Genomic DNA, 57,671 nt, shown 5'->3' on the forward strand with positions numbered 1-57,671 from the left:
TTCGCGTTAGTAGTGTCCTGTAGCGTGACCGGCTCACACTATGAGATAACGTGTACTCTCGATATGGGTCGTATTGGCCCCGGAGATCATAATAAAGTTGCTCGGAGACCTGATCCGCTTGTTCCGAGCGAAACCGGAGCTCGGTGTTTCTCATCGTATCCTACAATATGCGTTGGATAAACAGATAGCTATCGGTCATGCTATCAGTTGTTGGTAATACGATTTCGTTATTCAGCCGCACCGCTGTATTTTTCTCGCCCGATTCATCCTGATTCTAGTGTTCTATTGGTGGCCAGTTAATCGTTACGTCTATGATTCCTGATACTGTTCGCCGAGGAGCTTCAGCCGCAGTTTTCCGAAGCCGTATCCGGAGTGGGACCCGATTCGTTGGAGGCCGTTCTTCGCGGTCTCGACCGGACGGTCGTCGAGGTACTTCACAACCTGCAAAGACGGCGGGTATGCGACGGCGAGCGAGTTGATCTGAAGGCCAACTTTACTGTCTTCTTATGTGTGTACGGACGGCGGTATTCCTCTTGCTTTGAGTCTTTCTGATACCGACCAGAGCTTGGAAACACTACTGAATAGAATAAGCGTGCTTTCAACGACTGTTATGACATTTGATCGAGATAGGATATTTTGGGTCATATTCAAAAGTCTCTCTTTGCCTTCTGTAGTATGAACCGCTTCCTTTTTTTATCAACAAGGCTCATTTGTGGATATGAGCTTCGAAGAAGGCGATCGTGTCATTCTCCACGATGAACACAGCGAGTACGATGGTCAAGAAGGTAAAATCACACAGGTAATGGAGACAATGTTTGGCGATGCAAACTATACAGTTAGCTTTGACGAAGGCCAAGAAGCAGGTATTTCGGCTGATCAGATAGAAGCTGTTGAAGAATAACACATACATGGGTAGTGTTCCGCTCCATTATGTTGACTTGCGAGCATTCTGTTATGCAACAGAAGACGACAAGGGGGTTGAGCGGGCACTTCGACGTTTCTTACCCGAAGATACCCACATAGAACAACACGAGAGTGAAGGTCACTACGGTGACCGAATATTAGTTTTCTCTGCTCGTGTTGAAAATGCAGATGAAATTCGACATGTTCTATCACAACTTGCTGAGGGAGATGTGCTTGATACGATCTCCACAGAGATTGACGACCGTGTAACGGACAACACGGAACTGTTTATTCGTCTGGATAAACAGAAGGCATTCAACGGGGAAGTCGCTGTTGGCGAAGGAATCACATTTCGAGCAAAAGTTGAGGCTTATCCCGCCAAACGCGAGTACGCGCTTGAAAATGTGCGTGAATTAATCGACCAATACACTGATTGACTTCCCACTGAGACATGCAGCGTTACGAAACGATCCGGGCAGAAGACCCACAAACGATTCAGCAAGGGATAGAATTTGCTTCAAAAATTGGCTATCAGGGATTAATCATACGGACCCCGCCAGGAACAGATATTCACCGAGAAGACTTTGCTGAAATCTCCGAGGATTTTAACCTAGTTCATGCCATTGAACTTCGTCCGGAAAGCAAAGAGCAGGCAAGTGGGTTAATAGGTCAATACCGATCAGAGTGCGACCTGTTGGTTCTTCGGGGTGCCTCAAGTCCACTCAATCGCTTTGCTGTTGAGCATGAATTGATTGATGTTCTATCTGAACCGATGATACACGGTGGTGATTTCAATCACGTATATGCTCATGCTGCTAATGAAAACAATGTCTGTATTGAGTTTGGATTACGGCCAGTTTTACAAACTGCTGGAGGATCTCGTGTTCGGCATATCCAAAACCTACAAAAATTATACGAATTGGTGCAAGATGCTGATGCTCCATATGTTGTCAGTGGGCGCGCTTCTTCCCCATTTGAATTACGTGGGTGGCGCGAACTGAATGCGCTATGTGAACACCTGTTTGAGGACTCAGGGTTCTTTGAGACCGGAATCAAGCAATGGAAGAAACGGGCTGATCGCAACTCTGTACGACACGATGATGACTTCATCGAACCCGGCGTTCGGAAAGAGTATCGATCTGACGAGTGATTGATTCTGGTACCAACGTCAATCTGACAGAATATACAGCAGTAGCGAAGCGAACCCCAACTGGCTTCAGCTGTGAGAGGAAGTCAGCAAGGTTCAGAGTGATAGACTTAGCTAAACTTTTGTTCCCAATCTTGAGCTGGCATTGATTCCCCGGTAATGCCGTCTGGACCCTGTGCAAGAAGTTGTACAGCAGCATCATTCATGACATCAATATCAAGAATATTATCTCGCTCCGTCTCCGGCAGATGATCCCAAAACCCGGTATCTACGCGTCCACCGGGATCGAGTCCGTTTACATTCACTCCTGTTGACTCAAGTTCCAATGCTTGCGTTTGTGTCATTCCTTCCAGTGCCCACTTTGATGTCACGTATGGGCCCCAGTTAGTCGAGGCTCGACGTCCCAGCCCAGATGAGATGTTTATTACATTCCCTCGTCCTTGGGATAGCATTTCAGGTACGACATGTTTTGAATAGAGGAATGCCCCTGTGACGTTTACCTCAAGAATACGGCGAAAATCTTCAACATTGACTTCATACAGTGGGTGCTGCTCATCATATAAGCTCAACAAGCCAATTGCTGCATTGTTGACTAATCCTGTTATTGTTCCGTATTGCTCTTGTGTCTCTGATACGACACGCTGAACTGCTTTTTCGTCGGTAACATCTGATCTAATTACAAGTGTTTCTCCGTCCGCTGTAGATGCGACGTCTTGTAGCTTTTCCTCGTTTCTTGCGGTTAATACCACATTTGCGCCTTCTGTTGCGAACCGTTTTGCCATTGACGCGCCAAGTCCCTGACTTGCCCCAGTAACGATTATCGTTTCGTCTGATAGCATTATCTATGAGTGGTATTGCAACTGGTATAGATTTCTTGCTTTGTGATGACTGGGCTTACAGAAGAGCCAGGCTGAGTGTCTTGGGCTTCGACTTTGAGGTATTTCATCTAATCGCCTGTTTCCATTCTCGCAGCCCGACAATTGATCCATCGAGAGTTTCAGTTTCACACTCGAATGCTGCCCACTCAAACATTGCAGCGACATCCTCTGGGTCGCGGCCCTTTCCTCCCGTAATCTCGGTTGCGACTAGTCCTGGATCAACGATTCCGACAGTTGCCGAGATATCAGCAGAAAAATTACGAGCAAGTCCTTCGGCTGCCGCTTTTGAGACGCCGTATGCACCGACGCCTTCGGTTGGTTTACGGGCAACTGTTCCAGATGGAACTAACACACGAGAAGACTCTGATAGATACGGAAGTGATTCCTTAACTGTTGCAAATACCCCGTAGACATTGGTCCTCCATACTGTCTGAAAGTCGTTGTATGATTCATCTGGAAGGGGAACATTTCCACTTGTCGGCGAGGTAATCGCTGCAGCCGGTATCACAAGATCAAGTGTGTCGACAGATGCCTCTTCAAGCATTGCTGTAATTTCGTCTTCGTTCTGAACATCAATCGAGTGAATCGTTGCTTTCGCTCCATTTTCTTCTACAATTGATTTTGTTTCCTCAAGTGCCCCTGTCGAACGCGCGGCCAACACAAATTCTCGAGAGCTTGTCGCAAGTTCTGCTGCAATTGCTGTTCCTAATCCACCACTAGCTCCGGTTATAAGAATTGCACTTTCTGACATACACTATCTATCTATGAAAGAAAGCTATATTTTCGCATCCCGGCGGATACCGCCGTTTTTATAACTTGAATAATGATTCAGGTATTGTCCTATCTGCCTGTAGGGGCCAACTCCTGTCATCGAGATGCTGTCGGAGAGAGCAGAATGGAGGTGATTCACCGAAGTATTCGGACGGCAATTGTGCTTATTGCGGCTGTGGCAGTCGCGACAATCCCCACAAGCAATGAATGCAATATTAGACCAGTTAATGAAGGGGATACTGGACCAGCAGTGATTCCAACAGCATATCCCACAATAAGTACGTATATTATAGTACCGATTCCTACGCTAGTTCCAGCTATAGCAACTACAATCTCTTCTTTTGCTCCTGACCACGCTTGTGTTATCGCCCCGAAGAAAGCAGCAATGACCAGTGGAAAAAAGAACGCTGTTTGCAATGCAACTTCGGCAACAGAACGTATCTTTCCTTCTGTAATCCCATCTACTGTCCTCAAAATCCGCACTCCAAGTAAGTCCCCGATGAATAGATAGCTAACAACCGCCATCCCAGCCAATATAAAAAGAGCTGTCAAAAACTGTATGTCTGTAATAATATCGTCTATTTCCTGCTGATCTTTGGAGTCATCATCTTTTCCATGGGACTTATCTCGTTTGGACATGTGTCACCTAAGGGAATTTCTTGTTCTTACTCTGTCTTGTATATAATCAGTGTCTTTTTTCTTGATGAGTTATTACTTGACATAGATACCGGAAACTGATATGTTATCGTTACTTAGCATAGCTATTGAGGGCACTTCCCGTTTGATATTCCATGTCTGATGACATTGATGTCCCAACATATGACGATCTTAAGCAGCGACTAGCGTCCCAAGAACGGAGTTTGCCGTTCCGCGTTCTTCCGGATAACATTGCAATGTCGATTACTCGGGGTAGTCTAAATGCCAGCGAAATTAAATCTAACCGGTCCACAGCTGCCTCAGAGTATGAGAAACAACTGGAAACCGCAGCCGAGAAAAGAGATCAACTTCAGAATTTAGCACGCACCTATCAACAAGATAGCGACTCGATTGATGCCGATGAGTTTGAACAGGCAATATCAGGGGCAAGACAGGCAAAACAATCCATAATAGATCTCCGAGAGCGCCAAAGCGAGTTCTTACTTACAACAGAACACAAGCGACTAATCGAACTTCGAGACGAACTTACTGAGCTGATACAACAAGGTAATAATATTATAGAAGCTTCCTCTGCTGTCAATAAGACAAATACAGTCACCCTTCCAGAAGAATTGGATCAGTGGGTGACTGAAAAAGCAAGTCAACAGGAAATGGATTCTGACGCATATCTTCAACTTCTGTTGCAGACACACAAGCAACTACTCGAAGAGGGCAATTCACCCACAGCGGTGTCTGACCAGCAGTTTCAGCAGACAATCCAAGACCTTCGATCATCCCAGCAGGAATTGATCAATGATCTCCGTGACCGAATAACCGAGGTAAAGTTGGAATCCGAGCAAAAAGCACCAAACCATCACGAGCACTCTCACCATCAGCACGAGCTCAAGGATATCACATCAGACATAGAGGACGGCGAAGAACGTGTCGATGGGCATGCTACTGATATGACACAAGTCCGCTCAAATTTGGATGATGGGTTCAATAAATATGAAAAAACGCTGATAACACTCTTGGAACAAACAGATAATTCCATTGAGAAGTCGAAGGTTCTTGGCGAATCATTACTCGAATTACGAGAACTTCTGGATCCGGCTGTTAAGAAATATGCTCAGCAAGACTTACTGTCAGATATAATGAAAACTGCTAACCGCCAGAATATCACTAAAGCTCGATGCGCTGAATGTGGGTCAAAAGTTCAACTTTCACAACTCACGACTCCTCAATGCCCCTATTGTTCAAGCCGATTTGTCGATGTCGAGTCAAAACAACATGTAACAGGGCTGATTCGGCGACCAACGTTAGTAACAAGTGGACGTCCGGCATTAGTGAGTGCTGAAACAGCTGAAATCACTGAACGCGTTGAGGAAACACTTGAAGAAACGCAATTAACAAAACACAGCGAGATAGATAGTGAGCTAATAGATTCCGACGGTGAATAATCAAGATTACTCGACTCACATAATACAATATTTTCATGTATAACTTCTTACCATATATCTTTGTGTCTCCTCCAAATAGTGTGCTTAACTTTGAGTATTTAGCATAGTGTCTGACAAAGCTAAAATTGATATTTAATATACAGCCAGCATTATTATTGAACCAGACATAGCAGAAAATGGAGCGTCGATGGAAGATTACGCTCCGACAGAATGCCCCGGCCCAAGCCCCCTGTCATCGTTGCCGTGCCTCTAATTGACAGACTCTCTAACTGCCGTATCTTTCAGCCCCTATCTTTTTGAGTCTCTCTATCTTGCTTGTAAGCGTGCGAGGCGTCGTATAATCTCCTTGTGGAAGGGGAGATCAACGGGTCTTGATATCGTCTTCGTCTCGAATGATTTGTGTTTCTGCGTTTCCACTCGTCTCCTCATTGACCAGATTGTAAAACTCGTCCTGCAGACCTGCCGGAAACGTGAGTACTCCGATCCATCCTCCATCTGGTTGCCACTCTTCACGGTCTAGTTCACCAAACTCACGAATTTTTGCTTGAGCACTTCCGGCGTAATCGGCCGAAACCTGAACAGCTACTGTCACCTCATCAAAACGAATCGGAATCACTGGCCGTAATGCATCAAGTGCATCGTCAATCTGTGACTCGACCGTTTCCATTGGGTCAACTCGAAAATCGGTTTCTTCAAGAGCGCTTTCAATACGTTCTGGCGGGTGGGGGGCGTTGTCCATCTGTGGGTTAACCGCATTACGAGCAATCTTATTTATCAACGATCTCCGTTTCTGCTCCTGCATTTCTCGCCGCTGTTCGGCCGTAATTTGAATCTCTCCTTGTCTAATTACTTCCGGGATAATCTCAAGTGGCTCTGTAGTACCGAATACTTCCTCTAGATCTGATTCTGCTGGCCGGTCACCTCGAGAAGCGTTCTCGAATACATCCTCTGCAGCAATCACATCCTCAAGCTCTCCTTCAAATTCCCCTCGTTTGATTGCTAAGGCAGCATCTGGATCAACGAGCACTTCAAATCGCGTTCCATGTGATTCAAGCTTTGCTGTGACAGCCTCGTCAAGAGATATCATATCAGCGGATAGGAGTGCCCGAATAAAAGAACTTATCCAACGAAACTGTGAGATTGGTTAGTGTTGCCTGTTGGTTCTGGATCTCATTGTCTGCTTAAAAAAGCAAACAAAGATTATTCTTCGTCTTCCTCAGGCTCTTCAAGGATCTCTTCTGTCGCAAGATACTCTTCGACTTCTTCGTCTGTTAGCGTGATGAACTGCTCTGACTCAACATCGATTGTTGCCATGCCGACTCCCTCTGGCCGAAGTTCTTCTTCATTTACCGACGCAAGCGCGTTCAGTGCAAGCTTGATACCTCCTTCAAGATCCATCCCTTCCTCATAATTTTCTTCAAGATAGTCCTGAAGTTCACCTCGATCAGCCCCGACAGCGAGTGCTTGCCATTCATACGGCGTTCCAGACGGATCCGTCTCGTATAACCGAGGTGTACCGTCTTCGATACCGCCGATAATAAGTGCGACACCAAACGGACGTGCCCCACCAACCTGCGTATATTGCTGAATATGATCAGTAACCTCTTTTGTAAGCGTTTCAACACCAATTGGCTCGCCATATCGGAGTTGGTTAACCTGCGTTTGTCGGCGTGCGAAGTCTATCAATTGTCGCGCATCCGCAACATGACCAGCCGAAGCGATCCCAATATGATCATCTGCCTTGTGAATCTTTTCGACACTTGTTCTCTCCATCAATGGCGATCGAATCCGCTTGTCAGCGGCGAACACAACGCCGTCTTCTGTCCGAATACCGATGCTTGCTGTTCCACGCTTTACTGCCTCGCGAGCATACTCGACCTGATAAAGTCGACCATCTGGTGAAAAGATCGTTATTCCGCGATCATAGGCCTGCTGTTGAGCTTGTCCCTGCATAGTAGTATCACTTAAGATTAATTTGGAATTGGGTCGTGTTATAATCGGACAGAAGTTGGATATCAATTATAGATATCATATTGATCCTCCGGTCCGATTTTGAACACGACAATTCTCTGTTTGTTTATAAACTCGGGCCGTGTAAATACTTTTCTTCACAGGAACGTACCGTCCCGCTCGTTCCTCTGATAAATATAAATGCTGGGGTGTCAGAAATCTTAGCAATGCATGCTATTGCAGCTCGAGCCTTTGACTCAGTGTTCCTCCGAACCCGCACAATTGCCTTTCCGTGCTCGTTGTTGAACGTGAATTTAACAACCTGGAGTCCACAGTTGGCACTTCCTGTATCTCCTAACAACTGTCTGGCAGAGACCCAACAAGCTTTCTGAAATTCTTCACGCGTCACTGACCGTTCATGCGCGAGCGTAAACTCCACTGCAAGATATCGATAGCGCGGTTGTAAATGCTTAGGGAGGTGTTTCATAGGAAGATGCTCTACAATCGGTATAACTACTGGTAGTATAATATCCTTCAAACCAGTTACGCTATCTTCCCAATGACGCATTAGTTGTCATTGTCGTCTTGGAGCTATCACTAGTTATTTTCTCGCAGCTTTGTTCGTTGTATTTTACCACTACTTGTCATTGGCAGTGAGTCAGCAAATTCAATTTCTCGAGGATACTCATGAGTTGCTAAACGATCCTTTGCCAATTCTTGTAGTTCTTCTCGAAGCTGACTGCTCGGCTCCGCCTCTGCTGTTAACTCAACGTATGCTTTGATGATTTCCCCTCTAGTCTGATCTGGGATACCAATAACACCTGCCTGTTCTACTGCTGGATGCTTCAATAGGACCTGCTCGACCTCTAACGGTCCAACCCTATATCCTGATGTAATAATAACATCATCAGCACGTGATTTGAACCAAATGTATCCGTTTTCGTCCATTGATGCATGATCGCCGGTTAAATACCACCTATCATGCTGTTTTTCTTTTGTTGCTTGTGATCTGTTGATATACCGATCAAAGAAAACTTCATCGTTCTCTGGTTTAACTGCAATCTCACCTACTTCGCCGGGTGGTAACTCATCATATGTCTCTGGATCAAGAATCTTTACGTCATACCCAGGGAGCGGTTTGCCCATACTTCCCGGCTGCACCTCAAACCAACGAGATGCATTTGATACAACTAAATTTAGCTCTGTTTGTCCATAATATTCATTAACTGTCAATGACTCAAACGTTTCATCTGCCCATGTGAGTATCTCAGGGGTTAAGGGTTCCCCAGCCGAGGCAATCGTCTTTAGCGACAAGTCATACGACTCTGGCGATTCTTCCATGAGCATGCGCAGTGCTGTCGGTGGGATCAGAGCATTCGTGATAGTTTGCTCTTCTAAAAGCGTATACACTGATTCCGGATCGAACCCCTGCATTGGTGCTGCGACGACAGTAACGCCGTAGTGCCACGATCCCATTAATAACCCTCCAAGTGCGGATCCCCATGCCCAATCAGCTGGCGTCCAATTAATTGCAGCCGAGTCCATGTTCCCATCAAAGAAATTGAACGCAGCAGCGGCTCGGCCGAGCCAGAGAGCGTGTGAGTGTAACGCACCTTTTGGCTTACCAGTTGATCCTGACGTGTACATAACTGCACTTCCATCTGTGACTGATCCAGATGGAGGAGTAAACTCAGTTGATTGGTTCTCAATTTTGTTTTCGTAATAACTGGTTTTAACAGGATATGTCAGGTCTGATGATTTCTGTGACTTGGATCCGTCATACCACTGGTGTTCATCAAGTATTATCGCGTGCTCCAAAGAATCACACTCTGCTGCAGCATTGGCAACTGCTTGATCAACAGATGGATCAAAAATAACGGCTTTTGCATCTGAATCGGAGAGTCGATATGCGATAGCGTCGGTACCGTACATCGTTGTCATCGGGACTGTAATGGCTCCGAGCTTCCAGATTGCAAGATGTGATACCGGTGTTTCTACTCGCTGCGGACTAACAACACCAACGCGGTCATCGGCCGTTATTCCAATCTCAGAAAGTGCATTCGCGAGCCTATTTGACATTTGGTTAATCTCGGTAAATGTGTATTCTTGACCGGCAGCTGCATCAATCAATGCTGTTTGTTTTTCCACATTCGGATGTTTTGTGATTAGGTCTCGTGCTGGATGGTATTCCGACGGAAAGTCCCAAGTGAACTCCTGTCTGGCCTTTTCATATGTCTCAAAATCAGATGTGATGTGCCATGGCATCGTTTACTTGCGACATCACAGATATCCGGAAATGATTGTTTCGATAATGAAGGATATCCATTGAGTCCACACATTCAAATCACAACCCGAAGGCAGTGCAGCCTGTCATGAATGTAGTACGAGAAATACTACGCGCAATGAACATCGAGTCAATTGATGAACTAGATATTAATGATCCAGTCACAATTACTGTACAGGGATATGATGATCTCACAATCGAGCGAATCGCAGATTGTCAAGTAAGTGTTGCCCACCACTACGTACAACGTGGTGATCTGATGTGTGACCCTGAAGTTGTCTTTGCTATTGATGATGACCAGTGGATACCCATTGAGTACACACAGCATCCCTTAGTCCACAAATATGATAAAACTGGACTCGACATTGATGCATTTTTGAAACGCTGGAATACGAATCTCAGAAACCAAGGATTTCTCCGTGCTGCACGAAATAATTGTAACCGATCCGAGTAAACAGCCGGTCTTCTATGGACGGAACACGCTGAGTATCCTGGAGCTTGTCTTGATACCCTTCGCAAACAGAACACCCCGAATGCTTCAGGACTCTCATCTCATAGCTATTTACTGTTTGATAACTTTGACTTCCTCCCACAGCTGAAGCCGGTGGGTGTTTGCCTCGCTACCATCTTGACCTCCTCCACACGGCTGAAGCCGTGGGATTCCTCCGTGGGTAATCCAACCAGTTGATTACCCCGGCTGTGAACGTGCGGGTTCGCTGATGCACCTTCGGCCCTCACAAGAGGGTGTGGCGTCTTGAGTATCCACTCGGTGTTGCCCTCCAATGACGGAGTGACACTCGCGGGCGTCCAGCACCGTGAGCAGCAGGCCGGGCCATCGGCCTGACTCTCCGTTCCAGCCACGGATCGGGAGTCCTGTGATGACATGCCAACCGCTGCTGGTTGGGCTGCAAAGGTGTGTAAGTTGTGTAAGAGTTGAGACGCACTCGTGGCCATCTTGAGCATGAGTGCGTTCCCCGCAGCAGCATGTCACATGTCCGCAGAATGATAACCCCTCTGATAAAATAAACGTTGGGATTACAACTGGTCTGTGTCACGTAGCTTGTGGCATATCATATCGGCTTCATCCCACGGCTAAAGCCAATGGGCTTTCGCCTTGCTACCGCTGTAAGTATGTTATACTGCTCACTCTGACCGAAGAATAAGCCAAAAACTCCTTTCAAAAGCACCTTGATCCGAGTCTTGATAGCTTCGGGCAACTGACTTTGCATCCAATGAGATTGTCTCGACACCGGTTATAACTCACTATAGTGATTTTGTTGCTGTTTGAACCCGTAGACGAACACGATTCCCGCCAACTGGACTTTCCTCGAATATGATGTCGCCGCCAAGACAATCAACCGTGAGCTTGACTAACCAGAGTCCTAGTCCATTCCCATGCTGGTGCGGTGTTATCTCTGCATCTCCAGTAATTATTTTCCGTTCTGTCTCTGGAATTATTGGTCCATCGTCATCAACTATGATATCGGTCCATGCTCCCTTATCAGTGTGCTCAGTCGATATTCTTACATGCGGTGTTTCTGACGGATTGTGTACTACTGCATTTTCAAGCAGTGCGTTGATAGCTGGTTTCAACTGATCATTAGCACGAATATAACTTTGATCTGATAGCTCTGATGTGATACATGCGTCCGGATATTTCTCCTGTGCTTTGGCAACACTTTCTTGTAGAAGCGAGTGAGATTCGACATCTCCACTACTTTGAGAAGAATCGCGGAGAAGTTGAGTAATCTGAGATGCCTCCTCAGAAAGCGACTCAAGATTGTCAGCCGCTTCCTTTATTGCCATTATAGTCTCCTTCCTATTCTCAGGTGTCTTTTGGACAGTTGTTAGCAGTCGCTCAATATTTCCGCTAATAACTGTTGCTTCTGTACGGAGGTTATGACGAAGCACCCGATTGAATACTTTTAGCTGCTGCTCCTGTTGAACCACTTCAGTAACATCAATGTAGATTGCATATCCGTCAACAGTTGCCCCATTGTACGGGATTCCACGATACAGGAACTCTCGCAGCCCACTGCTCGTTTTTCGCCGTACATGCTGATAGTTCACTTTTCCAGCGTCTGTCCGCTTATCAAGTATAGTTGCTTCTTCTCTAAGCCAGTCTGGAACAATATACTCATTGAGCGGAGCGTCAACAATTTTCTCTCTTGGATAACCAAATGTTTCAATAAATGGTTCATTTGCCTCTCGAATCATCGGTGTATTATTAACAAGCTCAAATCCAACAACGGCATCTTGGATATTATTGATCAGACACTGTGCCGCGTCAACTCCTTCTGTATCAAGAATCTCTGGGGCCATACTATAGTAAAGATACGTCTAGCAGGAGGAACTCTTTCCGCGGATATACTGCCTGCCTTTTGTGTAAATATTTCCACCGTTGCGATACTGAAAATATTATTGACTGTATCAGAAGCAAATTTCTAAGGGCAAGCCATATCTACAATATGAACTTCATAGAGCCAAATACCTCGACTACAACTCCACGGGGTATACGAGTAATCTCTGTGCTGTTAGCTGGGCTTGCAATCTATACTGTCTTCCTGTTTCTTTTTACTGGGACAGTCTCATCGATGGTATCTGTTGGGGCTGTACTATTTTTCGGTGGAACTGTCGTTATTATTAGTATTGCCCTGTATCAACAACGGCCAATCGGTTGGGCTGGATCGTTACTTATTGCCATTACCTTCCTTATTTATACGATGGGATCTGTTATCTCTGCAGGATCAAACATTTCTGTACAACAAATTCTAGCGATATTTAGTGGATTTGCTCTCTTTGGATACTTGATGGCTAATCGGTCTCTATATCTCACAGAGTAAACTAAAATGAGTTATCCCATCAATATTTAAATTAAATTACAGATGTCATACCATGTGTTTTTAGTTGCTATCGTCCGTTAACTATAACATGGGCTTTGGAAGCTACGATGAATCTGAGCAAAATGATCAAGACGTGGAGTCTGACGATGATGCTGAGGGGATTAATGTGCACAAAAACGATCATGAGGGAGATGTCTCGTTCGACACCGAGGAGTCAACTGAAGATCTCGTAAACAAGCTCGACGACATCCGCGACGAAACTGACGAGTAACCCGTCAACTTCCTCGAAGCTGTCCTTCTTGCTAATTCTGTATACGTGAGTCTCACGTACTAATTATATCAGTAGTTGGTAGCACGGTTTCTTTATTCAGTCGGCGGCGTTGAACCCCTCGTTCACAGGGATCGGGCCGATCACCTGCTCCACTCGGTACTTCTCTCCATCGCGGTAGATGTCGATGTGGAGTCCCTCTTCGGTGATGTCGTGGCCGCCAGGTGCGTCCTGATCGTGGTCGTACCGGACAACCTCTCGCCAGTCACTATGCTGGAGCAACGTGAGGTGTATCGGCTTCAGATCATCGACCACGGCTAGGTCGTGAAGTACGAGGGTGACCGCCCGGTGGAGACGGCGAAGAACGCCATTCGTCGGGTCGGCTCACACTCGCGCTACGGCTTCGGAGAACTCCGAGTGATACCCATCGAAAAGACTGTCAAGAAATAGAAATACAGTGTGAATTAACTCGCTGAGTAAATCCGAGAGATGCCCCGAAATCCCTCGTAAAAAATGCACGCCGCAGACTGAATAAAGAAATCGTATTACCAACAACTGATAACGTTACGCTTCAGACTCTGTTTCTGCTGGTTCTTCACTGGTTTCTTCTGTTGTTTCTTGTTGATCCTCTTCAGAGCGGGCAGCAACTAATGCACCACTGGCAACGCTGTACATTGGTTCGTCGACTGAGTGTACTCCACTGATTGAGAATGGTAGATCTGCCTCATTTAGATGTTCTGCAAAGAGATCGTCGAATCCGTCCGGCATTGAAGTTCCGCCAGTAACAACAACTGGAACGTCCATTCCTTCCTCAATGTCTTCCTCATCAACTTCTCCTTCAATGTTCTCGATCACGTAATTGATGAGGTTCTCATAGTAAATCGCTAAGGCACCTTCAACGCCACCGACATCCGTCTCGAAATCAAGTGCGAAGTCTTCCTCTTTGATGCTTGTTACTTTGTCTACTGGGGTACCTGTTGCTTGAGCGGTCTGCTCATCAATCCAGTCTCCTCCTCGAGCAATTGAGAACTTCATTACTGGGACGGCATAATAGGCTAAGCAGATGTTGGTCATTCCAGCCCCAAAGCTGATTCCTAGCCCAGTGAAGTTATGATCTGCGAGCTCAGAGTAAATCACAGCCATTCCTTCATTAATCGGTTCCGGATCGTAGCCCATATCACTCAGCATTGATTCGAGCGTTTTCTCGTGATATAACGTTGAATAATCTGAATCCACAGGATCAGCTGGGCTTGAGAAGAATAACCGCTCGTCCTCATATCGAGGCTCGCCAACAACTTGTTCAGTAATCAACTGGATCATTGGAATTGCGGATGACTCATCTCGAGAGAGAATACCGTCCTGCATCGGACGGCGTGTCTCTTTGTTGAAAATATTTGCAAAGTTCAAGGCGTCGTCTCCGACAACATAAACAGTGTCGCCTTTTCGTATGTGCAGAACTTCACTTCGAGAAAGCATCTGTTCTGCCATGTCGCTGTATTCGATTTCGACGAACGAGTTGCGCTGTTGAACAAAAACCGTTTCGGAGCCTTCCTGTTGGCTCGATATAATGTTCATCGTGCCAACGTCAATACCTTTGGCCATATATTCTCTTTATGCTCACCCTAAAAGTAGTTTATTGCACAGCGTTGCTGGCATAATCCCAATATAATAACTGTTGGTATAAATAAAACAACTATTTTAACTTCTGTAGGCTAAGCCCCGTTCTCAAGGCGCCGCCGAAAGTGGCGAATAGGCAGGAGTAGTTTACTAATAGCTTGGTACGCAAACTTCAAGATTTTTTTGTCACTCTCTTGGGACCGGCAGACTCAGAATCATCTTCCATATCACGTGGAGTCACTACACCTTCTGCCCGATGCATGTCGGACTCCCCTTTAGACTCTGCAATCCGGTCGAATGCTTCTTCCCACGACTCGGATTCGGGCTGGTCGGGATCTCGGTTAATATTAATCCCGACGAATCCACACTCCTCACAGTGATGTGCGGTTTGGTTTCCAAGCTGGTATGATTCTAAATCGGATTCACAGCGTGGACAGTCCATATTGGTATCTATACACTGGATAGTACTTAGTAATTGACTTTGCTAGAGAATTAGTATATCCTATCTATAATGTTGGAATAAGAGCGCTCGGACATCGTCCTTTGTTCGCGCAGTTTCTGTACTGCCATCAGGTAATTCAACTTGGTATCGCGCATCGCTGTCTGATTTTTCCCATTTGTCACTATGTGCTTCAAGAAGATTTAACATCGCATTGAGCCGTCCTCCAGATTGTCCTGACGTCGTGTCTGTGTCTGGTTCTTCTGGTTCAGAAACTGCTTCAGCATCGCTATCGGAAGTAACTGCTTCCGCTGCATCTGTCAAATCAGGAGCCACCGGACTGGCAGATTCCTCTGTTTCCTCGGGGTGATCTGGTTGGTCAACTTGTCCGCTGTCCGTTGGCTCGCCAGCCTCTGTTCCCGTTGAGGTCGTGGTCGCGTCTGCATCTCTAGATGCATCTTTATTCTCTGTTTTTGTTTCTGGTTCTGATTCTAGCTCTACATCAACAATAGCCAGTGGATCCTCGTGAACCTCCTCAATCTTCTCAAGAATCGCGTCAATAAGCTCTGCCTTTGTCATACTACTGCGGCCGGAAACATCGTATTTAGCCGCAATCGTGTATAGGTCCATATTCTCGGCCTCACTCTGGTCTGTGTGCCGACGATTTCTCTCTTTTAGACTTTCTTTTATTTCCTCCGGCGAGAAGATGTCTGTATCGCTTGATTCCCTGTCTGTTGTCTTTCCAGTGTCACCTGTATCCTCTGCCGGAGCGCTAATATCAGCTGTCCGATCTGGGTCGTCAGCTGTCTCTGCCAAATCAAGTAAGTAATCAACAGCGGCTGATGTTTCAACGGTAGCGTATGGACCACCGTGTGTCTCCTCAAGTTCTTTGCGCAGTGACTCAATCCGATCTTGTTGTTCTTCCGTGATATCAAGTGATGGCATGGTGTTATGAATGTGTTTCTGACACGTGTCACGTCGACACGCCAATTACTATCTATATGATGATATAGTGGTATCACCCTTATATTTCTTGACGTAGTTTGATTTTACTCTCACTAATTTGTAATTTGTTGTAAGTAAAACAACGCATATCTTAATACCCTGAGCGTTACGAACATATATATGGAAGATACCCAAGGATCGATTGCTTGGCGTTTTACATCTGAAGGTGAATCTGTATCATTGCCAACAATTGCCGGTGAGAGTGTATACGTCGGAGATAGTGCAGGCTATCTTTACGCGATTGGAATCCAGAGTGGTACCGAAGAATGGCGTTTTGAGACAGGCGGGCCAATTAACTCAGCTCCTGTCGTTGCTGATGGATTAGTCTGTGTCGGCAGCAATGATCGTACGCTGTACGCACTTGACCAAAAGACCGGAGAAACGCAATGGACAGTCGGAATTATTGGGGATATTAACAACTCACCAACTGTCTCTGATGGAGTCTTGTACCTCGGAACTGAGGGTGGGCATCTTTACGCCATTGATGTCACTGATGGTGAAGAAGTCTGGCGGGTCAGCGTAGGGAGCGGATTTAGCCAAAATCCAGTTAGCTCTGCACCAACGATCGTTGGTGATGTCGTATACTTCGGTGATAGCTCTGGGTCTCTCCATGCAGTAAATAAAGAAACCGGCGACGAATACTGGCGGCTAAGAACTAATGGGGCTATCCGGTCAACGCCGACAGTAGTCGACGGAGTTGTTTACTTTGGATCTACTGACGGAACATTGTACGCTGCTGATGCGACTTCGGGAGAACACCTCTGGGAATTCCGAACCGATGGTCGAATAACTTCATCTCCAACAATTGCCGACGAGACTATCTACGTGGGGAGTCACGGTGGCACTCTCTATGCACTTGACGCTGAAACGGGGGAAAAGCAGTGGCGCCATCGCGTCAGCGATCGTATCGAAGCATCACCAACTGTTGCTGGGGATACCGTCTATATCGGAAATTCAAAAGGTAGATTATATGCAGTCAACGCAACAGAGGGAACTCGAGACTGGCACTTAGATATTAGTGAACAAATCACTTCTCCACTTATTAGCGGTGGCGTTGCATACCTTGGAAGTGGCGCTCGAACTCTCTATGCGATAGAGGTTGGTGAGAATGACTCCAGCCGTGATTCTCGTGTGCTGTTGGGATCGATGGGTCATCACGACCAACACGTAGACTCAGATGAGACGACAATCACTGATGAGCAAGTGCGTGCTGATATCAAACGAGAGCTTGAGAAGGCAGATATGGAAATTGGCGGCACTGAAGAAGCCAGCACACGTAAACTCAAAATTAATACAGAGATTCTCGATGATGCTAAGCGAGAGATCACTGAGACAGCGAATGAGAAACGGACGACCTCATCCAGCGTTGACGATGCTGTATCGCAACTACAGAACATGCAGGGAGGAGAGTCTGAGACTGCAAGCGGTGACAGTGTCGATGCACAGGCTGATGCGTTACGTGAACTCAAAGACCAACAGCAAGAGTCTGATGAGTGATCGTTGTATAAGCTGCTGTTTCCTGTAATTGGCGTTACATCAAGATACTGTAACGATATATAACTGAGCGGCTTACTGGCTTCTGTTTTCTTCGACTATCTTACTGGCTACTAATACCAAATCGTCCTGATACCGTGGGCCGATAACCTGCAGTCCCACTGGAAGCCCGTCTTCTGTTGTACCAACCGGAACTGATGCAGCCGGATGCCCTGTCCAGTTAAATGGCCACGTAAGTACCCTTTCCCACTCTGTCGCAGCGCTTGGGTTAATATCTGCATCAACATTCCCCAATGTCGGGGTCAAGAGGATGTCATAATCTACGAAGACATCTTCCACTGCGTCAAATAGTTCTGTCCGGACAATTCCGGATGTTGCAATGTCTTTTGTCGTAACAGAGTCTGCTTTTTCTATGAAACTAACCAAAGTGTCATCAACTTTGTCTGGATAGTCCCGAATGTCAATATTAAACGACTGTCGAAGCGTCTCTGCCGCTCGCTCAAGGCTAACACTAAATGTTTCTTCAACGACCGCGGTGAGCTCCTGCATGTCCCTCCCATGATCAAGCGCTACGGTATCGACATGAGTCTCTCCAGATTCAAGTCGTTCTATCTGGCTCTCTATAACGTCTTGAATCTCTGAGTCGACCTCAAACACATCTAGATTTGGACTGTATGCTACTTGTAACTTAGATGTCCCCGCTTCTATTGCATCGAGAAACGAAATATCGACAGGCACACTTGCAGGATCACGCGGATGCATACCTGTAATTACGTCCATGACTAAGGCAGCATCCTCAGCCGTTCTTGTGATTGGTCCTGTAACTGAGTGATGCATTTTCTTCCCGAAGGCATTTGGTCGTGACTTAACCGGCACAAGTCCATATGATGGCTTTAAGCCAAATACTCCACATAATGTAGCTGGAATCCGTATCGAGCCTCCAGCGTCGCTTCCAATCGCAGCTGCTGCCATCCCCGCTCCAACTGCAGCGGCACTTCCACCAGATGATCCTCCAGCATTCAACGACTGATCAACTGGAGATGCAGTTGGTCCGATAAGATTGTTATCAGTCATTCCTTTGTGTCCAAACTCTGGTGTGTTTGTTTTCCCGATGATAACTGCTCCTGCCTCCTCAAGTCGTTGTACAACCGGAGATGTTTCTGGAGATGTGTATCCCAGCTCGTCAATGAGCTTCGACCCCATTGTATGTCGGACACCTTCCTTCCCCTGTCGTAGGTCCTTAATTGCGATCGGAGCTGCGTAGAGCGGATTCTGTGAACGCTGATCCTCAGAATACGCCTCAAGCCTGACGGCTTGTTCTTTCGCAAGATCCCCAGTTACTGTAATAAACGCGTTAATATCTGGCTCCTGCTGATCAATCTTCTCAAGATATGTTTGTACAATTGCTTCTGGTGCAATCGAACCTGATTTGGCACGCTTTGTTATCTCCCTCAAAGTGAGTCCTGTGATCTTCTTTTGGTCCATGCTGCCGAACTGTTAGTACCATATGTCCCGTCCAAAATGAAACTGATGCCGGTTTGCTTGTCTGACAGTTGTCAATCCATTTTTCCATAAGATCTTGGGGGATGACTGTCCATGTATCTTGGGCTAATCTCAGAGCTTTTTAGTGAACTTACCCCGCCCTACTCCGCTCGGGGTGTGCCCTCGCTTCGTTGAGGGCGGGGCTTCCTGCCTCTCGGACAGGATTTCCTGTTTCCACGACGGCACTTGCAAGCACTGTCTCACGCTGGGACAGGCTCGCAGCGGTGCCAGTCTCCGCAGGCGTTGCTTTGGATTGTTCCAACCCTACTCGATGGTGACGGCGATGATAGAGTCTGACCGTGGTTATGATCCCACTCTAAGCCAGCCTCATGAGTGAATCCCGTCACGACTCAGTATTTGTTGGCAATTGAGTTGAATGTTTTTGATTTGATTAAGCGACGGCTGTATCCCCGCCCTACTCGCTCCCGGTGGTCGCCCTTTGAGGACGGGGACTTAGCCTGCAAAGGGTTAAAAGGAAGTTATGGTATATATTCATTCGTTACACACGTCCACTATATTGTTCCTTTACAGCGGCAAATATCACATTATGATAGTTTCAAAACTTTTATTGACCATATTGTTCTTCGTGTTATTAGGAGAAAAAGACGATTGAGGAGGAATCGTCCTCCTGTTTCGTTCACAAATCTGTCGAACAGCTCAGATGGTGAGCGAGGTGCATGAAGAGATGACATCTACAACAGATCAATCGAATACTACACTTAACGGGACCCCTCGCCAAGGACTTCTCACGGCAACGTTTGGGTTCTTTATTGGTTTTGCAGGTATCGTCGTATATGGCCCGGCCGCTGATCAGTTCGAGCAAGCGATGGGACTGTCTGGAATCTTACTCGGAATTTTAGTCGCCGCTCCGAATCTTGTTGGTTCTTTGATCCGGATTCCGTTTGGGGCGTGGACCGACGATGTTGGAGCAAGAAAGCCTTTTCTGATCCTTTTCGGGCTATCGATCATCGGTATGGCTGGTCTCTCAGCTATCCTCGTATTGTTCTATCCCAGTGGCCTTTCAATGGAGCTGTATCCACTGATCTTTCTCTTTGGCGCATTGAGCGGCTGTGGAATTGGTGCTTTCTCTGTTGGTAATGCGCAGACATCATACTGGTACCCAGCAGATAAGCAGGGAACAGCACTTGCCATCTACGCTGGAATCGGAAACACCTCACCAGGTGTGTTTACGATTCTTATTCCTGTCGTTATCGCAACAATTGGACTTACACAGACCTACCTTCTCTGGCTTGTGCTACTTATACTTGGGACAATCATCTACGCTATCTACGCTGTAGACCCGTACTATTTCCAACTTCGAAAGCTCGGTGTCGATCCAGACCGAGCGGAGCGCAAAGCCCGTGAACATGGCCAGGAACTGTTTCCAAGCGGAGACACATTTAAATCTGTCAAGCAGGCTGCCACAATTCCGAGATCGTGGGCACTTGTGGCAATGTACTTCTCATCGTTTGGTGGATTCCTTGCGTTGACCGTTTGGTTCCCGACATACTGGACATCATATCACGGGATAAGTTCCAGTGTTGCCGGTGCTCTGACTGCAATTGGCTTCATTGTCCTTGGAGCGATAATCCGTATTCCGGGCGGTATACTGAGCGATCGAATTGGAGGCGAACGAACCGCTATTCTTAGCTTCAGTATTATTGCTACTGCTTCGCTAATATTGATGCTCAGTCAAACATCAGTCCTTGCAGCCATTGGACTTGACACCTCTTTGCTCGGTGTCTCCCCCTGGACGATAACAGCAGTTATTGGAATGGTTGTTCTTGCAGCGGGCATTGGCGTGGCCAGTGCAGCCGTGTTTCAACTCCTCCCACAGTATGTCCCTGATGCCGTTGGTGGTGCATCAGGACTTGTGGGAGGAGTTGGAGCCTTCGGAGGGTTTGTTGCCCCGCCATTGCTCGGAATATTTGTTGACCTCTATGGGCCAACCGGGTATGCGCTTGGTTTCATCCTGTTTTTGCTTTTGGCCCTTGTTGGATTGCTTTTGTCTGTCAGTCTATATGTAATCGATAGCTAAGTTACGTTCGTGACTTGGTTTCCCGTCAACAAATTCGCAGAAGGAGTCTCATGTGCTACTTACCAGACGGTTTATGACAAAGTCTAATTCACTCGGCGTTTATGTATCAACCATGAAAGAGAACGTTTTGGTTGCCATTGACCAGTCCGATCCAGCATGGGAGGCTCTCCGAGAGGCCTGTGCATGGCTCAACACAGATGACTTAACTGTTCTTCATATCCTTGATACTGGAGAATCAAGTTATGGAATCGAAGGAGGCGCAGCAGATGCATGGCATGCTGCAAAACAGGCTGGGGCAGACGATCTATTTGAACGTGCAGAACAGATCGCTGCGGAGTACGATGTCGACATTGAAACTGCGGTTGAGTATGGCCGTCCGGCAGATGCTATCATCCGCTATGCCTCTGAGCATGATATTGATCATATTATATTGGGCAGCCATGGGAGATCAGGACTCTCTCGGATGTTGCTTGGTAGCGTTGCTGAAGAAGTGGTTCGTAATTCCCCTGTTTCGGTGACGATCGCTCGTCAAACTAAAGAAGAGTCAACCCCCGACTAATTCCAAGACACAGCCAAAGAACCTTTTTTCGTCTCTCTCGCATATACAGATATGAAAGATCCGGATCTCGATGATGTTGACCGCACTATTCTCCACGCGCTGCAAGAAGACGCCCGGAACATTACATCCGACGAAATTGCCGAGCGAGCCGGCGTCGCGGGAAGTACCGTTCGAAAGCGAATTAAGCGACTTGAATCTGAAGGCATAATTCAAGGATACAGTGCAAATATCAACTACGACGAATCAGGATACCCTATTCGAATGCTTCTGTACTGCACCGCTCCAATACCAAAACGAGGGGATCTCGTTTCTGATATCCTTGATATCCCTGCTGTTGTTTCCGTTCAAGAACTCGTCACAGGTGAGGAAAATATATTAGTCACTGCTGTCGGTGAGACAGATAGCGACATTACTCCAGTTGCACAGGAACTTCTTGATATGGGTCTTACCGTTGTTGATGAAGTTCTTGTCCGCCGCCGAAGATCAACACCGTTTGATGAATTCGACGTTGAGTGATATTTTGTCTAAGAATTATCGCATAGAAGTGCAATTTACTTGCCGAGTTACAAATTCCAGCTTTCTTCGAGGAGAGAATCCCACCGTTTACGCCGAGGAGGATGTCACGATTGTTACGAAGATAGGATTCCTGTCTAAATTTCTGATGATGTCAATACATCGATAATACGGTCTGCAGCTTCTTCTAGACGAACGCTCGCCTGTATTGGTGGTCTTCCGTTGAGTGCGGCATCCATAATCTCATCCTCGTACGGAATTGTTTCAATGACTGGAATGTCGATCTGCCCTGCAATCTGTTCGTACTGACCATCCCGTATTTTGTTTAGAACCACGTACACTGAATCTATACCCAAATCGTCAGCCATCAACTTGATTGTCTCGACCGTTTCGATGGCTGTTTGTGACGGCCCGACAACAATTATTATTGAATCAACACTTTTGGCAGTGCCTCTACTCAGATGTTCAACACCAGCTTCCATATCGAGGATAGCTACATCGGACTCAAGGGCTGAGCTGACGAATGAACGCACGAAGTTTTGCTCCGGACAAAGGCATCCCGTATTCGCTGTTTCCGGAGTTCCAATTGTAACCAGTTTTCCGTTCTCGCCAAATGAGGATGAACAGTCTGAGAATACATCGTCGATCTCCGGATTCATCCTCACTAGCCCGTTCCTACCGGCACGTTGTTGAATTAATGTCTCACGATCTGTGATTGGTATCGGTGACTCACAACCGATTGTCGTTGATAAATTTCTATCTGGATCGGCGTCTACAGCAATGACTTCTTGATATGTGGATAATCGTCGGGCAAGTGCTCCAGATAGTGTTGATTTTCCAACGCCTCCTTTTCCGGTAACGGCAACTCGTAGCGTCTGATCATTTAACTTAGCTATAGGTTTCGTAGGACGCTTATTGTTAATTTCCTTGTTGACATGAGTATGGCCGTGTTCATGATCATAGTCTTGATTATGATCATGCGTGGGTTCTTGATGATTACCACAGTGATCGCACATAATCAGTCACCTCTTGCTGGTGAAGCAAACAGAACTTCTCGTCGCTGGTCGATTGCGCTAATAATTTCATTTGCGGCTGCGTCTGGGTCTGACTCCTGTATAAGGTACCCACCGGTTATTTCCTTCAATTCCTCAGTCAATATTTTAGTCACCTCATCACTGTGATTGACAGGTAATTCTGGAGCAACGTGCAGTGGTAATCCGAGAGCTAATGCCCACGTACCGATACTAACGGCCTTTTCAGCGATCAGTTCTGGTGCACTTGCAACCACCGGTAACTGTCGCGTCGGAGTACCTGTTTCTTCAGAAAGTGTGCGCAGCACATTTCCAATTCTTGAGTTATCAACACATGAACCCATATGCCAAACTGGCGGTAGCTCTGCTCCGGCCGCTTCCTCAAGATTGTCAAGAACTGTTGCTAAGCCATCTCCGGCCATCTTATCCGTATTTTTGGGGTCAAGATATCCCTCTTGTGCGGCGATATGTCCAATGCATCCTGTTACGACTGGTAAAATGTCTTCTGCAAGCAATTCATCGATCAAATTCTCAGTCATGTCAGCTGTTCGTAACTTTGGATTGGGACACCCCACAATCCCCACAATCCCTCGTAACTGCCCGGATTTAATTGCTTCCACTAATGGCTGTGTTGGGTCCTCAGGGTTTGCGTTAGCTAGCGTTTCAAAAACAAATTTATCTGAAACGCCTACGACAGCTTGCTGCGTTTGATCTGGTACGTCCGTTGTATAGCCCGGTCTCTCAACTCGGTCCTGATAGGCGTCGATCCCCCGCTTAATTATCTCCTGTGCATCTGCATCAGCTGTTTCTGGATTGAAGCTAACGTGTTCAGCCTCTGGAAGCTGAACGAAGTCTGTTGTCGTGATCAACTTTGTGTGGTGACACTCAATCAGGTCATCTAAGCCGGGCCAAATACATTGGACATCAACGACCATTGCATCAACTGACCCCGTTGTAACTGCCATCTCAGCTTGTGTGCTGTGTGCTGCAAGTGGGATATCATCTCGCTGGGCAAGTTCATTACCTGTACAGCAAATTCCAACAATGTTGATTCCATCAGCCCCTACTTTCTTTGCTTCTTGTTCCATTTGTTGTGCGTGCTTTACCACCATTTCACTAAGAACAGGTGAGTGACCATGTACGGCAATATTCACTTGATCTGGATTCAATACACCGAGGTTAGCCTCGGTTGTTGTTGGCATCGGAGTGCCAAAGAGTATGTCTTGTAGATCAGTGCCCATCGTCAATCCAGCATATCCATCAGCTAATCCCGCCTCAAGAGTCCCCTGAAGGAGATGCCTTGAGTCTGCATCGTTCCCCTGTGTTGTCCGATGCATTGCACGGGCGACTTCCATATCTGCGCTCGCAGTCGGCTGAATATCTTTTTCCGTAAGGTACTGGCGCTGTTCTTTCGGCATTCGTTGAAGCCAATTTAACGTTCCTTCATTGCCTTCTTCAAAATCATTGAGGGCGGCATCAGCAACTGCCTTTCCAATTGTATCAATGTCTCCTTCTGCATTAATCCCTAAATCCTTAGCAATGGTACGTAGCTTCTGCTCATCACGAATTTTGTATGTAGTGTTATCTTTATTGACAACCTCTCTCAGCACCTCTGCAACCTCTCGAGCGTGATCAGCATGGCTGGCAGCACCGGCCGCAACTTGTCGGTATAGATTTCGAGCGACAACCGTTCCAGGCCCGGCACCACATACACCTCGGTCCATCCCCTGCTTTTCATCAGTTACCCGGCATGGCCCCATGTGGCAGATTCGGCAGCACCCTCCCCCTGTTCCGAAGGGGCACTGTGGTCTGGACTCTTCTAAACGATCGTACGGTAACGACTGATCTTCATCCCCAGAATAGGACATCTGTGCACCTCTGTAATATATGGTGCATGTTAAACGTTTACCAAGGTAACAAGTTCCTATCCTCTTATTTTCGATCAAAGAAACCTGAGGTATATAGCGTATTGCCTCAAAATGATACTATATCACAGGAGTAAGGTAATAACTAGGCCTACTTCCTGGATTTATCTCAGGATACGTAGTTGGCTTCCGTTTAGACAGTAACGTGTTTTATTACGGCATCAGACATACATCCCTTCATTGTGCGGCTTGTTCAACTCACGGTTTCATCTGAAGAAGAGACCACGGTTCACCGAGTACTCAAAAATTACAATGCCGACTATATCGAAACGGATGAGACAAGTGACCGAAACTACTCGGCCGTAATCTACGTACCACTTCCGAAAAATGCCGTTGAGCCACTGCTAGAAGAGTTACGGAACGCCGGTATCAGCCAAGATGGGATTACAGTTATTGTTGAAGCTAGTACAATTGAGTCGAACAAATTCAACGAATTACAGGAAAAATATGCTGAGAATAAAAGTGAGGAGCGAATTGCAAGGGAAGAACTGCAGTCCACGGCCCAAGACCTCCTTTCATCGCGAGGACATTACTATACCCTCACTGTCATTAGCACTGTTGTAGCAACTGCTGGACTTTTGCTCAACTCCCCAGCAATTGTTATTGGGGCAATGGTCATTGCGCCACTAGTCGGGCCTGCCTTGGCGGCAAGTACCGGTGTTGTGACAAACAACGATGAGCTGCGATCGCAGGGGGTACTTCGACAGATCTACGGGGCGGCTGGAGCCGTGTTGGCGGCCACCGTTTTTGCAGCTTCAATTCAAATTCTAAATGTTGTTCCTCCTGGAATTGACATACTCGGTCTTGAACAAGTTCGGGGACGATTTGCTCCTGACTTTCTGGCATTGATTGTTGCAATCGGGGCAGGTATCGCAGGAGCGTTGAGCTTATCCGCCGGTGTTTCGGCAGCACTTGTTGGTGTGATGATTGCGGCAGCATTAATCCCGCCAGCCGCAGTTGTTGGGATTGGACTAGCTTGGAGTGAATTCACACTTGTTGCTGGAGCTGGAATCCTGCTGGGTGTTAATATCCTCTCAATCAACTTGTCTGCATTAATGGTGCTATGGTATCAGGGATACCGACCTGAACACTGGTTTGAACAGTCTGATGCTCGTAGTATGATGCGCGTCCGCGTTGCAGCACTCGTTATCGGCATATTAGTGCTTTCTGTCTTCCTCGTTGGTGTTACATTTATGACAAACCAAGCAGCAGCACATGAGCAGACAATTCAAACAGAGGTGGATAATATCGTTGATGATCACTCTGATCTGACTTTGATTGATACTGAGGTGGAGACAAATGACCATCCGTTACGAAGCTCAATTGATCAAGTGACGGTAACTGTCGGAAGAGAAGGGGGCACGGATCTGCCACCTTTAGCTGATCAAATCAAAGATCGCATTAACGAAACCGTTGGCGAGAGCGTTGCCATCGATGTTAGATTTATTGAACAACAAAGACGATAGCGTCTAAACGTTATTATTCATCTTTGTCTTTAACAATCGTCACATCCTGATATACGGGATTATGTATGTCGTCTGTTTCATCATCACTGTCTGGGGGAGGAACAATTGTTTCTAATTTTCTTTCTTTATCACTAGGATCAGGTTCCTTAATAATAACTACATCAGCTTGCTGTTGCTGACGAAGCTTCTCTCCTGGAGATTCTTCCGAGGTTTTTTGCTGGCTGTTTATTCCGTCGTTTGCTGGCTCAACTATGGAACTGTCTCTCTGCTGTTGTTCTTTTTGCGCCGTTTTATTTCTTATCTGGTGATGAGCCTTCTGCTTGTCTTTCTGTGTCGGTGCATTCGCAGAGGAACCATTACTTGGAGGCTCATCCTCTGATGGGGATCCTCCGGGAGGTGATCCAATGTATCTTGTCCACAGTACTAGCAGCGACGGAAGAACCAACACACTTGCTAAGAACGCGTATATGATTGTTAACCCAGTAATAATACCAAACTGTCGTAGCACTGGGAAGATGGCGAATGAGAGTGTTCCAAATGCTCCTACTGTTGTTGCAGCACTTCCAACCAGTGCTCCCCCTGTACCGGTAACTGTGGTATATAATGCATCCCAGACTGTGTCTTGGCGCTCTAGCTCAAGCTGATAGCGAGCACTAATGTGGATACTGTATGCGATTCCCAGTCCAATTGTGAGTGACGTAATTGTTCCTGTTAGCACGTTAAATGGGATATCGAGAACCCACATTGACCCGAGGATCCACATTACTGACAGCACTACAGGGAGTAATGTGATAACTCCAAGTGATGCTGTATTACCAGCGAAGTAGTACCCAACAATCATGAATACAAACACAGCAATAAGCGTGAGTACTAGTCCCTGTAGGACCGTACTTAGAAGATCTGCTTCAACATCTGAGAAAATAATTGGTTCGCCAGTAGCTTGAATCTGTAAGTTCCCATCGCTAATCTCTTCGAGTTCGCTTGCCACTCCTCTCATCTCCTCAGTTACCTCGCCGATATCTGCATCGCCTTCTACTTCAACTGTCATCCGTAATGCTTCATATTCTCCTTCTTCTGTGCGATAGATAACATCAGCTCCAGAGGCTGCGGTTTCCGGATCATCAAGCAACAGTCCATACAGTTCTTCGATATTCCTGACTGGGATGTCATTATCTGTAGACTCGTTGTATAGATCATTGAACGCCTCATTCTCACCATCGGCTCTAGTCTGCTGCATAACCGTTAGAGGAGAGGTAATATCTGCTTCTCCAGTTGCTGGCTCAATAATTACCGTCTCTTGTTCGTTGAGGGACTCCTGTCCCTCAGAGATCCATTGTAATGTCTCATTTGCCGTTGTTTCACCCTGTATTAGAAAGTCTATGTCACTTCCTTCGGTTAGGAATGTCTCTTGGATATAGGAAAGATCAGCTTTGGCCTGATATGTACCCGGAGCAAATGGCTCGGGGAGGTTTTGTGTCCATTCTGGAGGACTATCTGCTAAGAAGTCCTCTTCTTGGAAGCTTGTATCTACTTGCGTAGCTCCGTATACTCCTCCGGCAGTAATTAACAGTGCAATAATGACAACAGTAAATGGAACTCGCCGGGCTAAGCGAGCCCCTACCGAAAGCATGCCAGAGAAGATTGATCCACCTGTCCCGAATGCCCGTTTCTCTCTGTTGAAGCCAAATCGCTCCAGTAGCCCATCAATCTCAATCTTAAGTGCTGGCGTGAGTATACCGAATACCAACAGTGCTGAAACGACTCCAAACGTTGCAACAATACCGAAATCTTGCAGTGGACCAATTGGACTGGCCAGATTTGCAAGGAATCCAATCGCAGCGGTTACGGTTACCCACACAAGTGCGACCCCAACCCCGGCAAGCGCAAGTGTCATCGATCGGCGGACATCAGCATCTGACTCACCCCGTTTCTCACGATGCCGCATAAACACGTGTATTGCATAATCAATTGAGAGCCCGATCAGTAATACTGGAACTGAGATGAGCAACTGATTGAATGGGATATCTGCAAATCCCATGAATCCGAACATCCAGATCAAAACAGCAACAACCCCAAACATCCCAAGCAAGATATCAACGATATCGCGGTAGGCAACTGATAATGCAACAACAACAAATAAAAGCGCCAACGGCCCGACAATAATGAAGCTATCTCCTAATGATCGTTCAATTTCGTCGGCAAGAATACCCGGTCCGAATAATGCATATGTCTCTTCACGGTCATTTGCAATGTCACGAATATCCAACTGCGCATCTGTCACTGTGCTAAATTCCTGTACATTACCGAACGACGGGCTACCAGTGCTTTGCGCGATAACGACTAATTGCGCTTCTGCTTCTACTGAACCAGGCTCATATGCTTCTGGTAGCAATGAAAGATAGCGAGGATCTCGATCGTTACTTAACGTTTGTAATTTTTCCTCAAGCTCTTCTTCTGAAAGATCTTCCTCAATATATTCAATTCGATTTTCAATCTGGCTTGTTTTGTTCTCTATCGTTTGAGGCGGCTGATTTAGTTGCCCTTCTCCTTCAACGTCTATTAATCCGGCTACACTTTGGAACGGCGACCTGCGATCAAGTGTTTCACCTACCGATTCTGATTCAAGCAGTTCTTTTTGGAATTCTAACGTTGCAACCAGCGCATCTTGTGAGAGAGCATTTTCCCCTTCATCAGCACGATACGCCGCTTGGACAGCTGATTGTTGGAATTCATCCTCATCATCGTCCATCTCTACCCCGAAATTCTCATTAATGTAATCTTGTGCTTCTGTTGCTTCTGATTCGGACTCGAACTGTTCAACTTCCGAATCCTGCTCAACCATCGGCACCCCAACAGCAAATCCAGCAGTAGTTAGCAGTAATACAACAATGAGGATCTTACTGTGTGCCGTAATAAAGTCCGCAATCCGATTAGGCAAGTCACTCATACCCGTTACTCACCACTTACTTTACCTCTCTATACCCAGTTCTAAAGCAGTGCTGTGACTGATGTAGAAATTCCTCAATATCTTCTCTATATCTACACATGTGTTATGTTAATTGAACGGTCAGTCAGTTTAGTGTTATCGTCTCGATAATCCGCTCTCTGTTTTGTATTTTCCATAAATCGGGAAGAGAAGAACTTGATATCGTACAAAAGTCGTTACTGAGATAGATCACTTCAATATCTGAAATTGCCGTGCGAAGTACCTTGAGGGTTAATCCCGAAGTACTCAGCTAATTTTCTATATATGTTGATGACCACCGGTGACAGATCCAGATAACCGCTGTCCTTGACCTTGCCTCCATCCAGCAATCAACGAATCAATCGGAGAGAACATTCCAGATATCAGTTGCTCTAACGTCAGTTATCACCGAGGATTCCGGGCGTTGTCATCGCGGCTGGGTCAAGCACGTCGTCTGCTTCCTGCTCGGTAAGATATCCTTTCTCAATTGCAACCTCTCGAACTGTCTTCCCTTCTTTCAGGGCCGTTTTAGCAACTTCACTGGCTTTATCGTATCCAATGGCTGGATTTAGCGCTGTTGCCAGTGCCATCGACTGCTCAACTTGTTTTTGACACTGCTCTCTGTTTGCCTTAAGTTTCTGTATAAACTTCTCAGCAAACGCGATGCTCGAATTTGTTAGTAGATTAATTGAATTCAGTGTATTGTGTGCTATTACTGGCTTGTATAGGTTCAGATCAATTTCTCCTCGAGCCGCACCTGCAGATACTGCAGCATCATTTCCAACAACCTGCTTGTGGACCTGATTAACGGCCTCCGCAACTACCGGGTTAATTTTTCCAGGCATAATTGAGGAACCAGGCTGATTTTCCGGCTGATCAATTTCTCCGATCCCGTTTCGTGGCCCAGACGCTAGCAGCCGAAGGTCATTTGCAATCTTATTGAGTGAACCAGCAATTGTTCGCAATGTTCCGTGGACGTCTCCCATCGCGTCGTGTGCAGCCTGTGCTTCAAAATGATTTTCCGCTTCGTACACTGGGATACCGATCTCCTTGCTGATATACTCTGCTGCACGCTCTGGGAATTCTTCGTGGGTATTTAACCCTGTTCCCGTTGCAGTTCCTCCGAGTGCAAGTTCAGATACCTGTTCTTTTGCAGTGTTGACCCGTTCTTTGCCCTTCTGAACCTGTGTTGCATACCCAGCGAATTCCTGCCCAAGCCGAACAGGGGTCGCGTCCTGTAGGTGTGTTCGACCTGTTTTCACGACAGCATCAAACTCATCTGCTTTTTGCTCAAGCGCTTCGGTGAGTGTCTCTAGTGCCGGCTGTAGATCTTTTTCAAGTGCCTCGATAGTAGCAACATGCATTGCTGTGGGGATTACATCATTTGATGATTGTCCATAGTTCACATGATCATTCGGATGAATCTCACGGGACCCAAGGTCACCACCATACAGCTCGGTTGCCCGATTTGCGATAACCTCATTTGCGTTCATGTTCGATGAGGTTCCTGATCCTGTCTGAAAAATATCAACCGGAAACTGATCATCATGGTTTCCAGCAATTACCTCATCAGCTGCATCAATAATACACATCGCCTTATCCTCTGGAATACATTCAAGATCGCGATTTGCCTGTGCAGCTGCTTTTTTGACAACTCCGAGTGCCCGAATAAATCGACGACCAAACGTTTGGTCTGAAATAGGGAAATTTTCCACCGCTCGTTGGGTCTGTGCTCCCCAGTATGCATCTGCTGGGACATCCATCTTCCCTAAGCTGTCCTCTTCGGTTCGTGTTTCATCATTGTTCATACTATACCCGGAACACAGCGTATCCAAAAAGTTTCCTAGTTCCTTTGCACAGTATCATTCGCTTCACTTAAAAACAGTCGTCAGAAGAGCAGACGTTTTCTCAAGTAGCACGTGCTGTTGGACACGCACTACTATCCGTTGTTCCGGAGATAATGGAATACGTACGTCTGAATATATCCTGCATAGGTTCCACCAAACTGTTCTCGAATTGCCTGTGATGTCGATGCATAGCTGCCAGTTGCACACGCTGGATAGTGATCCTCGATTGCTGTTCGAATCCACGTGTCAAGTGGCACCGCTTCCAAAAATCCAAGGGAGAACAAAAGCACACAATCTGCGACCTTATCTCCAACTCCCGTAAACTGGGTCAGGTATGACCGTGCGGACTCATACGACATTGTTTCGGCTTTCGCTGGATGTGCAACGTCGTCTGCTACCATCTGTGCAGTTTCTTTTACATATGGTGCACGGTATCCCAGCTTGAGGTCTCGAAGTTCGTTAACTGACGCCGATGCAAGCTGCTCCGGAGTTGGAAATGCGTAGTATGTCTCACCATTTAGCGTATATTCGCTCCCATACGTTTCGGCAAGTGCTGATACCATCCGATGAATACGTGATACACGCATCTGTGCAGAACAAATAAACGAGATTGTTGACCCAAATGCCGCATCATTAACGATCCGTAATCCTGTTGCATACTCCAGTGCGGTGTTGATTAATGAATCCTCGGGAGCTGTCCGCAAGATTGCTGGGAGATCATCCTCCAGTCGTAAGAGCTCCTTAATTTGTGGAACTACGTCGTCGGTACCCTGCCACTCAAGTATGTCGTCTTGCTGTCGAATTCGAATAACTTCTTCATCATGTACTGTTGAATACCAGCATCCCTCAGACGGTGGTTCTTGATACATCTCTCCGTCAGACCGACGCCAAAGATACGTTTGACCGCTTTCTAATGTCGTTGTCAGATCAATCCCGCCAGAAAGCTCCGACACTGAAATTTCGCCACGTTCCATCATGTAATACTATGCCCGGTCGTGGTTTTGCTTTACGATAGTCTTCGGCTGCCAGAAGTCTGCTATCCCAGACAAGACGTTGTTCATAACGTCGGCAGGTATTTCACTGTATTTTATCGAAGCCAAATGTACTCCTTTCTTACCAGACACCATAATAATTTTTAGTAATGGAATGCTCGTTTACGTATGGCAATTTTGCATTTCTGCTTAAATGTTGCCGATGCTGAGCAGGCTGCGACGTGGTACACTGAAGAACTGGGATTCGAACGATCATGGGAGTTTACAACTGAAGATGGTGACACAAGAAACGTGTATGTTGCTGATGAGAATGGTGTTGAGCTACAACTTTCCGAAACTGACGGTGTAACTCCAGAACAGTCGGGTGAGCTATTTGATCATTTTGCAGTTCATGTCGAAAACATTGATCAGGCGTTTGAGGAAATCAATAACCATGGAGTACAAAAGGAACCCGGAGATCAGCCAGCTGCTGGAGCCCGCACTGCCTTCATTCTGGATCCAGATGGCCATCCGGTTGAACTCATTGAACCACTGGAATAGGAAACAATCTTAAGTTGAGACCTGTAATATCGCTGTATAGGGTTGGTGGTCTAGGCTGGTTATGACGTCTCCTTCACACGGAGGAGGTCGGCGGTTCAAATCCGCCCCAACCCACTTTATATTGTAATAAGTATGATCAGAACGTTTCAAGCCGTTCTCACTTATGCTGGATTACTCTGTAGCAACTGCGCTACCGAGTAAGCCCAAGCTTTCCATATAATACAGCATATGTCGTTAATATAGTTAACACAACATCCCCCATATCGTAAGTTTCAGCCCATCTCTTACCGGTCACAGCAGGTGTTCATGGTTTGAAAATACTGCCTGTCGTGCGAGTACTATTAGTATAGGTGAGACACTCCGTATGCGTCAGTGTCAACTGCCATGGGGTCAATCCCCGAGAATTCCCCGTCTTGTGCCCGCACCTGTAGGTAAATTCAATTTCATTTGGCCTTCTCAGGTTGGGGTCAACTGGAGCTCACACCTGAGACACAAAAAGGGGGTCCGTGAGGCTCGGTGGATCCACCCTCGCCCGAAAATATCCATTACACGCCCAATGGACGGTGCTGAGAGGAGTTACCTTCACAAACCGCCACACGACCAGCGAGGGAATTGAGGACTTCAAGTCTATACCGTGAATACTTCGTTTCTGGTGATTATCTGTTTGTTGTCGATTAGGCTGTATAACTTCCATCATATTTGTTATGATACTCTTCCTCGCTGTCGAGTCGTTCGAGAATCTCCAATTCTCGTGATCACGAAAAACGAAGGTCTTCAAACGACCCCCGAAGAACTCTCTTTCTCTCTGCAAACAGACTGTTTCCAATCTATAAGTATCGTCGATAATCAGGTATATGTCATCCATAATATCTCTGGTAGGTTAAGTGGAAGTAGAGAGCATAGCAGGATAACCTGTTCATGAATAATCTGTGTCTCAACCATTGATAGGGTTTGGCGTACTTTCCTGTTATATGAAAACTCTTGTTACCGGCGCAGCCGGTGGCATTGGGACCCAAATCGTACGGCGTCTTCGCGGTAAACGCGACCTAATCGTTGTCGACCGTGATCGTGATGCGCTAGATCAACTTCCTGATGATGTTGATACTCGTGCAGTTGATCTTACAGATGAACAGACTATTCAGGAAGAGTTATCAGAGGAGCAAGTAGAAACACTCATTTCGGCAGTCGGCTGGTATGAACTTGCAGCGATTGAAGACTGCTCACCATCATCATTTGAAAAACACCTTGCTACAAATCTCACTGCGGTTCATACGCCGATTTATGCAACGTTACCAACAATCAGGAAGCATAGTGGTAATATTGTTATCCTTGGTTCGGTTGTTGGCCGTGTTTCGCTCCCGTATCATGGTGGCTACAGTGCATCAAAAGCAGGCCTAGCCGGATATACTGACACGTTACGCAGGGAAGTTGCTTCAAAAGGCGTTGATGTCTCGCTTATTGAACCCGGTCCCATTCGAACGGGATTTAATGAACGTGCCACTGGTTCGCTCAACAACATGTCGGGCAGCGCCTATGCTGAAGATTATTATCATTTCAGGTCCTATAGTCCCACTTCTGTTTCTGTTGACACTGTCGTTGATTATATCATAGCAGCAATCGAAGCTGATCGACCCAAAGCCCGATACCGTATAGGACGCCGCGCCCGCTGGTTGCCATGGCTTCAAACAATACTACCAACTCGAGTGTTTGATCGTGTTGTACGATCTGGTCTTCCCGGAGGTCTGCTGCACAAACTGATTGACCGATAATCAACTGCCCATCTCAACATAACCCGGTGATTGCTCACGCTGCCTTCGACTACTAAGATCGTCTTGCGTGTTCTATTGTCTGATAAATCGCCCATGGAACCCAAATGGAGGTACCTCTGGTACTTTTGCCTTGGCTAACATGGTGAGTGTTTCTGCGTCGAACACTAACAATAAGCCCTCTTCATTTGCTGTATCAACCGCTGAAGCAATTACAACACCTTCATCCTCGTGACTTCCATCTGGATGCTGAATCATGCGTGGCTCCTCGATGTATATTTCTGGTTCCCACCACTCAACTGAGCGCCCCGTCTTTACGTCAATTTTCACGATGCCGTTCGCATTACGTCGATCAGTTGCCTGCGCATAGGCGTATCGATATGGACGGGTCCGAACTGACATAGGGACAGTTGGTAACTCCAGTCCGCCTACAAATTTCCGGGACCAATTGATGGACTTGTCTCCGCTAATTGGTAGTTTATACCGTCGAAATTCGCCAGTCGGCGCTCCATCAAACCCATCATCAGTCAGATTAGGTATTTGTAGTGAATCGATAATTGCTGCATCCTCGAAGGCGACTAGATCGATAACGATGCGCTCATTGTCGTCGTAAGCATTGATATGGTGAAGTGTGAAAAACTGATCTGCTATCGGGTCAGCGACCAATTCACCAGTATCCCGGTCAATGACTAAAAATCGGGTATCAGCGTCTTCATCGTATGATAGAGCATCAAGTAGTCCTTCTCCCCATGGTAATAATGCTCGAAGAAACTGGATCACGAGTGGACTCTCGACAAGAATCACATATTGACTGGTGACAGCACAATCATGGATGTAGGATGGCCGCTGTGTTGGGACTGTTCCAATTCGCTGCCGATGACCTGTTTCTGGAACAATTTGATACACGTGATATTTTGACTGCATTCCGAACTCAATCCCAAAGCCGATTGCTTCACCTGTTGCTGGATCAATCGTGTGGTGGGCTGTTGCAATGTGCTCAGTAATGTCATCCTCCCATCGAAGTTCTCCTTTAGTCTCAAGCGTTACGGGATCGAAAATTAACTGTCGTGGCGTTTCAGTCAATGCAATGTAGTAATCCCCGACTGGCAACACATGAACATTTGTGTTGTCTGTCGGTTCGGGCGGACCTAGTGACTTAATCCATGCTTTTGCATCCGCGACAGCGTTATTTGTGGCAAATTGTCCGCTTGGCCCGTCTTTTCTGGTGGCGTATGATTCTGACTGAATAAATCGGTTTGAATATTTGATCGTTCCACTTGCAAAGTGATACCGACGAAGCATCGCTAATCCATCAAACCAGTGATTAACACGGGTGTCACCGTATTTAAACAGGCCTGGTCCATTTCTGATCAGTGAACCTGAAAGCCAATCCGGAATATTGCCTTCCACCGGTAGCTCGACGTTTTTGTATTCCTGTGTAGCTGATCGAAATCCAACAGGCGCGGAATTAGCATTCATCACATTGTAGTTGTGCTCTATCAGCATGAATCAACGGGCGTCTTTATCTAGTACTGTGATACCGACTCGAAGTTTGTGAAGTACCCAGGGTCAAGCCCCGAGTCACTCGGTCTATTTCTTCTGTATACACTAATTATAGCGGTGGCAAGGTGAACGCCCCAGTTTCAGCCGTGATAGGAGGTCAATTTATTTTTGTAGAGGTGACTATCCTATTGATTTTGGACAAATCAATTAGTGTTGATTACCAGCATGAAATATTATACCCATATGCTTTCCTGTGGTTTTATAGTCTCGGCTAAGTGATATGGAATTATCGGGAGACACTTACTTCTGATAGTGGATCAGAATTAGTGAGAAGTTGCAGGCCGGTGTGGTCGCACCGACCTGCGACGGCTCCCGTAACCCAGCTACGGAAGCCATGCAGAGAAATACACTACGAGACTATCAAAGTCTCGCACGAACAGGTGTATCGCTAGCATATACCATCGCCATCAACCCAGCACAGCAGCCTGCTTTTGCTACTACCAGAGGTGGTTATGATGAGTGATCTCGTCTCACGGGTTGACTCCCTTGAGTCGCAAGTGATCAAGCTATCTGATCAGCTTGAAGCCAAGGATGCTCAAATTAACTCGCTGAAAGACGAGATTGCAGAACTCAAAGAAGCCAACGAGGAATTACGCGAAGAAAACGACGAGCTCCGCGATGAACTTGAAGAAACGAATGAAGAAGTTGATGAGCTCAATTCGACAATCATTGACCTTGAATCCAAGCAGGAAGGTTGGGTCACAGAGTGGATCGACCAATACCGAGACATGCTCTGTGAACTGCACAGCAAAGAACTGCAAAAGGGAAGCAAGCTCCGAAAAGACCATGTCATGCCGGATTTGCTGCCAGACGGACCTGACCAATTAAAGACAGTCAAGCGAGACGGTGAAGTCTTCTACAAAGCAAAAGACCTTCCAGAAGCTATCGAAGAAGACGGTCCTGACGCACTCCCATATGAAGACCTGTTACCGATTCAAAAACTCAACCGGATGGACGAGGATACATTCAACAGGACCACGAATTCAGATGCTGAGGAGTTGGCAGCGGAACTGTGGGCTTCTCGAGGTAATCGACATAGTCCGTGGAAACGTGGGTGTAAAAACGTCCGTGAATATGTTTCCGCGTCGGATTTGAAGATGTGGATTATTCGAGAACGTTCAGACGTGAGCCAAGAATATGCGAAGAAACTGGTGTCTCGTATTATCGACGTGATGCATATGCTGACGCGGAATCGGATTCAGGTAAAGAAAAAGACGCGTCGAACAGACGGGTTGACCTATAAAGAGCGACGCATCATTATCCCGGATGATGCAGAGATTCCCGGAGAATCATCCCCGACAAATACCGATCAATCTAGTCCGGGGACAAGTGTCGTCACCGGATGAACATGTCCCCGGGGCAAAATCTACCCCTGAGAAGGGCTAATCTCTCACGGAACTAACTAAATCATGTTAGTGCGGTTATGTTAGTATAGTACGGTTAGTCGTACGTATGTTCTAGCAAACGACGACAAACGACGAAAGAGGGGGACGGGGCTAGAGCCTTGTTCCGGTGACGACACCTGTCACCGGAACTTCCGTGATATTGTATACCTTCGAGATACGCTACTACCTGATGTCGAGTTTGCAATCAACTTATCCGAGCAGAATCCTTCTCACAGCGCATGCCACAATTTTATCTAACCCGCCACGGACAAACAGATTGGAATCGAGATAATCGAATCCAGGGATGGGCGTATACATCTATCAATAACACTGGTCAGAACCAGGCACACACTCTGAGAAAACATCTCCAACAACTATCTGCGACTCCGGATACGATATATAGCTCTGATCTCCCCAGAGCGAGAGAAACTACAAATATCCTCACCGAGCAAGGGACCCTTGGAAACACGTCAGTCACATATCATAGTGACCTTAGAGAACGAAACTTCGGGGTCTATCAAGGGTTCAACAGTGACGGGTTTTTTGAGCGCTATCCTCAATACTCGATCTTTGATAATGGGGATCTGGCTGCGGAAAAAGTTCCAGAAAACGGGGAAAGCTACGCGTCATTTGACACTCGGGTACAACATGTGTGGACGGATATCTGCGAGCGGCATAGCGATACTGATAAAACTATATTAATTGTCACTCATGGAGGGGTGATCACTCTGATTGTTGGGAAAATATTGGGATACAATTATGAGACGAGCATCAAACAGATAGATATATCAAATTGTTCACTCACAAAGATTGTTGACACAGGGACCCAAAAAGACATTGACTATGTATCCAAAGATAGCTTCCTCTCTTGATCTTATCCTTCCTCGTTATCTCATCACTGTTTCAGAAATACGTTACCTAATCTATAATATTATCTCATGAAAAACTAATATATTACTCATTCGTCAAGTGGAGAATATGCGCTTTACAGTTCTTGGATCTGGAGGGAATAGTCCGATACCAATGCCGACATGTGATTGTCATATCTGTACGGAAGCGCGAGAAAAAGGAGAACCCTATGCTAGACGCGGAAACTCAGTGTTTGTTCACGATGAAAACATTCTCATTGACACCCCGGAGCTTATCTGGTATTCGCTAAACCGTGAGAGCATCTCAACGGTTGATTCTATATTTATTACACACTTCCACGCGGATCATACACACGGACTCCGGGCACTACAGTCGATCGGTGGCGAACAACCACCCATGAGCACGTTTGTTGGGGATGTCCCAACGCTATATATGAGTACTGCAACATATGAGCGAGCAATTAAAGCAAGTGAATTTTTTGAGCTATTAACTGACCAGTGGGCCGACATCGAATTACTTGACGAAAATGAGACTATTTCGCTTGGGAACCTAGATGTCACACACATCGTTGCTCCCGAGTTCGAAGATGGTGCGAACGTGATCTCTGGATTCTTGTTTGAATCAGGCAATCAAACGGCATTTGTTTCTCCTGACGAAACACGACATTTTGATCTTACACAATTGCCTGATCTTGATCTCTGGGTTAAGGAGTGTGGATACTTCTCTGAAACGCCTGAAGGAGAGCCACTTGTGACCGACACAGCAGAGCAAGGCATATTGCAACATGAGTTAACCTTCCAGAAGTCCCTTGATCAAATTCGCACTGTTACACCTGAACGGGCCGTCCTTACCGAGCTTGAAGAATTCTACCGGCGGAGTTATGATGATTATCAACACCTTGAAGAACGATACGATAATCTCAACTTAGAATTCGCATACGATGGAATGAATATCGAAATATAACTATCTTGGCTCATTCCTTGCACTTACGAATGTCTTGGTACGCCTGCATGCGACGCTTCCAGACCGATGAAAAATCCTTGCGTAACTCTACAAACAACTGGTAAAGCCTTTCGTACTGCTGGCTTGGATCACTTCGTGGCCGATATCTCTGCTTGACTGAGAGCATTTGATCAGCTGCAACATCCAGTGACGGGTACTCATCAAGTGCTATTGCGAGCATCATTGCTGCACCCATCGCACTACTGTTGGAAACCGCAGGAATAGAAACTGGCTTTCCTGTGCAATCAGCCAGAAGCTGGCACCATAATTCAGATTTCGTTCCGCCACCACTGGCCCTTATTGAGCTTATCTCTTCTGGTAAGTGTTCAAGACAATCCCGAACAGTAAATGACAGGCCTTCATATACTGCTCGGGCAATATGCTGTCTCTTATGTTCGGGTGTCAGCCCAATAAACTGAGCCCGGGCAGCAGGATCTGTGAACGGCCCTCGTTCACCAGAGGTACTGAGATACGGATGATACATTACTCCTTGGCAGCCGGGAGGGGCCTCTGTAGCAATCGACTCAAGCCCAGCTATTGACTCGATACCAGCGATTGTTTTGGCTGCCCACTCTAGGCTCTGTGTTCCGGCGTTTGATCCGATTGCGGCTGTCCATAGGTCATTAACTCCAAGTGCCATCTTAACTCCTTGACCCTCGGGCATCGGGTTGTTAATCAGCATTTGCTGGGTCAGTGATGTCCCAAGCGTGACTGATCCGATGTTGTTACAGCCCCATTACCGAAGACTGCAGCTGGGGCGTCAAATGGCCCTGATACAACGGCGAGGCCTTGAGAAAGTCCAGTTGTCTTGGCAGCTTCTGCAGAAACTTCTCCAACAATCGCTGTCGGGGAGGAAAGTGTTGGCAAATATGATGCTGCGTTTGGGAGATTTACATGCTCAAAAATTTCTGTTCCGTACACCTCTGTTTCCCAATCAAGATATGGAACTGTTGCTTCACTTTGATCAATCGTTTGCACCCCGGTCAGCTGGTATGTAATCCAATCTTTTGCCGATAGAATTGTCTCGATCTGTCCATATACATCTGGACGTTCCTTAGAGAGCCATGCAAGCAACGGAAAACTCATCCCAGGATATGGTATTGAACCACACTGTCTGCGAATAACATCGAGTGTGCCGTCATCTTTCCATTCTGAAATCAATGAAGCCGCACGACTATCCGACCACAAAATCGCATTCTGAACTGGCTCCCCATTTGAATCAATAGCCCATAATCCGTCACCTTGTCCCGTAATTGCAAGCCCATTTACTGTAGCTGCTTCTGGAAGTCTATCTATAACTCGCCGAATCGCTGTTGCTGTCTGCTTCCAAACAACTGCCATATCCTGCTCGACATGACCAGCTTGAGGTCGAAGTGTTTTGACCGATAGGCTGCTTACCGCTTGCTGCTCACCTTTTATATCAAACGCAACAGCCTTGATCTGTGATGTGCCAGCGTCCACTGCAAGAAGAATATCTGTCATTACAGGAGTGTCCACTGTGTGAATTGTTTATTCTGTCGTGATGTTCCGTTATGACGGAGCAGTTTAGTCAATAACTTAACAATTGTTGTATGCTGGCCCTCTCTCGTCTGTATGCTTATGCAGTTTCAACTCTGAACAAAGTATATGTGTGGACGGACGTCTCTGTTCATCGACCAAAATGAACTTGAGGATCGGTTTGATGCGACTATCGTCGCAGATGGTGGCTATATACCGCGATACAACATCGCTCCTGGTGATGATTTATATGTTATCACAAATGAATCATCTGATGAAATCGTCCAACGTCGCTGGGGTTTAATTCCGTTTTGGGCAAATGGCCCCGACAACGGCATAATCAACGCTCGTTCTGAGACTGTGCACAAAAAATCTGTATTCGACCAGGCATGGGAGTCAAATCCTTGTCTTGTCCTATCATCTGGTTTTTACGAGTGGAAAACATTCGATAATGGGCAAAAACAACCGTACAGGGTTTATCGATCCGGTGAATCAGCCTTTGCAATGGCTGGCCTTTGGGATGTCTGGGAAAACGACGGACGATCTATTCGGACTGTTACGATCTTAACCACCGAAGCAAATAGCTTTATGAGTTCACTTCACGATCGGATGCCTGTTATACTCCCACGCGAGGCAGAATCAACGTGGCTTTCCAGCAATCCAGATGTGCGACAGGAACTGTGCCAACCGTATCCTGCCAACGATCTGGACGCATATGAAATATCAACACAAGTCAACAATCCCAGCAATGATCACGAACAAATTATCGAGCCGCTTAGTCACGAACAGTCAGGTCTCAGTGATTTTCAATAACACAGTGATGATACTGGGATCACTTGTAACCGGTTGTGCCAACAATCTATCATTGTCTCCCCGCCCTCGGAGAATATAGCTAACTGACTTTTTATTTCTGCTTGCTTGGTGACTGTAGAGATTTGAAATACTCTGTCTATATTTTTATGGAACTTCTTTGTACTATAGGTATTTACGTAATATAAGCGACATCAAATAAATCGAGATTGCAACCAGAATAATCATTGGACCGGTTGCAATTCCTGCATAATACGAACTTACAATGCCAACAATCACAGAAACTTGTCCAAACAAAACTGAGGCCATTATACTTCCATTAAAGCTACTAGTTACTTGCATCGCCGCTGCAACTGGAATAACAAGCATCCCGGCAACGAGAATCGCTCCAAGAATCTGCATTGCTGCTACAACTACAAGTGCAGTTAACACAATTAGTAGTGTATCGTACCACCAAACGTTGATCCGAGCCAGACGAGCTGCTTCTCTGTCGAAGGTAATAAACTTGAGTTGCTTATGGGTCAGGCCGACAAGAAGCCCAACAAGCAGTGTCAGTCCAACCATGAGCTGGACATTCTCGAATGGAACAAACAGAATATCTCCAAACAGATAACTCTCAACGGTCGCGCTAAACACAACCCCATATGAGATTACGGCAATCCCAACAGCAAACCCGCCTGTAAGCATGATTGCAATTGGCACGTCAGCATATCCATCTGTCTTGACGGCAATATACTGGATCGCCAATGATGCAAGCGCGGCGATTATCAGTGCCCATAGCAGTGGATAATCTAACGCCGGAACAGATGCGCCAATAAATAGGCCAATAGCCACTCCCCCAAACGCGGAATGAGCAAGTGCTTCGCCGATCAGTGCCATCTGTCGATTAACAAGATACGCACCCACAACAGGAGCAGTAAATCCAATCAACACGCCGGCAGTGAATCCATGCTGCAGGAACGAGCTTGTAACCAGCCAGTGATCATTAAAAATAACGGCCATTAGACTCCAAAAACGCTCAAATAGTGGTGGAAATACCCAGATAATAAATACCAGAAAAACAGCTAAAACAACGGGAATTCCAACACCTAACAACACAAGGTCTCGTCGCTGAGAGGACTTAACCGCCATCTAATCACCTCCTGTATGTAGATTAGCTGCTTTAGCCGAGCTAAACACCTCTTCCAGTACGCCACTAGTGAGAAAGTCTCGTGTTTTATCGTAGGCATACAACTCCGTATCTATGCAGGCCATTGTGTCAGCATACTTACTTACGGCCTCAATGTCATGCTCAATCAGAATAACTGTGATACCATTGTCGTTAAGATCAGCAAGGAGATCATAGAACTGATCAACGGTCTCAGTATCAATCCCGACAGTCGGTTCATCAAGAGCGAGGAGATCGGCCTGCGAAGCGAGGGCACGAGCAATATATGCCCGCTGACGTTGTCCTCCAGAAAGATTACCAATCCGTCGATCAGCATATGTCTCCATGCCAACTGTAGCAAGTGCGTCATCGATCACCTGATGATCTTCCTCATCCAGCCGTCGTAGTCCTGCATGTACATACCGCCCCATTTCAACGACTTCACGCACTGTTACTGGCATCCTTGAATCTGCCTCTGTCGAGTGTTGTGAGACATATCCCAGTCGTTCCCCATCCGAAAATTTTGTTGCCGGTGTTCCGTATAACTCAACACCCCCCGAATCAGGGCTCTGCAATCCAAGCATGATCTTTAAAAGCGTTGTTTTTCCAGAGCCATTTGGACCAACAAGTCCAAGAAATTCACCTTGATCAATCGATAGAGACACATCCTGTACAACCGACTGTTCCCCATACGCAAAACTAACATCCTCTACAGAGACCGCTGGTGGCTCCATTGTCAACTGTTGATTAACACTCTTCATTCTTAGTATTAATTAAAATAAAAATTAGCATCCTCTAATAGCTGGTGTCAATCTCCACATCAGAGTCTAATGCTTCCTTGAGTGTGGGTATGTTAATTTCATAGAAGTGCTCTCTATATCCCCAGTCAGGCTCCATCTCAAGATCAGTGACATCAAGTTCCGGAGTTCCATCGATTTGCGTTTCGAGTGGAGACAGAGGTAAAATATCTGCACCAGTCTCATCCGCTAAGTTGGCTGCTAATTCCGCCGGTTCACCCACATCATAAAGTACATGCTCAATACCTTCGTCATTCATGATCTCCTCGATATCTTCAACTTCATCTGGCGAAGCTTGGTCGTCCGGTGAAGTCCCAACAGGGGACTCAACACTAATGTCATATTGTTGGTACCACCACTGGAACGAATCGTGCGTAGCAACAATAATTGTATCCAAGCTCGCGTGCTCAACGACGTCCTTCATATCCTCATGTATTTTCTCTAGCTCATCTTTAAATGAGCCAGCATTGCTCATGTATACCTCTTCATTCTCTGGCTCCACATCAGCAAGCCCTTCAGCAATATTATCAACCCCTTCTTTTGCATATACGGGATCCATCCAGAAGTGCTCATCATCGTCTTCAGCAGGACTGTCAAAGAAATCGATTCCTTCCGTTGCTTCGATTACAGTAGTTTCATCATTATCCTCAAGTTCTTCTGCAGCATCGTCTTGCCACGATGCAAACCCTCGTAAGTAAATAAATGCAGCAGCTTCCTCTATTACTTCAACAGTTGCTGGTTCAGGTTCCCAGTCGTGTCCATGCCTTCCTACAGGAACAACATCCAGTGTATCTAGCGTTTCCTCATCATCTCCCGCGACTTGCCGAGCCATGTCCCATACCGCCGGCATGGATGCCACAACTGTATTTTCGTCAGGATCAATAACTGCCTCACCGCCATCGATACAGCCTGCTATTCCAGCACTGGCGGCAACACCACCACCAGCCAAGAGCGCAAATTTACGACGTGAAACGTTCTGTATATCAGACTTCTTCATGTACTTTCTCTACAATCTATGTACGCATATGCTAACTTAATAGTTTTACTCTATTAAAATAATAATTAGATACGTCTAAAAATGCTCAGTCGAGCTTTCTGACTATTTGATTCGGCGACGTACCCGAATAAAACACGACGAAGAAAGATACTCCTGTATACTGACATCCTCAGTCATAAACTCAATGATACAAAGAACGACAGTATATTATTGTTCAGTGCGTAATTATTTTGCAAGTGAGATATGAACGTGGATATCGATGACATCCCAGAAACTGTCCCGGTAAGTGAAAGTCAGGGAAGATACCTCTGTGCTATTCTTTATCAACTCCTTGACAAAGATGATCCAGTCAAGACAAGCGAGCTCGCTGGAAAACTTGGAGTCAGTAACGCTAGTGTTACTGAAAAAATTGAAGGATTTGCTGATGCTGACTTAGTTACGTACGAACCATATTACGGAGTTGAATTGACTAAACAAGGTGAGGTGATTGCCCGGCAACTGTTCTGGCGTCAATGTACTGTTATGGATCTGTTTGAGGACATGATTGGAACGACAGTCGATCCAGACCAAGCTTATAAAGTGGGTTATACGCTTTCAACTGAGACGATTCACGCAATCAGCAATAACGTTGATCAACACTGTAGCCAGTTATGTGATGCGGCAACGCAAGAGGAATGTGAGTTAGTTATTCCTACTGAGTCCTAGCAACCATTCAGTGCACGAGCAACGCTGTAGTATATTCTGACTCTGTACCAGTTGCAGGCTGGTGTTCTGTTCAAATCGGGACCCAATCGTTTATTCCTGTCCCAATCCTCTGGAAACTGTTTTCCATAACACGCAGAATCCACACGAATCATGTTGATCGGAACACAGTATCAAAACTCGCAGACGAACAAGTTCACAGATAACTAATTAATTTCAGTCTAATCGTTATTTTACCTTCCACAAGTAATATGTGCGACTAATATCACCAATGCCATGTAACGTGATTTTTGCATACTCGGCAGCGATCTATCACCGAAGGAGGGATACGGATAATGGCTGAGTACAGCAGAACTCAGCGTCTTCGGTGGTTTCCCCTTGTGAGACATGAGGCTAGCCGATTGCTCCTTTCAAAGGGGCCATGGCTGTTGGCAGTTGTCTTACCGCTGTGGATCTATCGTCCATCGTTCGACCTCGGTGATGCACTTGGTGCAAACGTGACAATCACATTCGTGCAGTATGTAGCACATATTGTTGTTCCATTTGCCGTCGTATTGTTATGTTATCGAACAATCGCAGGTGAGCGTGAGTCAAAGCAACTTAAGACATTGCTAAATCTTCCTCTTTCTCGCCAAGAGCTATTCATCGCCAAGTTTCTCGGCCGATTAATTGGGGTTCTCACTCCAATCCTGCTTGCAATCGCCATCGTAACCGGCCTTGGAGTAGTTAATACTGGCTTAATGTCAATTCAAAAATACTTAGCTGTCCTTGGAGTTACTGTCGTATATGTCGCTGCTCTTGTCGGAATAACTGTCAGTGTGTCCGCAGTTGTTAGCCGAGGGATTACGGCCGCCGCTGTACTCTTCTTCGGTGTCGTTGTTGTCATGGAGTTGCTCTGGCGACAAGTCGTCGGTCAGATAGTAGCTTTTGCTACAGATGCCGGCCTTCTGACCGATGAATCAACACGAGATGCAGTCGTTATATTTTTACAACGTCTCACTCCGTCAGAAAGCTATTATACTACGACCAATTGGGTTCTTAGCTCAGAGAATGCTGTTGGCCGAATCAGATCAAGCGGTGAACCGGCTATCATTCTATCAGAGAGATTCAATGATATCCCATGGTATTTGCACGAAGGATTTGGGCCGGTCATTCTTCTCCTATGGGTCGTCCTTCCACTTGGCATCGGAATGTTTGTCTTCTCACGGGGTGATGCATTATGACTTTAGCTATTGAAACAGATGAACTTACAAAGCAGTTTGGTGATATTGTTGCAGTGAATCAGCTGTCGCTGAGCGTCGAGGATGGTGAGATATACGGATTTCTTGGACCAAATGGCGCTGGAAAATCAACAACGATCAACTTGCTAATGGATTACCTTCGTCCAGATAGTGGAAACGTACGTATATACGGGTCTGATCCGCGCAAAGACGGTCCTACGATCCGTCAGCAGGTTGGTATTCTTCCAGATGGATTTACGCCATACGACGAGCGTACTGCTCAAGAGCATGTCCGACTTGTTGCTGCTACTAAGAATGTGGACACTGATCCAGCCTCGCTGCTATCCCGGGTGGGGCTTAACGATGCAATTGATCAGTCTGCTGGTTCGTTCTCTCGCGGAATGACACAGCGTTTAGGACTGGCAATGGCAATCGTAGGAGACCCACAGCTGTTGATACTTGACGAACCATTTCAGGGCCTTGATCCTCGTGGTGTACAGACCATGCGTACGCTTATCCATGATCTCAACGCTGAGGGGACAACTGTGTTCTTTTCGAGTCATGTACTTGGACAGGTTGAGATCGTTGGAGACCGCATCGGTATCTTACACGATGGTTCTCTGGCAGCAGAAGGAAGCAAGACAGAGTTACAGCAAGCTGCCGGCCTTGGAGATGCACTCCACGTTTCGACCGATGGATCACTCTCCAGTGCTCGCCAGGCCGTTTCAGAACTCAATGACGTTGTTCATATAATAACTGAACCTGACACTCTTATTGTACAACTAAACAAGCAAGGAGAGGAAGCATCTGTCCGTAATGCTATTGAACAAACTAGTCAGAAAATCACCCAAATGAGAAGAAAACAACCGCCAATAGAGTCGATTTTCCTTGCTCATACTGAGGCCCCCGAATCGGTGATGGACTAATGTTCGACAAAATCTCTCGCCGCGGACTTGTTGCCGGTATTGGAGGCGTGATTGGTGCTTTTATCACCCCGTTTGGAACGCACGAACAATATGAGGTAGTGAAGAACGAGACAAACGTTGTCCAAGAGGACCATGTTGCAGTCGACGTAAGGCTCCTTGAGAACATAATTGACCTCACGACTGTGAGTATGTTTGAATATACAATGGAGAATGTCTCCAATGAGGCAATTGAGATTAGAACTCACAGTGTGCTCCCATTCGGACTACTTCTGTTTGAGGAAACCGACCCTGCCACTGATAATATTGAGAAACAATGGTGGCCGTTGTTGGCTGACCAGTACGAGGATGCCCCAAATATTGAGTTTGTTGGTGAGTTCAGCCGATCAGATTATGGTCCAGAATCCGGCTATGATGGAACACCCTCGACTTATGGGGACCCTCCTTATGAAGATGGTACCGTTTTCGGAGGAGTATACTTTCAGACACCATCGAAGCATCCGGATACTACAGAGGAATGGATGAAGACAACACTAGGCGCTGGCGAGAGTAAGACCGTTCAGTACAGGCTTCCGAATTTTTCAGCTCCCGATAACGATACAGCAACAGGTACTATCAGAAATCCATACGGTATCTGGGTTAATCCAGAGGACAGTGATATGTACCAGGTTGAACTCACCGTAGATATCGAAGTCAATCAGCGTCCATGGTGTCTTCCATAGTTCGTGAAGTACCTCAGAGCCAAGCCCTGAGGCATTCAGCTTGTTTCTTCTGTAATCTCTTGTAAAAGTAGAGTTAGTCCTTCTCAATTCACCATTTCCTGAGATTGTGACCTATGCTGCAATTTGAGACAATGGTGTTACAGCGGATATTCTCGTGGCTCGCGTTGGATTGAGATCCACTTCGTTTGAGTCAATTCATCCATGATTGCATCTGCATTGTACCGCCCAATCCCTGATGCTCCAACTCCACCAAACGGTACATGAGCCTCATCATTGAGTGTTTGGTCATTGATGTGTATCATTCCTGTATCGATTGCATCAGCAATCTCACGTGCTCGGCCAATATCCGTTGAGTGGACCGACCCTGAGAGGCCATACTCAGTATCATTAGCCATTGTAATTGCCTCCTGATCGTCACTGAATGGAATAACTGGAGCGATCGGCCCGAAGTGTTCGTTCGCTGCAACAGGCATATCATTCGTTACTTCCGAGAGAACCGTTGGTTCAATAAACAGTCCTTCGTAATCTCCGCCCGCTTCAACGGTTGCTCCTTCTTTGATTGATGATTCTACTAATTCAACAATCTCAGTATGTTGGCTTTCGTTGATAATCGGTCCAACATCAATATCATCATTCAATGGATCACCAACACGAAGCTCATCTGCACGAGCGGCAAGTCGCTCAACGTACTCGTCATACACATCTTCGTGGACAAGATGTCGATTAATAGAGATACATTCTTGGCCCTGATGGGTAAACGATCCAAATGTTCCGCCATCGACTGCCCGATCAAGATCTGCATCTTCAGTCACTATATGGACGTTATTTCCTCCCAACTCAAGTGACGGTAGGGCAAGATTTCGGGCAGCATTTTCTGCAACTTGTCGTCCAATAGCAGTTGATCCTGTAAATGAGATCACTGACGGAACTGAGTGATCACTCACATATGCGCCGGTCTCTGAACCAGTACCGGTGACTACATTCAATAGGCCACTAGGAAGTCCTGCTTCTTCAAATAGCCGAGCGATTACTAACCCGCCAAGAAGTGAACTGCTTGATGATGGTTTCAGTACCACACTATTACCGAGTGCTAATGCCGGAGCAACTGCTCGCATTGAGAGGTGGAATGGGAAGTTCCAGGGTGAGATAACCCCTACCACGCCTACCGGCTCACGCTGAATAATATTTTCCTTGCCGGGAATAGTGGATTGCTTGTGACCCCCATTTGACTCGAATCCCATCCCTTCACTAACTTTCATCATATTACGCACAAGATCCATCTCGATATTCGACTTAAGTTGAGTCGCTCCAAGCTCAATACCAAACAGTGTTATCAGATCATCGGCATATTCATCGATAAGCCTCCGAGCCTCTTCAACAACTGCAACTCGCTCCTGTGGCGGGAGAGCAGCCCACTCTGGCTGTGCTTCTTCTGCAATTTTATATGCACGATCAACGTCTCCAGCTGATGCTACTGGGACTTCTCCGATTGCATCTCCTGTTGTTGGATCAATAATCGGTGTCGTTTGCTCATCTTCAGCATGAATCCATTCTCCATCGATAAACATGTTATTCCAGCCCGCAGCGGGCGCAATTGATAGCGATTCAACGTCCTGAGATGCTGACTTTGTTCCTGAATCAAACATAGATATTGTTATGTTGGAACATGGTTAACGCTACCGGTAAGCTTCACAAAAATGGTATTTGACACATAAAAACGGTGATCACAGCGTCATCGAAGAAACGCTCCTATCATCGAAATCAAGACTCAGTAGTGTAATTACAACCACAGTGAAATCGCTTCGCTTGCTCTTGATATCCATTCAAACAGCTGGGTCTGGGTTTTCTAGGCTCATACCCTGGGCGAGGTGTTTGATAATAAAATCATAAAGGTCTAGCCATGTATCGTGAAGTACCTCGGTGTCAAGCCCCGAGGCTTCGCCGTCTTGGGACCGCACCGCACCCGCAGGCAAATGTAATTCCTCCCGACCTTCTCCGTGAGGAGTCGGCTGGAAGTCACACCCGAACACTCGTTGTGTCCGTGGGAGTCGGCGGCTCCACTACCGCCCGACAACTCCCGTCTCACGCCCAATGGACGGTGTTGAGAGGAGTCGCAGTTCCAGTCCAACGGCCAGCGAAGGAAATGAGGTCTTCATTTCCATACTTTGAGCAGTTTGTTTCTGGCCGTTGTCAGTGTATTATAGCTCGAAAATCTTAAATTTATATAATATTTCGACGGCATTCACCCTCGGGTCAAGTGGTTCGAGACGCAAAGCGTCTCGTCATCATGGAAATCTCCGATTTCCAAACGACCCCGAGGCACTCTGCCTGCTATTTCTGTAGAACTCTTGGCTAGCTGTTGCCGTGTCTTCTGGCATCAGACCAATCTCTCGCCCGCTCTATTATACCATCTTCCGACGCTCTGTATAGATTCTCTGTTGTAGTAATGTAGTTCCCAAGTGCTCGTGCTGTAATCGTCTCGTCTGTTATTTCCCCTGTTTCGTAGTCAGGTTCGCTTACAGCGGTAGCGAGGCGAAAGCCCATCGGCTTTAGCCGTGGAATAAAGCCGACACCCTCTCTCCCGAAGTCACCTATTTTTCACCGGTCTCAATCGGAGCCCCCACTAAATTACCCCATTCTGTCCACGAACCATCGTAATTTCGCACATCATCGTAACCTAACAATTCATGGAGGGCAAACCACTCAATCGAGGATCGCTCACCAACCCGGCAGTAGGCGATGGTCGACTCTTCTCCACTCACACCTGCTTTTGCAAAGAGGTCTTTTAATTCATCCTTTGATTTGAACGTACCATCGTCGTTTAGCACGGTTCCAACAGGAACATTGCTTGCCCCAGGGATTCGTCCGCCTCGCTGAGCGGTCTCATTGAGTCCTTCCGGTGCGATAATCTCACCGCGGAACTCTTCTGGCGAACGGACGTCGACGAGTGGAAGTCCCTCCTCAACTGCGTGTTCCACATCATCTTTGTATGCACGAATCTTCTCGAACGGCCCACGAGGATTGTACTCTTGTTCAGAGAAGTTACTGACATCGGTTGTTGTTGGGTAGTCGTTATTGATCCAGTATGGTTTTCCTCCATCAAGCACGCGCACGTCATCGTGGCCGTAGTATTTGTAAATCCAATATGCGAACACAGCAAACCAATTTGGAATCCGTCCGCCACCGTATAGCACAACTGTTGAATCTTCCGTGATTCCTGCGTTACCGTTCAACGCTGCAAATCCATCTTTGGAAACAATGTCGCGCTGTGTTTGATCAGACAGGTCGTCTTCCCAGTCAAAAAAGATCGCTCCAGGGATGTGTCCTTCTTCATATGACGTATACTCTGACTCATCAGTTACTGTTGGGTTGTTAACCTCCAGAAGCCGGTACTCAGGGTCGTCACTTTGAAACTGTTCAAGATGGGATTCAACCCAATCGGCTGTTACAAGAATGTCATCTGACATTAGATAATAATACTTTCCGGACTTGTATATCAGATGTGCAAAATACAAACTTTGCTTTTTTCTATGACAACCACATTTCCAAACCAGAAATAGACCTTTGCTATATAAAAATCCCTGTGGTCACAGTAATGGATACAAGAAAGTATACCCGGTAAACTGCTCCTCAGCAGTTCAGAAAACTACAATGGTCGTGCGTTTGACCTCCTCCCACCCGTGAACGGGGTGGGATTCCCACGGCACCGCACCGCTTGGTTGGGAGTTTCAGGTTCGCAGTCTGGTCGGCATGACCAGACCGCTGGCGGGGTCGATCGAAAATCAAAGATTTTCGTGATGACGAGACTCTTCGATTCTCGAACCACCAAGCCGCCGTCTCTGATCCCGGCATGGGATTCAGAGTTACCGTGCTGATTGGAATCCACAACCAGCGGCCCGGAGGGGAATCCTTCAGACGTGGCGTGGCTCGAATCCCGATATTATCCGTTTAGCAGGGCGGCGAAAACCGCCTCGGTGTAGTCATACCTATTTTCCGATTGAATAGAAAACTCCGGGATGTCTCAACCCCGTAGAGAGATTCCCAGTTGTCGGCTTCATCCACACCCGTAAACGGGTGGGCTTTCGCCTCGAAACTCTGTAATAGTTCACTCGCGCAACCGCTGTAGTCGTTTCTCCGTTGGTGGGTGGGTAGCAAAGATTCGCTTGAGCGCACTTCGATCAACGCTCAAAATACATAGCGCACTTGCGCTGTCGTTCATTTTCGCTTCACCTTGTTCGGCCCCACGTGAGATTTTTTCCAGGGCGCGTGCTAACGGTTCACCATTACCAGTGTATCGTTTTGCATCAGCATCGGCCACATATTCTCGGTATCGAGATATTGCCATCACGAAAATCAACGTTAGCATCTGGGCTGCAATGGAGGCAGCATACGCGACAAAGAAGTTATTATCATCACGAAGGAGGAAGAACACGGCGTAGCTCACGATCAATCCGACCGACTGTCCAAGTACCATCATTACAGTATCACGATTATTGAGATGGGCCAATTCGTGGGCAATTACTCCCTCAAGTTCATCTCGATCCAGCAACTGAACGAGTTGTGGTGAAACACAGACCACTCCAGCACCCTTCCGGCCTGTTGCAAAGGCATTTGGAACGCCCATATCCTTAATCATTAGTTTCGGCTTTTCAAGACCCATATCCTCAGATAATGACTCTGTCATCTGATGAATATGCTGGTACTGTCTATCTTCTGGTAGCGGCTCTGCACCGCGAAGCGTGAGCCATTTCCCAATTTTATACTGTGCTACTGGTAAAACGACAAGAGCGAGCAACAGTATCGGCACAAGTCCAATCCCAGGAAACATTGAGGCAAGCACCAGTGCTGCCCCAAAGTATAGCGCAAACAGGATTGTCCCGACAAGAATCATCCGCATCTTTAACTGCGCATTACGCATACATAATTTGGTACTCCTGTATTCGGATAAAGATGTCTTTCCGGCAAATGATTATTTCACCAATTCGTGCAATAAAAATCAAAAATATGATTATTTTTCGGGTGTTTCGGGAATGACAATTGTACGATTTTCTATGGTCGTCACAGTTGCTTTGACACTATAGACTTCGTTAATTTTCTCTGGCGTAAGAATACTTGGTGGTCCAGCAGCAACTATCTCTCCCTCATGTAGCATGGCAATCTTGTCACTGTATCGCGCTGCTAAGTTCAGATCATGAATTGCCATGACCGCGGCAGTACCCTCATTGACTTGCTGCTGAATAACATCAAGTACTTCTAATTGATGCCGAATATCTAGGCTGTTGGTGGGCTCATCAAATAGTAACAGAGAAGCTTCTTGTACAAGTGCGCGCCCAATAATTACTTTCTGTCGCTGTCCGCCACTTAGCTCATCAATTGAGCGCATTGCAAAATCCTCAAGTCCCAGTGTTTCCAGTACATCTGCAACGATTCGCTCGTCTGCCTCCGTAGGTCGCCAACTGACGTGGGGCTTGCGTCCTTGCAGAATTGTGTCAAATACCGTTGTTGGAAATGTTGACTGCTCTTCCTGTGGAATATAACCAATTTCCTGTGCAATCTCCTCACGCGATAGGTTTGCTATTCTGTCTCCATCGACAAATACAGACCCATCGTCGGGCTTGAGCAGTTGGTTGATACAGCGCAAAAGTGTACTCTTTCCTGCCCCGTTTGGGCCGATAACTCCCAGAACCTCTCCAGCAGCCAATTCGAGTGTTACATTATCGAGTACAGAATCGCTTGCATAGGAGAACTCAAGATTTTGAATCTGTAGTTTCACCAGTAATCCCTCCCGACAATTACAAGATACAAGAACAGTGGTGCCCCTAAAAATGCAGTAAGGATTCCCACTGGTAATACCACTGGTGCAATAATAAGACGAGCAACAAGATCAGATGCTAGCAACAATACACCACCGACAAGCGCAGACGCTGGCAGCAGGAACCGTTCATCTGCACCAATGATTTTTCTAACAATATGTGGGACAACTAATCCAACAAACCCGATAATTCCCACAAAAGAGATAATAAATGCTGTCATAAGTGATGCCACAATCATCCCCGTTATCCGGAGCTGCTCAACGTTTACCCCAAGTCCTCTTGCTGTCTCATCTCCAGCATTGAGAACTGTGTAGTTCCAGCCGTTGTAGACAAAATATGCTGTCCCAAGTAACGTGACCGCAATCATTAACCAAAGGTCACTCCACGTTGCTCGCCCAACGTCGCCAAATGTCCAGTACACAATTGCAGCAACATCAGCATCCTCAGCAAAGTACTGGATCAACGATAGAGCGGCACTAAACAGCGATCCAAGTGCCACTCCCGTCAAGATTAGTGTCTCTGGAGACGCCCGTGAGTATCGAACTAAGGCAAGAATCGCCCCTGTGGAGGCTAAAGACCAGACAAATGCTGAGACTGTAACAACTGGAGCGTTGTCAATAATGATTGAATCAGTTCCTGTAGATCCAACTCCTAAAAACACAATAGCAAATGCAGCTCCAAACGCTGCTGCTTGTGAAATGCCCAGCGTAAACGGCGACCCAAGTGGATTCCGTAGTACATTCTGCATTGCGGCTCCGGCAATCGCCAGTCCTGCTCCTGCTGTGATTGCTGCAAGTGCCTGTGGAATCCGAATGTTCCAAACAATTGTTACTGTCGTTTCTGAACCCTCCCCAAGTAATGCGTTGAGTACTTCAGAGACAGATAATCTCACAGGACCAATAGCAACTGCAATTACAAACAACGCAGCTAACGCCATGATGCAAATAATACTAAAGAAGAGCTTTCGACGAATCAACTGCTGATATGCAGACGCTGTCTCCGTTGATTGTCTACTCATTTTGTCGACTGCCCTCTCTTTGTACTATAGATTATCTGCCTGCTCAGCCTTAATAATAATACGATATCCAACTTCAGTAATAAGTCTGTATCAGCCGATGAGATGTGCGGAGCCTCCTTCTCCTCAGCAAGCGACTTCCTTGCGGGTGAGCGAAGTAGGATGAGGATAGTTTCCCAGCTAGACTAATTCTGTAACTAACCTCCTTGTCATGTGTGTTCCCTCACGTTATTATTGACAAAGATTGAATTGTGGAAGCACGTACCATGGGTAATGATATCTCTCACTTATTTCTAAAATATAATAATGAAAGATAGTATTAAATTAGACATTTGTATCACAGATACAGGTAATGATTGTATATATTGAACGTTTTTTCAATACCGGTCTGTAATTCACATGTATGAGACGACGTGATGCGTTGAAAGGTATTGGTGCAGCGTCTGCTGTATCGATCACTGGCCTTGCAGGATGCACAGATCTATTTGGCTCATCAAAAACGTGGATGATACCGTGGAGTGAAGGCGGCGGTACTGATCAATATGCACGACAGCTTTATCCTCTTGCTGAAGAAGAACTTGACGAGAGCATTCAGATTGATAACCGACCTGGTGCTGGAAGTTTAAGTGGTATTCAATGGATGCACACGCAGGACGGCGACGGAAGTGTGTTCGGAACTGTTAATACACCTAGCTGGCAGTTTGGCTGGATCCAGGAGCGGGATGAGCGTGACTGGGACCCAGCAGACTTCGAACCAATCGCAGTGACTGGTACATTTGGATATGTTCTTGTTGTAGATTCGGATACCGGAATTGAGACATTTTCTGGCCTACAAGACGCCTATGAGGACGGAGAGCTTGAGAACTTTGCTTATCAAGGTGCAGGCCACGATACACACTTACTTTCTTACATTCTCCGAGATGACTACGATGTAGATTGGGAAAACAATGTTCCATACGACGGAGGAGGGGAAGTGCAAGAAAATGTTATCAGTGGTGAAGCTGATGCGGGTATTCTAACGAACACGAGTGCAGCTGATCCCGTTGCTGACGGTGATCTTAATGCAGTTGTTAATTTGACTGATTCTGACTTCGATGCATTCCCCGATCTTGAGAAGATCTCCAACCATGGGGACGACCTTTCTTATATTAGTGAGTTCCGTTTAACTCAAGTCGCTCCCCCAGATACCCCACGCGAAGAACGAGAACAGATTGCTGAGGCACTCGAATACGCTGCAACTCATGAAGAGACTGAGGAGTGGGAGGAAGATACGGGTAATAAAGTTGTCTTCGAAGACATTGATGAGGCAGCAAATGACCTTGACGGAGTTGTTGATACTCTCGAAGATAACGTCGACTTCGAAGAATTTGAACAACGCGTTGAAGAAGACGAATAGTCTGTTATCAAGTATAGATGAGCGACAGGACACGTACAGTGCGACAGTTCTTTTCGTCTATCCAGAGTTACACCGAAATCTTCCACAAGTATACGCTTATAGCCGGCGAGAAGGTATTCCGTGAACGTCCGACAGTGGAACATCTCCTCTTACTATTTTTCTTTACAGCTGGGATATATATGTACGTGGAGGCTGGTGACTTTTCTCCTGCTACCTCTACATTTCCTCAGTTGATGGCAGCTGGAACAGCTATTCTCGCTATGATTCTGCTATTCCGAAATTACCTCCCTCAGTCGCTACTTCAACGTATTGATGAGTCATCTCAGTTATTCGAAAAAAGGAGCGGCGATGTAGACGGACACACGTCTGATTCTGCAAGTGCCTACTCTTATGATATTGATGATCCACGCGGACCCGCAGTCGTATTTGTTCTTTGTGTAGCATATCTTGTACTCGCATATTTGATTGGATTACTGTATGCTACCCCTATTTTCGTCGGATTGTACACATTATGGGCGGACGTTGAACGCAAGCGGGCAATTGCATTAGTAGTCCTGAGTTTTGTCATCGCAGCTTGGTTCTACCTTGCCTTCTCACCAACCGTTGGGCAAGGATGGCACACTGGGTGGACCCCTCCCTTCCCGCTAGGTTCTATTAACTCAGGGGTGGTCATACAATGGCTGTAGAGAGCTTTTTATCGGCTGTTGAAATTCTCCTAACGCCTGAAACATTGCTCTTTGCCGTTGTTGGTGTGCTGATTGGCATTGTTGTGGGGGCATTACCCGGTCTCGGGCCACCGCTTGGAATGGCAATTATGCTTCCGCTGACAGTACCATTCTCAAGCGTCAATGCAATTATCCTCCTTATTGGGGTCTACAGCGGAGCAATGTACGGCGGGTCGATTGCTGCAATCCTAATTAACACTCCCGGGGT

The 57,671-nt window shown here is 46.5% G+C and carries 56 protein-coding genes, 1 tRNA gene and 1 pseudogene (2 of these 58 cut by a window edge); 27 read left to right on the top strand and 31 right to left on the bottom strand.

Translation table 11 applies throughout. The features are described from left to right. Positions 1-37: the start of an NUDIX hydrolase gene (locus K0C01_RS08615; protein ID WP_221169302.1), read on the bottom strand. 407 nt of this gene lie to the left of the window's left edge; the window shows 37 of its 444 coding nt (coding positions 1-37); its start codon is at positions 35-37; its stop codon lies off the left edge, out of view. Positions 38-718: 681 nt separating this feature from the next. Between K0C01_RS08615 and K0C01_RS08620 the strand changes: the two genes are divergently transcribed. The 3 genes from K0C01_RS08620 to K0C01_RS08630 are packed head-to-tail and all read left to right on the top strand — an operon-like array spanning position 719 to position 2,053. Further along, on the top strand, positions 719-901 hold the full coding sequence (locus K0C01_RS08620) for a DUF1918 domain-containing protein (RefSeq protein ID WP_221169303.1): 183 nt from the start codon (positions 719-721) through the stop codon (positions 899-901). A 7-nt stretch (positions 902-908) separates the two neighbouring features. Continuing rightward, positions 909-1,340, top strand: coding sequence for an RNA-binding protein (locus K0C01_RS08625; protein WP_221169304.1), 432 nt, complete (start codon positions 909-911; stop codon positions 1,338-1,340). 14 nt (positions 1,341-1,354) lie between these two features. Next, a complete protein-coding gene (locus tag K0C01_RS08630) occupies positions 1,355-2,053 on the top strand; it encodes an RNase P subunit p30 family protein (protein ID WP_221169305.1) in 699 nt (232 codons plus the stop codon). A 107-nt stretch (positions 2,054-2,160) separates the two neighbouring features. Here K0C01_RS08630 and K0C01_RS08635 read toward each other — a convergent pair whose 3' ends face one another. From K0C01_RS08635 to K0C01_RS08645, 3 genes are all read right to left on the bottom strand, one after another. After that, a complete protein-coding gene (locus tag K0C01_RS08635) occupies positions 2,161-2,889 on the bottom strand; it encodes an SDR family NAD(P)-dependent oxidoreductase (RefSeq protein WP_221169306.1) in 729 nt (242 codons plus the stop codon). A gap of 103 nt (positions 2,890-2,992) precedes the next feature. Continuing rightward, positions 2,993-3,679: an SDR family oxidoreductase gene (locus tag K0C01_RS08640; RefSeq protein ID WP_221169307.1), complete on the bottom strand. Its 687-nt coding sequence runs from the start codon at positions 3,677-3,679 to the stop codon at positions 2,993-2,995. A gap of 155 nt (positions 3,680-3,834) precedes the next feature. Further along, positions 3,835-4,338, bottom strand: coding sequence for a hypothetical protein (locus K0C01_RS08645; RefSeq protein ID WP_221169308.1), 504 nt, complete (start codon positions 4,336-4,338; stop codon positions 3,835-3,837). Between the two features lie 152 nt (positions 4,339-4,490). On the opposite strand from K0C01_RS08645, the gene K0C01_RS08650 reads away from it, so the two are divergent. Further along, positions 4,491-5,795, top strand: a complete 1,305-nt coding sequence (locus tag K0C01_RS08650) for an Rpo12/RPC10 RNA polymerase subunit family protein (RefSeq protein WP_221169309.1) — start codon at positions 4,491-4,493, stop codon at positions 5,793-5,795. Positions 5,796-6,156: 361 nt separating this feature from the next. On the opposite strand, the gene K0C01_RS08655 is transcribed toward K0C01_RS08650, so the two are convergent. The 4 genes from K0C01_RS08655 to K0C01_RS08670 form a co-directional block, all read right to left on the bottom strand. Then, positions 6,157-6,882, bottom strand: coding sequence for a ribosome assembly factor SBDS (locus K0C01_RS08655; protein ID WP_221169310.1), 726 nt, complete (start codon positions 6,880-6,882; stop codon positions 6,157-6,159). Between the two features lie 113 nt (positions 6,883-6,995). Continuing rightward, positions 6,996-7,748, bottom strand: a complete 753-nt coding sequence (gene psmA, locus K0C01_RS08660) for an archaeal proteasome endopeptidase complex subunit alpha (RefSeq protein ID WP_221169311.1) — start codon at positions 7,746-7,748, stop codon at positions 6,996-6,998. Between the two features lie 124 nt (positions 7,749-7,872). Further along, positions 7,873-8,313 (bottom strand): Rpp14/Pop5 family protein, encoded by a 441-nt coding sequence (locus K0C01_RS13085; protein WP_397541128.1) that lies wholly within the window; start codon positions 8,311-8,313, stop codon positions 7,873-7,875. Positions 8,314-8,342: 29 nt separating this feature from the next. Beyond that, complete coding sequence (locus K0C01_RS08670) at positions 8,343-10,010, bottom strand: AMP-binding protein (protein ID WP_221169313.1); 1,668 nt, start codon at positions 10,008-10,010, stop codon at positions 8,343-8,345. 107 nt (positions 10,011-10,117) lie between these two features. On the opposite strand from K0C01_RS08670, the gene K0C01_RS08675 reads away from it, so the two are divergent. Beyond that, positions 10,118-10,483 (top strand): DUF6908 domain-containing protein, encoded by a 366-nt coding sequence (locus tag K0C01_RS08675; RefSeq protein ID WP_221169314.1) that lies wholly within the window; start codon positions 10,118-10,120, stop codon positions 10,481-10,483. 809 nt (positions 10,484-11,292) lie between these two features. On the opposite strand, the gene K0C01_RS08680 is transcribed toward K0C01_RS08675, so the two are convergent. Continuing rightward, complete coding sequence (locus tag K0C01_RS08680; RefSeq protein ID WP_221169315.1) at positions 11,293-12,351, bottom strand: sensor histidine kinase; 1,059 nt, start codon at positions 12,349-12,351, stop codon at positions 11,293-11,295. Positions 12,352-12,497: 146 nt separating this feature from the next. On the opposite strand from K0C01_RS08680, the gene K0C01_RS08685 reads away from it, so the two are divergent. Together K0C01_RS08685 and K0C01_RS08690 are read left to right on the top strand one after the other, a co-directional pair. Next, positions 12,498-12,872 carry a hypothetical protein gene (locus K0C01_RS08685; RefSeq protein ID WP_221169316.1) on the top strand — a complete coding sequence of 125 codons (375 nt, stop codon included), beginning with the start codon at positions 12,498-12,500 and terminating at the stop codon, positions 12,870-12,872. 88 nt (positions 12,873-12,960) lie between these two features. Beyond that, the gene (locus K0C01_RS08690) at positions 12,961-13,143 is read left to right on the top strand and encodes a DUF5786 family protein (protein WP_221169317.1); all 183 of its coding nucleotides are present in this window, start codon (positions 12,961-12,963) and stop codon (positions 13,141-13,143) included. A 96-nt stretch (positions 13,144-13,239) separates the two neighbouring features. Here K0C01_RS08690 and K0C01_RS08695 read toward each other — a convergent pair whose 3' ends face one another. Next, a complete protein-coding gene (locus K0C01_RS08695) occupies positions 13,240-13,455 on the bottom strand; it encodes a DUF7718 family protein (RefSeq protein ID WP_221169318.1) in 216 nt (71 codons plus the stop codon). Between K0C01_RS08695 and K0C01_RS13090 the strand changes: the two are divergent. Further along, positions 13,411-13,590: pseudogene (locus tag K0C01_RS13090) on the top strand (hypothetical protein); the annotation flags it as partial. The gene K0C01_RS08695 and the pseudogene K0C01_RS13090 sit on opposite strands and share 45 nt — an antisense overlap. A 114-nt stretch (positions 13,591-13,704) precedes the next feature. Here K0C01_RS13090 and K0C01_RS08700 read toward each other — a convergent pair. The 3 genes from K0C01_RS08700 to K0C01_RS08710 all read right to left on the bottom strand — a co-directional run bounded on the left by K0C01_RS08700 (position 13,705) and on the right by K0C01_RS08710 (position 16,141). Further along, positions 13,705-14,742: a cell division protein FtsA gene (locus K0C01_RS08700; RefSeq protein WP_221169319.1), complete on the bottom strand. Its 1,038-nt coding sequence runs from the start codon at positions 14,740-14,742 to the stop codon at positions 13,705-13,707. Between the two features lie 187 nt (positions 14,743-14,929). Beyond that, entirely contained in the window at positions 14,930-15,199 is a 270-nt protein-coding gene (locus tag K0C01_RS08705; protein WP_221169320.1) for a TFIIB-type zinc ribbon-containing protein, read from the bottom strand. Between the two features lie 60 nt (positions 15,200-15,259). Then, positions 15,260-16,141 carry a Rho termination factor N-terminal domain-containing protein gene (locus K0C01_RS08710; RefSeq protein ID WP_221169321.1) on the bottom strand — a complete coding sequence of 294 codons (882 nt, stop codon included), beginning with the start codon at positions 16,139-16,141 and terminating at the stop codon, positions 15,260-15,262. A gap of 180 nt (positions 16,142-16,321) precedes the next feature. Here K0C01_RS08710 and K0C01_RS08715 point away from each other — a divergent pair, with 180 nt between their 5' ends. Then, positions 16,322-17,698, top strand: coding sequence for an outer membrane protein assembly factor BamB family protein (locus tag K0C01_RS08715; protein ID WP_221169322.1), 1,377 nt, complete (start codon positions 16,322-16,324; stop codon positions 17,696-17,698). 72 nt (positions 17,699-17,770) lie between these two features. Here the strand turns inward: K0C01_RS08715 and K0C01_RS08720 are convergent, their stop codons facing one another. Continuing rightward, complete coding sequence (locus K0C01_RS08720; RefSeq protein WP_221169323.1) at positions 17,771-19,180, bottom strand: amidase; 1,410 nt, start codon at positions 19,178-19,180, stop codon at positions 17,771-17,773. 742 nt (positions 19,181-19,922) lie between these two features. Here K0C01_RS08720 and K0C01_RS08725 point away from each other — a divergent pair. The 3 genes from K0C01_RS08725 (at position 19,923) to K0C01_RS08735 (ending at position 22,350) form a co-directional block, all read left to right on the top strand. After that, the gene (locus tag K0C01_RS08725) at positions 19,923-21,275 is read left to right on the top strand and encodes an MFS transporter (protein ID WP_221169324.1); all 1,353 of its coding nucleotides are present in this window, start codon (positions 19,923-19,925) and stop codon (positions 21,273-21,275) included. A 112-nt stretch (positions 21,276-21,387) separates the two neighbouring features. Next, positions 21,388-21,834: a universal stress protein gene (locus K0C01_RS08730; RefSeq protein ID WP_221169325.1), complete on the top strand. Its 447-nt coding sequence runs from the start codon at positions 21,388-21,390 to the stop codon at positions 21,832-21,834. Positions 21,835-21,885: 51 nt separating this feature from the next. Further along, positions 21,886-22,350, top strand: a complete 465-nt coding sequence (locus K0C01_RS08735; RefSeq protein WP_221169326.1) for an Lrp/AsnC family transcriptional regulator — start codon at positions 21,886-21,888, stop codon at positions 22,348-22,350. A gap of 134 nt (positions 22,351-22,484) precedes the next feature. Here K0C01_RS08735 and K0C01_RS08740 read toward each other — a convergent pair whose 3' ends face one another. Then, positions 22,485-23,363, bottom strand: a complete 879-nt coding sequence (locus tag K0C01_RS08740) for an ATP-binding protein (RefSeq protein ID WP_221169327.1) — start codon at positions 23,361-23,363, stop codon at positions 22,485-22,487. Positions 23,364-23,365: 2 nt separating this feature from the next. Beyond that, positions 23,366-25,246 carry an anaerobic carbon-monoxide dehydrogenase catalytic subunit gene (gene cooS / locus K0C01_RS08745; protein WP_221169328.1) on the bottom strand — a complete coding sequence of 627 codons (1,881 nt, stop codon included), beginning with the start codon at positions 25,244-25,246 and terminating at the stop codon, positions 23,366-23,368. A 239-nt stretch (positions 25,247-25,485) separates the two neighbouring features. On the opposite strand from cooS, the gene K0C01_RS08750 reads away from it, so the two are divergent. Further along, positions 25,486-26,769, top strand: a complete 1,284-nt coding sequence (locus K0C01_RS08750; RefSeq protein ID WP_221169329.1) for a TIGR00341 family protein — start codon at positions 25,486-25,488, stop codon at positions 26,767-26,769. 13 nt (positions 26,770-26,782) lie between these two features. Here the strand turns inward: K0C01_RS08750 and K0C01_RS08755 are convergent, their stop codons facing one another. The 3 genes from K0C01_RS08755 to K0C01_RS08765 form a co-directional block, all read right to left on the bottom strand. Beyond that, complete coding sequence (locus K0C01_RS08755; RefSeq protein ID WP_221169330.1) at positions 26,783-29,716, bottom strand: efflux RND transporter permease subunit; 2,934 nt, start codon at positions 29,714-29,716, stop codon at positions 26,783-26,785. A gap of 416 nt (positions 29,717-30,132) precedes the next feature. Next, on the bottom strand, positions 30,133-31,542 hold the full coding sequence (locus K0C01_RS08760; protein ID WP_221169331.1) for a class II fumarate hydratase: 1,410 nt from the start codon (positions 31,540-31,542) through the stop codon (positions 30,133-30,135). Between the two features lie 131 nt (positions 31,543-31,673). Beyond that, positions 31,674-32,555 carry a DNA-3-methyladenine glycosylase family protein gene (locus K0C01_RS08765; RefSeq protein ID WP_221171238.1) on the bottom strand — a complete coding sequence of 294 codons (882 nt, stop codon included), beginning with the start codon at positions 32,553-32,555 and terminating at the stop codon, positions 31,674-31,676. A 186-nt stretch (positions 32,556-32,741) separates the two neighbouring features. On the opposite strand from K0C01_RS08765, the gene K0C01_RS08770 reads away from it, so the two are divergent. From K0C01_RS08770 to K0C01_RS08780, 3 genes are all read left to right on the top strand, one after another. Further along, positions 32,742-33,113 carry a VOC family protein gene (locus K0C01_RS08770; RefSeq protein WP_221169332.1) on the top strand — a complete coding sequence of 124 codons (372 nt, stop codon included), beginning with the start codon at positions 32,742-32,744 and terminating at the stop codon, positions 33,111-33,113. Between the two features lie 39 nt (positions 33,114-33,152). Beyond that, positions 33,153-33,227 (top strand) — tRNA-Val (locus K0C01_RS08775). An 857-nt stretch (positions 33,228-34,084) separates the two neighbouring features. Further along, positions 34,085-34,882 (top strand): SDR family NAD(P)-dependent oxidoreductase, encoded by a 798-nt coding sequence (locus K0C01_RS08780; protein WP_221169333.1) that lies wholly within the window; start codon positions 34,085-34,087, stop codon positions 34,880-34,882. A 72-nt stretch (positions 34,883-34,954) separates the two neighbouring features. On the opposite strand, the gene K0C01_RS08785 is transcribed toward K0C01_RS08780, so the two are convergent. Beyond that, a complete protein-coding gene (locus K0C01_RS08785) occupies positions 34,955-36,358 on the bottom strand; it encodes a carotenoid oxygenase family protein (RefSeq protein ID WP_221169334.1) in 1,404 nt (467 codons plus the stop codon). Between the two features lie 539 nt (positions 36,359-36,897). On the opposite strand from K0C01_RS08785, the gene K0C01_RS08790 reads away from it, so the two are divergent. The 3 genes from K0C01_RS08790 to K0C01_RS08800 all read left to right on the top strand — a co-directional run bounded on the left by K0C01_RS08790 (position 36,898) and on the right by K0C01_RS08800 (position 39,660). After that, positions 36,898-37,788, top strand: coding sequence for a coiled-coil domain-containing protein (locus K0C01_RS08790; protein ID WP_221169335.1), 891 nt, complete (start codon positions 36,898-36,900; stop codon positions 37,786-37,788). A 278-nt stretch (positions 37,789-38,066) separates the two neighbouring features. Continuing rightward, entirely contained in the window at positions 38,067-38,699 is a 633-nt protein-coding gene (locus tag K0C01_RS08795; RefSeq protein WP_221169336.1) for a histidine phosphatase family protein, read from the top strand. A 106-nt stretch (positions 38,700-38,805) separates the two neighbouring features. Next, positions 38,806-39,660, top strand: coding sequence for an MBL fold metallo-hydrolase (locus tag K0C01_RS08800; RefSeq protein ID WP_221169337.1), 855 nt, complete (start codon positions 38,806-38,808; stop codon positions 39,658-39,660). A gap of 10 nt (positions 39,661-39,670) precedes the next feature. Here the strand turns inward: K0C01_RS08800 and K0C01_RS08805 are convergent, their stop codons facing one another. Both K0C01_RS08805 and K0C01_RS08810 read right to left on the bottom strand, forming a co-directional pair. Next, complete coding sequence (locus K0C01_RS08805; RefSeq protein ID WP_221169338.1) at positions 39,671-40,381, bottom strand: xylulokinase; 711 nt, start codon at positions 40,379-40,381, stop codon at positions 39,671-39,673. A gap of 8 nt (positions 40,382-40,389) precedes the next feature. After that, entirely contained in the window at positions 40,390-41,181 is a 792-nt protein-coding gene (locus K0C01_RS08810) for an FGGY family carbohydrate kinase (protein WP_221169339.1), read from the bottom strand. Positions 41,182-41,325: 144 nt separating this feature from the next. On the opposite strand from K0C01_RS08810, the gene K0C01_RS08815 reads away from it, so the two are divergent. Further along, positions 41,326-42,009 (top strand): SOS response-associated peptidase, encoded by a 684-nt coding sequence (locus K0C01_RS08815; RefSeq protein WP_221169340.1) that lies wholly within the window; start codon positions 41,326-41,328, stop codon positions 42,007-42,009. A gap of 162 nt (positions 42,010-42,171) precedes the next feature. On the opposite strand, the gene K0C01_RS08820 is transcribed toward K0C01_RS08815, so the two are convergent. From K0C01_RS08820 to K0C01_RS08830, 3 genes are all read right to left on the bottom strand, one after another. After that, a complete protein-coding gene (locus K0C01_RS08820) occupies positions 42,172-43,137 on the bottom strand; it encodes a metal ABC transporter permease (protein WP_221169341.1) in 966 nt (321 codons plus the stop codon). Continuing rightward, entirely contained in the window at positions 43,138-43,887 is a 750-nt protein-coding gene (locus K0C01_RS08825) for a metal ABC transporter ATP-binding protein (protein WP_221169342.1), read from the bottom strand. Between the two features lie 61 nt (positions 43,888-43,948). Next, positions 43,949-44,947: a metal ABC transporter substrate-binding protein gene (locus tag K0C01_RS08830; protein WP_221169343.1), complete on the bottom strand. Its 999-nt coding sequence runs from the start codon at positions 44,945-44,947 to the stop codon at positions 43,949-43,951. A 243-nt stretch (positions 44,948-45,190) separates the two neighbouring features. Here K0C01_RS08830 and K0C01_RS08835 point away from each other — a divergent pair, with 243 nt between their 5' ends. The 4 genes from K0C01_RS08835 (at position 45,191) to K0C01_RS08850 (ending at position 48,514) form a co-directional block, all read left to right on the top strand. Continuing rightward, on the top strand, positions 45,191-45,652 hold the full coding sequence (locus tag K0C01_RS08835) for a metal-dependent transcriptional regulator (protein ID WP_221169344.1): 462 nt from the start codon (positions 45,191-45,193) through the stop codon (positions 45,650-45,652). Between the two features lie 332 nt (positions 45,653-45,984). Continuing rightward, positions 45,985-46,872, top strand: coding sequence for an ABC transporter permease (locus K0C01_RS08840; protein WP_221169345.1), 888 nt, complete (start codon positions 45,985-45,987; stop codon positions 46,870-46,872). Next, positions 46,869-47,795: an ABC transporter ATP-binding protein gene (locus K0C01_RS08845; RefSeq protein ID WP_221169346.1), complete on the top strand. Its 927-nt coding sequence runs from the start codon at positions 46,869-46,871 to the stop codon at positions 47,793-47,795. The genes K0C01_RS08840 and K0C01_RS08845 overlap by 4 nt, the downstream gene beginning before the upstream one ends. Beyond that, positions 47,795-48,514, top strand: coding sequence for a DUF8130 domain-containing protein (locus K0C01_RS08850; protein WP_221169347.1), 720 nt, complete (start codon positions 47,795-47,797; stop codon positions 48,512-48,514). Before K0C01_RS08845 ends, K0C01_RS08850 begins: the two co-directional genes overlap by 1 nt. Before the next feature lie 137 nt (positions 48,515-48,651). Here K0C01_RS08850 and K0C01_RS08855 read toward each other — a convergent pair whose 3' ends face one another. The 6 genes from K0C01_RS08855 to K0C01_RS08880 form a co-directional block, all read right to left on the bottom strand. After that, complete coding sequence (locus K0C01_RS08855) at positions 48,652-50,160, bottom strand: aldehyde dehydrogenase family protein (RefSeq protein ID WP_221169348.1); 1,509 nt, start codon at positions 50,158-50,160, stop codon at positions 48,652-48,654. Positions 50,161-50,866: 706 nt separating this feature from the next. Continuing rightward, positions 50,867-51,058 (bottom strand): hypothetical protein, encoded by a 192-nt coding sequence (locus K0C01_RS08860; protein ID WP_221169349.1) that lies wholly within the window; start codon positions 51,056-51,058, stop codon positions 50,867-50,869. Between the two features lie 47 nt (positions 51,059-51,105). Then, on the bottom strand, positions 51,106-51,981 hold the full coding sequence (locus tag K0C01_RS08865) for a sulfurtransferase (RefSeq protein ID WP_221169350.1): 876 nt from the start codon (positions 51,979-51,981) through the stop codon (positions 51,106-51,108). Between the two features lie 638 nt (positions 51,982-52,619). Further along, positions 52,620-53,432 (bottom strand): M48 family metallopeptidase, encoded by an 813-nt coding sequence (locus K0C01_RS08870; protein ID WP_221169351.1) that lies wholly within the window; start codon positions 53,430-53,432, stop codon positions 52,620-52,622. 90 nt (positions 53,433-53,522) lie between these two features. After that, complete coding sequence (locus K0C01_RS08875; RefSeq protein ID WP_221169352.1) at positions 53,523-54,287, bottom strand: ABC transporter ATP-binding protein; 765 nt, start codon at positions 54,285-54,287, stop codon at positions 53,523-53,525. Then, positions 54,284-55,345, bottom strand: coding sequence for a FecCD family ABC transporter permease (locus K0C01_RS08880; RefSeq protein ID WP_221169353.1), 1,062 nt, complete (start codon positions 55,343-55,345; stop codon positions 54,284-54,286). Before K0C01_RS08880 ends, K0C01_RS08875 begins: the two co-directional genes overlap by 4 nt. A 400-nt stretch (positions 55,346-55,745) precedes the next feature. Between K0C01_RS08880 and K0C01_RS08885 the strand changes: the two genes are divergently transcribed. The 3 genes in view from K0C01_RS08885 to K0C01_RS08895 are tightly spaced (at most 17 nt apart) and all read left to right on the top strand, a layout consistent with a single transcriptional unit that may run on beyond the window. Further along, complete coding sequence (locus K0C01_RS08885; protein ID WP_221169354.1) at positions 55,746-56,738, top strand: Bug family tripartite tricarboxylate transporter substrate binding protein; 993 nt, start codon at positions 55,746-55,748, stop codon at positions 56,736-56,738. A gap of 17 nt (positions 56,739-56,755) precedes the next feature. Continuing rightward, positions 56,756-57,424: a tripartite tricarboxylate transporter TctB family protein gene (locus tag K0C01_RS08890; protein ID WP_255568261.1), complete on the top strand. Its 669-nt coding sequence runs from the start codon at positions 56,756-56,758 to the stop codon at positions 57,422-57,424. After that, on the top strand, positions 57,415-57,671 hold the 5' portion of the coding sequence (locus K0C01_RS08895; RefSeq protein ID WP_221169356.1) for a tripartite tricarboxylate transporter permease. 1,249 nt of this gene lie beyond the right edge of the window; 257 of the gene's 1,506 nt are visible here — the first part of the coding sequence; its start codon is at positions 57,415-57,417; the stop codon falls past the right edge of the window. Before K0C01_RS08890 ends, K0C01_RS08895 begins: the two co-directional genes overlap by 10 nt.

Source organism: Salinarchaeum sp. IM2453, assembly GCF_019693215.1.
Lineage (GTDB): Archaea > Halobacteriota > Halobacteria > Halobacteriales > Salinarchaeaceae > IM2453.

What these genes read in the sequence shown, in the direction of transcription:
- K0C01_RS08740 (WP_221169327.1), bottom strand. Translation starts at nt 23,363, where the DNA reads ATGTGCGATCACTGTGGTAATCATCAAGAACCCACGCATGATCATAAT.
- K0C01_RS08830 (WP_221169343.1), bottom strand. Translation starts at nt 44,947, where the DNA reads ATGAAGAAGTCTGATATACAGAACGTTTCACGTCGTAAATTTGCGCTC.
- K0C01_RS08630 (WP_221169305.1), top strand. Translation starts at nt 1,355, where the DNA reads ATGCAGCGTTACGAAACGATCCGGGCAGAAGACCCACAAACGATTCAG.
- K0C01_RS08755 (WP_221169330.1), bottom strand. Translation starts at nt 29,716, where the DNA reads ATGAGTGACTTGCCTAATCGGATTGCGGACTTTATTACGGCACACAGT.
- K0C01_RS08770 (WP_221169332.1), top strand. Translation starts at nt 32,742, where the DNA reads ATGGCAATTTTGCATTTCTGCTTAAATGTTGCCGATGCTGAGCAGGCT.
- psmA (WP_221169311.1), bottom strand. Translation starts at nt 7,748, where the DNA reads ATGCAGGGACAAGCTCAACAGCAGGCCTATGATCGCGGAATAACGATC.
- K0C01_RS08785 (WP_221169334.1), bottom strand. Translation starts at nt 36,358, where the DNA reads ATGAATGCTAATTCCGCGCCTGTTGGATTTCGATCAGCTACACAGGAA.
- K0C01_RS08825 (WP_221169342.1), bottom strand. Translation starts at nt 43,887, where the DNA reads ATGGAGCCACCAGCGGTCTCTGTAGAGGATGTTAGTTTTGCGTATGGG.
- K0C01_RS08885 (WP_221169354.1), top strand. Translation starts at nt 55,746, where the DNA reads ATGAGACGACGTGATGCGTTGAAAGGTATTGGTGCAGCGTCTGCTGTA.
- K0C01_RS08795 (WP_221169336.1), top strand. Translation starts at nt 38,067, where the DNA reads ATGCCACAATTTTATCTAACCCGCCACGGACAAACAGATTGGAATCGA.
- K0C01_RS08620 (WP_221169303.1), top strand. Translation starts at nt 719, where the DNA reads ATGAGCTTCGAAGAAGGCGATCGTGTCATTCTCCACGATGAACACAGC.
- K0C01_RS08760 (WP_221169331.1), bottom strand. Translation starts at nt 31,542, where the DNA reads ATGAACAATGATGAAACACGAACCGAAGAGGACAGCTTAGGGAAGATG.
- K0C01_RS08645 (WP_221169308.1), bottom strand. Translation starts at nt 4,338, where the DNA reads ATGTCCAAACGAGATAAGTCCCATGGAAAAGATGATGACTCCAAAGAT.
- K0C01_RS08675 (WP_221169314.1), top strand. Translation starts at nt 10,118, where the DNA reads ATGAATGTAGTACGAGAAATACTACGCGCAATGAACATCGAGTCAATT.
- K0C01_RS08655 (WP_221169310.1), bottom strand. Translation starts at nt 6,882, where the DNA reads ATGATATCTCTTGACGAGGCTGTCACAGCAAAGCTTGAATCACATGGA.
- K0C01_RS08640 (WP_221169307.1), bottom strand. Translation starts at nt 3,679, where the DNA reads ATGTCAGAAAGTGCAATTCTTATAACCGGAGCTAGTGGTGGATTAGGA.
- K0C01_RS08800 (WP_221169337.1), top strand. Translation starts at nt 38,806, where the DNA reads ATGCGCTTTACAGTTCTTGGATCTGGAGGGAATAGTCCGATACCAATG.
- K0C01_RS08860 (WP_221169349.1), bottom strand. Translation starts at nt 51,058, where the DNA reads ATGGGCTTTCGCCTCGCTACCGCTGTAAGCGAACCTGACTACGAAACA.
- K0C01_RS08880 (WP_221169353.1), bottom strand. Translation starts at nt 55,345, where the DNA reads ATGAGTAGACAATCAACGGAGACAGCGTCTGCATATCAGCAGTTGATT.
- K0C01_RS08820 (WP_221169341.1), bottom strand. Translation starts at nt 43,137, where the DNA reads ATGGCGGTTAAGTCCTCTCAGCGACGAGACCTTGTGTTGTTAGGTGTT.
- K0C01_RS08790 (WP_221169335.1), top strand. Translation starts at nt 36,898, where the DNA reads ATGAGTGATCTCGTCTCACGGGTTGACTCCCTTGAGTCGCAAGTGATC.
- cooS (WP_221169328.1), bottom strand. Translation starts at nt 25,246, where the DNA reads ATGTCCTATTCTGGGGATGAAGATCAGTCGTTACCGTACGATCGTTTA.
- K0C01_RS08685 (WP_221169316.1), top strand. Translation starts at nt 12,498, where the DNA reads ATGAACTTCATAGAGCCAAATACCTCGACTACAACTCCACGGGGTATA.
- K0C01_RS08850 (WP_221169347.1), top strand. Translation starts at nt 47,795, where the DNA reads ATGTTCGACAAAATCTCTCGCCGCGGACTTGTTGCCGGTATTGGAGGC.
- K0C01_RS08805 (WP_221169338.1), bottom strand. Translation starts at nt 40,381, where the DNA reads ATGCTGATTAACAACCCGATGCCCGAGGGTCAAGGAGTTAAGATGGCA.
- K0C01_RS08810 (WP_221169339.1), bottom strand. Translation starts at nt 41,181, where the DNA reads ATGACAGATATTCTTCTTGCAGTGGACGCTGGCACATCACAGATCAAG.
- K0C01_RS13085 (WP_397541128.1), bottom strand. Translation starts at nt 8,313, where the DNA reads ATGCGTCATTGGGAAGATAGCGTAACTGGTTTGAAGGATATTATACTA.
- K0C01_RS08690 (WP_221169317.1), top strand. Translation starts at nt 12,961, where the DNA reads ATGGGCTTTGGAAGCTACGATGAATCTGAGCAAAATGATCAAGACGTG.
- K0C01_RS08670 (WP_221169313.1), bottom strand. Translation starts at nt 10,010, where the DNA reads ATGCCATGGCACATCACATCTGATTTTGAGACATATGAAAAGGCCAGA.
- K0C01_RS08845 (WP_221169346.1), top strand. Translation starts at nt 46,869, where the DNA reads ATGACTTTAGCTATTGAAACAGATGAACTTACAAAGCAGTTTGGTGAT.
- K0C01_RS08735 (WP_221169326.1), top strand. Translation starts at nt 21,886, where the DNA reads ATGAAAGATCCGGATCTCGATGATGTTGACCGCACTATTCTCCACGCG.
- K0C01_RS08720 (WP_221169323.1), bottom strand. Translation starts at nt 19,180, where the DNA reads ATGGACCAAAAGAAGATCACAGGACTCACTTTGAGGGAGATAACAAAG.
- K0C01_RS08780 (WP_221169333.1), top strand. Translation starts at nt 34,085, where the DNA reads ATGAAAACTCTTGTTACCGGCGCAGCCGGTGGCATTGGGACCCAAATC.
- K0C01_RS08890 (WP_255568261.1), top strand. Translation starts at nt 56,756, where the DNA reads ATGAGCGACAGGACACGTACAGTGCGACAGTTCTTTTCGTCTATCCAG.
- K0C01_RS08840 (WP_221169345.1), top strand. Translation starts at nt 45,985, where the DNA reads ATGGCTGAGTACAGCAGAACTCAGCGTCTTCGGTGGTTTCCCCTTGTG.
- K0C01_RS08725 (WP_221169324.1), top strand. Translation starts at nt 19,923, where the DNA reads ATGACATCTACAACAGATCAATCGAATACTACACTTAACGGGACCCCT.
- K0C01_RS08650 (WP_221169309.1), top strand. Translation starts at nt 4,491, where the DNA reads ATGTCTGATGACATTGATGTCCCAACATATGACGATCTTAAGCAGCGA.
- K0C01_RS08835 (WP_221169344.1), top strand. Translation starts at nt 45,191, where the DNA reads ATGAACGTGGATATCGATGACATCCCAGAAACTGTCCCGGTAAGTGAA.
- K0C01_RS08815 (WP_221169340.1), top strand. Translation starts at nt 41,326, where the DNA reads ATGTGTGGACGGACGTCTCTGTTCATCGACCAAAATGAACTTGAGGAT.
- K0C01_RS08680 (WP_221169315.1), bottom strand. Translation starts at nt 12,351, where the DNA reads ATGGCCCCAGAGATTCTTGATACAGAAGGAGTTGACGCGGCACAGTGT.
- K0C01_RS08710 (WP_221169321.1), bottom strand. Translation starts at nt 16,141, where the DNA reads ATGCCATCACTTGATATCACGGAAGAACAACAAGATCGGATTGAGTCA.
- K0C01_RS08700 (WP_221169319.1), bottom strand. Translation starts at nt 14,742, where the DNA reads ATGGCCAAAGGTATTGACGTTGGCACGATGAACATTATATCGAGCCAA.
- K0C01_RS08635 (WP_221169306.1), bottom strand. Translation starts at nt 2,889, where the DNA reads ATGCTATCAGACGAAACGATAATCGTTACTGGGGCAAGTCAGGGACTT.
- K0C01_RS08705 (WP_221169320.1), bottom strand. Translation starts at nt 15,199, where the DNA reads ATGGACTGTCCACGCTGTGAATCCGATTTAGAATCATACCAGCTTGGA.
- K0C01_RS08870 (WP_221169351.1), bottom strand. Translation starts at nt 53,432, where the DNA reads ATGCGTAATGCGCAGTTAAAGATGCGGATGATTCTTGTCGGGACAATC.
- K0C01_RS08730 (WP_221169325.1), top strand. Translation starts at nt 21,388, where the DNA reads ATGAAAGAGAACGTTTTGGTTGCCATTGACCAGTCCGATCCAGCATGG.
- K0C01_RS08765 (WP_221171238.1), bottom strand. Translation starts at nt 32,555, where the DNA reads ATGGAACGTGGCGAAATTTCAGTGTCGGAGCTTTCTGGCGGGATTGAT.
- K0C01_RS08625 (WP_221169304.1), top strand. Translation starts at nt 909, where the DNA reads ATGGGTAGTGTTCCGCTCCATTATGTTGACTTGCGAGCATTCTGTTAT.
- K0C01_RS08715 (WP_221169322.1), top strand. Translation starts at nt 16,322, where the DNA reads ATGGAAGATACCCAAGGATCGATTGCTTGGCGTTTTACATCTGAAGGT.
- K0C01_RS08865 (WP_221169350.1), bottom strand. Translation starts at nt 51,981, where the DNA reads ATGTCAGATGACATTCTTGTAACAGCCGATTGGGTTGAATCCCATCTT.
- K0C01_RS08855 (WP_221169348.1), bottom strand. Translation starts at nt 50,160, where the DNA reads ATGTTTGATTCAGGAACAAAGTCAGCATCTCAGGACGTTGAATCGCTA.